The organism is Ensifer sp. CCNWLY38, from assembly GCF_037120565.1.
Lineage (GTDB): Bacteria > Pseudomonadota > Alphaproteobacteria > Rhizobiales > Rhizobiaceae > Ensifer > Ensifer adhaerens_H.
In genome coordinates this window covers 1-42,458 of sequence record NZ_JBBBBO010000026.1, presented here as the reverse complement: position 1 = coordinate 42,458, position 42,458 = coordinate 1, and the positions used below count along the sequence as shown (strand labels likewise).

Sequence of the window (42,458 nt, the reverse complement as noted above, 5' to 3'; positions counted from 1 at the left end):
GCCCGAACCGTCTGCCTTCACGCGGATCTTGACGTTGTAGTCAACCACCCGCTTCACCGTCACAAGTATTTTCATGGATTCTTCCCTCCAAGAGCTTTCGCAGGAAAATGCGCCTTAACGGAGCCGCCTGATTGTCGGTTGGCGACATCGATACGCGTTTTTTCTCCAATTACAATCGCTGTGCATGGCGCTAAATCGATATAACCCCGAGAATTGGAATGACGTTTACGTACACGTAAGATAAGCGGTTGGCAAGCGGGTTCGGAGGCCAGTCTTCTGCAAGTCGTCAATGCGGGGCCGGTGGCAGGCAAGTCCTTGAAAAGCCGCCCGATCCGCGTTCATTGGGCGGAAAAGGCCGGGCTCCGCTCAGGTCTGGCGTCCCCAGGGCATCGGCGGTTTTGTCGCATCCGGAGGCGGTTGCTGCCCTGATGTGACCGGTTCCGCCTTGTGCCGGACGGCGCGCGGCGTGACGATGGTGCGGTCGAAAAGCGGTACGTCGCGGCGTCGCAAAATGACCACCAGGATGAGGCCGGCGACGATGCCGCCGACATGGGCGCTCCAGGAAACGCCGCTGCCGGGATCGACGACCAGCATGAAGAATTGCTGGCCGATCCAGAAGGCCAGCGGAATGGCCGCGGGCAGGGGCAGCGGGATGCGGAAGAACACCAGAACCCAGACGCGCACCTTCGGATGCAGCAGGAAATAGGCGGCAACGACGCCGGAAATGGCGCCGGATGCGCCGATCAGCGGTGCCTCTGAGGCCGGATCGAGAAGCCCATGTGCAAGCGCCCCCGCGGCGGCGCAGAGGAGATAGAAGGCGAGATAGCGGAAATGCCCGAGCGCGTCTTCGACATTGTCGCCGAACACCCAGAGGAACAGCATGTTCATCGCAAGATGCATGAAGTCGCCATGCAGGAAGGAATAGGTGACGAAGGTGAAGCCATCGGGAACAATGATCAGTGACGGATCGAGTTGGGCATAGTCGAAGATGAGCGCCGGGATATAGCCGAAGCCGAGGATCGCGGCATTTGCGAATTCTTCCGAGGCGATCGGCCCGGTGATCAGCCAGACGACGATGTTGATGACGATCAGGCTGATCGTGACGTACTGGACCTTGATGTGCTTCAGGGTGTTCGTATCGTGAAGCGGTATGAACATGCTCTCTCCCGAAGCGTCGTTCCATGCCACGGTTCCTCAATCCGAATCCGGCTTGGGAACGATGCGGAAGCGGACGTTATCTGTTTTTTCCGGGAATCCAAAGGACGTCGGCTTGACCTTTGTCATTTGCCGAACGCGCCGCGACAAACAGGAAATCGGAGAGGCGGTTGATGTAGGCGATCGCCTCTTTGCTGACGATCTCTCCTTCGACGTTGGCGAGCGCTACCATCTGACGCTCGGCCCGCCGCGCGACGGTGCGGGCGACATGCAACGCCGCTGAGGCAGGACTGCCGGCTGGAAGCACGAAGGAGCGCAAGGGTACGAGCTCGGCATTCAGCCGGTCGATTTCGGTCTCCAGCCACGTTACCTGCGCTGTGACGATCCGGAGCGGTTCGTATTGCGGCGGTTCGCCCGTATCCGGCGTCGCGAGATCCGCGCCGAGATCGAAGAGATCGTTCTGGATCCGCATCAGCGCGTCGTCGAGCGCCGGGACGTCGGCCGTGTGCTGTCGTGCCAGGCCGACGAAGGCGTTGGTTTCATCCACCGCGCCATAGGCATCGACCCGGAGGTCGCTCTTGAGGCGGCGCGGACCTGTAACAAGCCCGGTGGTGCCGTTGTCACCCGTCCGGGTGTAGATCTTGTTTAGCTTCACCATCTGTCGTCACGGTCCTCTGGAGCAATTCCAGGAAAGGTGTGGAACGGCTTTCTGTCCGGAATTGCGTCATCTAGGTCGGGCAATTCCAGGAAAGATGTGTAACGGTTTTCCGTTCGGAATTACGTCATCTAGGTCGGGCGGCCGCCGCCGGTGATCCACAGCGTTACCATGATCAGGACGATCGCGATCGCTTGCAGCAGCACGCGGGCCTGCATCAGTTTGTTGGACTTGCTGCTGCTGCCGCCCCTCATCATGTTCAAGAGGCCGCGGATCAAGACGATGGCGACCAGGCCCATGACGAAGAGGCTAAGGCCGGTAAAGAAGCTGGACATCGAACTCTTCCTTGCAATTCTTCTCAGCCAAGTCGGCCGATGATGCGGTAAAACAACGCTGCCGGCAGGAGCTTCTTCAGAAGTGCGCCCTGCCTGGCGGGCCTTGTTACAATATAATGCGGTTTTGGTTTCTTTGCTGTCAGCGCGTGCTTCAAAACCGCATAAACCGCATCCGGGCCGAGTTTGCCGGGCGCGGGCTTGCTTTCACCTCTCAGGCGCCGCATCTGCCGTTCGTATTCGACACGGTGCACCGAATTCTTGAGATCGATGAAACGCTCGATATAGGCGACGGCATTGGTCGTGAACTTGGACGCGATCGGCCCGGGTTCGATAAGGCTCACCTCGATGCCGCTGCCGGAAAGCTCCATCTTGAGGGTGAGCGACAGGCCCTCGATCGCAAACTTGGAGGCGTTGTAGGCGCCGCGCCAGCGATAGGGAACGATGCCGAGGATGGAGGAGCACTGCACGATGCGGCCGCTGCCACGCGCCCGCATCGACGGAATCACCCGCCGCGTCAGGTCATGCCAGCCGATGACGTTGGTCTCGAGCTGAAGCCGAAGCGCCTCGGTCGGCAGGTCCTCGACGGCACCTGCCTGGCCATAGGCGCCGTTATTGAACAGCGCGTCGATGCGCCCGCCGGAAAGCGCCAGCACCGTGTCTGCCAAAGCGGCGATGGTTTCCGGCTTGGTATAGTCCATCAGGAAGGTCTCGATGCCCTCAGCCTCAAGGGATTGGCGGTCTTCTTCCCGGCGCACAGTGGCAAAAACGCGCCAGCCGTCGGCATGGAGCGCGCGCGCGCAATAGGCGCCGATCCCGGACGAACATCCGGTGACAATGATTGTGGGGCGATCAGTCATCCGATCGATTCCTGTAGAAATCCTGCCTCCGTTTCCCATATTCATCGGCGGGATACAATTGAATTGCGCAAGCCGGAACCCGCCAGCGTTGTCGCCGTTGGGATCGTGTGAAGCCAAGGAAACGGCACCGGGACGGCAGCGCCGGAATATGCGGTCGTGGAGCTCTGTAGGATTGGAATGGAATGCCAGCATTCATACGCATCACCTGGAAAGTCGTATTCGATGCGCTCTGGCACTTCAGCCTCGATGACGGTTGGGCGATGGCGAGCCATGTGGCTTTGTCGTCGCTGCTTGCCGTCTTTCCCTTCCTGATCTTCGGCACGGCACTCGGCAGCTTTCTCGGCGCTGATCAATTTGCCGAAACGGCCGTACACCTGATTTTCGATGCCTGGCCTGAATCGATCGCCAAGCCTGTCGCCGACGAGATCGTGCGGGTGCTGACGATCCCGCGCGGCGGGCTGTTGACCATTTCCGTTCTTGCCGCGGCCTATTTCGCCTCCAACGGCGTGGAGGCGCTGCGCGTCTCACTGAACCGCGCCTATCGCGTCACCGAGAGCCGTTATTGGTACGAGACCCGGCTTGCGAGCCTCGGTTTCGTGCTCGCCGGCGTGCTGATCCTTGCGGCGCTCAGCATCCTGCTGGTCGCGGTGCCGCTGGCGGTGCGTTACACCGGGGAATGGTGGCCGTGGCTCGGCGGCGTGCTGGCGACAGTCGACAACTGGAGCCTGCCGCTCGCCCTGATCATGTTGACCGGTGGGCTGCTGGTGTCGCATCTCTGGCTGCCGGACGGTCACCGCAAGGTGGTCGACGTGCTCCCCGGCATCGTGCTGACGCTCGTCTGCTGGACGATCGGTGCCTATGCCTTCGCCTCCTATCTCGCGACCTTCGCCACCTATGTCTCGACCTATGCGGGCCTGGCGTCGATCATGATCGTGCTCGTGTTCCTCTACATGATCGCGGCGATCTTCATCATCGGCGCCGAGATCAACGCGGCGATCCTGAAATACCGGGTGAAGCGCATGGTGCGGCGCAGCTTTCAGTTCCGCAACGGCACCGATGCGGGTCGCGAAGAAGAGGACCTAAACGACTAGGGCCCGGACCTCTTCCGGGCTGCGGCCGGCGGCGCGGAATGCTGCGATGCCGGTATCCTGGTTGCTCTTGGAGAGCTTTCGGCCATCCGGCCCAAGGATCAGCCGGTGGTGATGATAGAGCGGCTCCTGCAGGTCGAGAAGCCGCTGCAGCAGTCGGTGCACGGAGGTCGCGTGATAGAGATCGCGGCCGCGCACCACATGGGTGATGCCCTGTAGCGCATCATCTGTCACGACGGACAGATGGTAGCTTGACGGTGCATCGGAGCGCGACAGGATGACGTCGCCCCAAGCACTTGGGTTGGCAGCAATGATGCCGGTTTCGCCCGCCGGCCCGGCGCCGCTCTCGCTCCAGGTGAGGGGCGCGCTGCCGAGGAGACCGACGGCCTTCTGCATGTCGAGCCGCAAGGCATAGGCTCTGCCGCTCGCAAGCAAGGCTGTTCGCTTGCTGGTCGAATAGGTGCGCTCGCGGCCGGGATAGAGCGGGCTGCCATCCGGATCGCGCGGCCAATTCCGCCCGCCGGCTTCGGCTTCGGCGACGGCGGCCTTGATCTCGCCGCGGGTCATGATCGAGGGGTAGACCACGCCGAGTCCGTTCAACCGTTCAAGCGCCGACGCATAGGCGCCGAAATGGTCCGACTGGCGGCGCACGGGGCGCTCCCAGTCCAAGCCGAGCCAGGCGAGATCCTCGACGATTGCGGCATCGAATTCCGGGCGGCAACGGGTCTGGTCGATATCCTCGATGCGCAGCAGGAAACGGCCGTTCGCGGCCTTCGCCATGTCGTGGTTCAGCACCGCGGAAAGCGCATGGCCAAGGTGAAGCAGGCCGTTCGGGCTGGGGGCAAAGCGGAAAACGGGTGGCGTGTCTGGCATCCTTTCCCTTTGCCATGGAAGGCGTATAAAAATCATCCGCTTTGTGGAGGCGTCATGCGGATCATCCGGACACATGAGGATATCGAAGCCGGGCTTTCCGGTCTGGTGATGCTCGATGCGCGTCTGGAGTACGTGGTCGCCAGGGCCGGGCCCGTGCCGCTCCGCCGAACCAATCCCGGTTACCGAGGCCTCGCCAGCATCATCGTCTCGCAGATGGTCTCGAAGGCAAGCGCTGCGGCGATCTGGCGGCGGATGGAGGAGAGGCTCGGTGAGGTCACGGCATCAGGGGTGATTTCGCTCAGCGATGAGGACTGCCGCGTCATCGGCCTCTCACGCGCAAAAGCGGACGCGTTGCGTCGTGTCGCCGATGTGGTGGTGGGCGGCGAGATCGATCTCGATGCGATCTGCGATGCCGAAGCGACCGAGGCGATCCGGGACCTGACGGCAATCAAGGGCGTGGGACGCTGGACGGCGGAGGTCTATCTGCTGTTTTGCGCCGGCCACCCGGACGTCTTCCCCTCTGGCGACGTCGCCTTGCAGAACGCGATCGGCCACGGACTGGGCCTCGAACTGCGCCCGACCGCACGCGAAATTGATTCGCTGGCCGCCTCCTGGTCGCCCTGGCGCAGTGTCGCTGCGCGGCTCTTCTGGGCCTATTATGCACAGGAAATGCGCCGAGATGCTGTTCCTGTGACACCTTGAAGGAAAAAGCGAATCCAGCGCACGCATTTTTGTTTCCGGCTTCACAATCCTGTTGCAACGGGCCTAATATAGAAGGTGCAGATGCCGAATCGATCAGGAGAATACGCTTGACGATTGCAGTCTCACCTCAGGCCTTACCAGCGCTCGTCTTGAACGCTGACTATCGGCCGCTTAGTTACTACCCCTTGTCGCTTTGGTCCTGGCAGGACGCGATCAAGGCCGTCTTCCTTGACCGTGTAAACATCCTTGCCGAGTACGAACATTCGGTGTCGTCTCCGAGTTTCTCGATGCGACTGCCGAGCGTCGTTTGCCTCAAGAGCTACGTGCAGCCCTCGCGCCACCCGGCCTTCACCCGGTTCAACGTGTTCCTGCGCGATAAATTCGAATGCCAGTATTGCGGTTCGCCCGACGATCTCACTTTCGATCACGTGGTGCCCCGCGCTCACGGCGGCCAGACGACCTGGGACAATGTCGTCGCAGCCTGCTCCCCCTGCAATCTGCGCAAGGGCAGCAAGCTGCCGAAGCAGGCCGGCATGTTCCCGCACCAGAGGCCCTTCCAGCCGACGGTACAGGACCTGCACAACAACGGCCGGCTCTTTCCGCCGAACCATCTGCATGAAAGCTGGATGGACTATCTCTACTGGGACGTCGAACTGCAGCCCTGACGCTGTTCGTGCCTTCTTGCCGGATCAAGCCCCAGAGCGGGATCAGGACAGGTGCGTGCCTTCGCCAACCCGTGTCGGGTGGTTACGGCGCGATGGTGTCCGCTTTCCTGGATCCGCTACTGCATGTTTCCTTTAATCGTAGCCGGTTGAAGGACAAAAACATGCAGCAATTCAAAGCGCTACAGCGACCTTTGCGCGTCTGATAGGACGCGCGGTGCTGTAGGAAGATCAGCGCGCCTTTGCAGCACCGCGAAACGCGATCGCTGCGAGGATGAGGCTGGCGATCACGTTCCACCCGGCGAAGGAAAGGCCGAGCACCCGCAATGCGGCGTCCGTGCACGACGGAGCGTGCTTCGAATCGAGATCGCCGAGCAGATCGCCGACATTCGACGACACGCCCTGCGCCGTTGTCGCGCAGGTGGAGGGTCCTTCCCAGAAGTGCCATTCCGCGCCCGAGTGATAGACGCCCATGCCGGCGCCGACGAGCATCAGGATGCCGACGATGCCGAGTAGCGTGCGCGTGAGCCAGACCGGCAGTTTCAGCGCGCTGGTGATGATGGCGAGAATGCCGACCGGGATGCCCCAGTAGTAGGGATCGCGCTGCAAGAGGCAGAGCGCGCAGGGGATGTAGCCACCGATATGCTCGAAGCCGAGCGCCCCGCCGACAGTTGCCGCCATGCCAAGTGTCACGACAATGGCGATCAGCAGGTGCTGGCGGGATTGGGTGGCGGCGTCGATCATCTATACCTCGCGGGCGGCAGCTCGGAACCGACACATGCCGCAGTGCAAACTGGATGGCGCCTTCTTAGGCACGATCGCGCGCCCTGTAAATCGCGGTAGCCGCGACAGGTCCGCACGCTTTCGTGATTGTCATCAGGCCATCCTGAAAATGATGGTTGACCGCAGCGAAAACCTTCGTGTAAATCCGAGCCGCTGATATCGCACTTCCCTGAGCCCCATTGGCGGAATTGGTAGACGCGCTCGACTCAAAATCGAGTTCCGAAAGGAGTGCTGGTTCGACCCCGGCATGGGGCACCACCACACCACCCGAATTCACAGACATCATCTCCGCCGAGGTTCCGTCTCGGACGCGTCTTGGCCAGTGCTTGCCGCGCCGGTCATTGAACAGACGCCCTCGAAGGTGTTAGGTGCGCTGCAGCAGAAGTCTGTCATGGCAGTGTCATGTTACCGAGAATCGAGACCTACGACGAACTCTATCGCGCCTTCCGCTGGCAGATCCCGGAGAGGTTCAACATCGGCGTCGCCGTCAGCGACGCATGGGCGGCGCGTGAGCCGGAGCGCGTCTGTCTCCAGCACTTCGATTCCGATGGCGCGCATCGGGCGCTGACCTATGGCGAATTTGCCCGACAATCCTCGGCCTTCGCGCAAGGGCTCGTAAGGGAAGGCATAACGCCGGGCGAACGTGTCGCAATTCTCCTGCCGCAGGGCTTCGAAACGGCGATTGCCCATGCGGCGATCTACAAGCACGGCGCGATCGCCTTGCCGCTTGCATTGCTCTTCGGCGTTGAAGCGCTCGAGTACCGGCTGCGTGACGCCGGCGTCGCGGCGGTCGTTACCAACGGTTTCGGCTTCGAGCGTATCGCCGCGATCCGGGACCGGCTGCCGGAACTGCGCCTCGTCGTGCTGGCGGAAGATCAGCCGCAGCCGGGGACGATCGCCTTTTCATCACTCGCCTCCGGAGACCCCGAAGGCTTTGTGCCGGCGGATACGGGCCCGGACGATCCGGCGCTGATGATCTACACCTCGGGCACCACGGGGCCGCCGAAGGGCGCGCTGCACGGGCACCGGGTGCTGCTCGGCCATCTGCCGGGCTTCGAGTTTCATCATCATTTCCTGCCGCAGCCAGGTGACCGCATGTGGACGCCGGCTGACTGGGCCTGGGCGGGAGGGCTGCTGAACGCGCTCTTGCCGTCGCTGCTCAACGGCGTGCCCGTGGTGTCGTCGCCGGCGCAGAAGTTCGATCCGCATACGGCGTTTCGCATTCTGGAGGAGATGGACGTCCGCAACGCCTTCATTCCGCCGACGGCGCTGCGGCTCATGAAGGCAGTCGAAAAGCCGCGTGACCGCTACCGGCTCAATCTTAGAACGATCGGTTCTGCCGGGGAGTCCCTCGGTCGCGAGACCTATGAATGGGCAAAGGCGGCGCTCGGCCTCGAGGTCAGCGAGTTCTACGGCCAGACCGAGTGCAACATCGTCATCTCCTCGGCAGCCGATCTCGGCGTCGTCAAGCCGGGATCGATGGGCAAGGCGGCACCGGGCCACCGGGTGGCGATCATCGACGCCGAAGGCCATGAACTGCCGGCCGGCAGCGTCGGCCAGGTGGCGGTGAAGCGACCGGATCCGGTGATGTTCCTCGGCTATTGGGGCAACGAGGCGGCGACGGAGAAGAAGTTCATCGGTGACTGGATGACGACGGGCGACCAGGGGGTGATGGACGAGGAGGGCTATTTCACCTTCTTCGGCCGCGACGATGATGTCATCACCTCGTCGGGCTATCGTATCGGGCCCGGCGAGATCGAGGATTGCCTTGCCGGTCATCCGGACGTGCAACTCGCCGCAGCCGTCGGCAAGCCGGATCCGGTTCGCACCGAGATCGTCAAGGCCTATGTCGTGTTGCGGCCCGGCGTGGTTGGTGACGAGCGTGTCGCAACGTCCATTCGGGAGTGGGTGAAGACCCGACTGTCGATGCACGAGTATCCGCGCGAGATCGCCTTCGTCGACAGCCTGCCGCTGACGACCTCGGGCAAGGTTATCAGACGGTTCCTGCGCGAACAGGCAATAGCGGAGGCGCGCGGCGACTGAAGCCCTCGAAGCGTCGCAGCTATCCTGCGACGACGGTCCCGGCTCAGCGTCCGGCCAGCGCTTTGATCTTGTCACGCAGGATCCGCGCCATGTTGCGGGTGTTGCGGTAGAGGTGGAGCTGGGCTGCGACCTGGCGCACTTCGCGGTCGCGGGTTTGCTGCAGGCCGATCACCAGTGTGCCCATTTCCTCGCGCTCCTGCCAGAACCGACTCATGATCGGGTGATCCGGCACGGCGCAGGAATCGGAGCGGGCGATGTTGGCATCGTCGAGGTGCCATTCCGTCAGTTCCGCCAGCAGCAACTTGCCCGGGGAGAACTTGGCATAGCGCTCGTCGTACGCGGTCTTCCAGGTGTAGGCCTCGCCTGACATCAGGAACACGACCATGGATGCGATCGCGCGGCCGTCGAGGTCGAGCGTGTGGATGCGCACACTGTCGCCGTCGGCAAGATTGGTGATCGCCTCGCGGGCAAAGGCCGCACGGAAACGATCGAGCACCATGGCGCTGCGGCCCTTTCCCTTCCATCCGGATGCTTCGAGCGCCAGGAATTCTTCCATGCGCAGGCGGACTTCGGCGGGCTGGCGGGCGACCGAATAGCTCAGCGCGCCTTCTTTTGCGAGGTTGTTCCACTGCCGCCGCAGCTCGCGGATATGCGCTGGGCTGATGGCGTTGCGCAGATAGGTCGGTCCGTCGAGCAGGCTTTCGAGCATGGGGCGGCTGAACGTGTCGGTCACCGTCAGCGGCAGGTTGCGGCCGATGGCGACGGCGCGGGTGAGGCGGGCGACCTTGCCGTTGAGGCGCATGTCGGGAAGCACGAGCACCGAAGGCAGGCCGGTCGAAGGCGCGGTAAAGGCTTCGAACAGGTTGTCGATGGTTTCGGCCGCGTCTTCGGCGTCGAGCAGCGGGACGCCAAGCGGTCCGAAGGGGTTCGACCAGGCGCGAATGATCGGCGCGCCGATCGAGAAGCCGGGCTTTTCGATCGAGAACGGCATCAGGAACCGCAGGCGGCTGCGACGCTCGTCGTTGTCGCGCATGATCGCGAGCCGGATCACCCGTTCTTCGAGGCGGGGCATCGCTGGGGCGAGAAAACGGCCGGTGAAGAAGACGTTCGGCTCCAGTGCCCGGTTCGACAGGAAGTCGAGCTCGCGCTGCAACTCGTAGCCGGCCTTCGCCGGGTAGATGGCGAGATGGCGTCCAGGGCGGCCGACCTCGATCAAATGCTCCGCGGTCGGGCCCGCATCGCCTGGCTGTGCCAGCCCGCCAAGGACCCGGGCGGCCCGACTGTTTGCATCGCTCGGAAGATTGGTATTGCCGATCATGGATGGACAGCCCCGTTGTTATCATTGCCGGCCCGCACGCTCGCGAAGGCGAAGAGCGCGAAGCCGAAGGTACGCCGGACGGCGATATGCAGCAACATCGCCTCGACGAACATTGCACCTGCGGTTGCAAGAGCAGCGCCGGTCAGTCCGAGGAGGGGGATGAGGCTCAGGTTGAGTGCGATGTTGGCCACCAGCGCGCCGGCGTAGAGGATCACGCAGAGCGTCTGCTGGCCCGCCATCGTCAGAAGCGTTTCCGCCGGGCCGACGAAGGCCTTGGCGAGAATGCCGCCAAAGAGGATCACCATCAAGGGCATGCCGGTGACGAAGGCCGGCCCGAAAAGCGAAAGCAGGAAGGGGCCCGCCAGCAGTACCAGCGCGCCAACCAGGAGCGACGGCCAGAAGGCCCAACGCGCGCTTTCGATCGCGATGCCCGCGAGTTGCCTGCGGTCACGGGCCATGGCGTTCGAAACGCGTGGGCCCGCTGCCGCCTTGACGGCGAACATGACGAAGTGCACCAGCGCCATGGTCTTGGCGGCTGCGAAATAGATCGCGACGTCCTCGGGATCGAGATAGAGGCCGACGATCACGACGTCGGAATTGGTCAGCAGGAAGCCGAAGCCATCGACCAGGAAGATGGGGATCGAGACCCGGAGCCAGCGGCCAAGCTCGATCCGCCGCGGCCCTTCCACGTAGCGCGAGCGGAGACGATAGGTCAGCACGAGGAACTGCGAGACGGTTGTGAGATAGGCGGCCGCCATGGCCGCGACCATGGCCGTTTGCGCCGTGTGGGGTGCTCCTGCCGTGACTGCCAGCACCATGAATGCCAGCACCAGCAGGGGGCGGATGATGAAAGTGGGGCTCAGGGCGGAAAGCGCCCAGCCATGGGCTCGCGAGGTTCCGTCCATGACGTCGCCAAGGGCGATCATCGGCAGGGTGAAGAGGCCGAGATAGAGCGGCACGAGGTAATAGGCCTCGATGTGCGCCGAAAAGAACCAGAGGCCGAGCAGGCCGACGACGGCGACCGTGGTGGCGGAGGCAAGCGCGAAAACGCGCACCGTCGTCGTTACGCCACGGATCTCGTCGAGCGCCGCAGCCGCCTGATACTCCGGCAGGAAACGGATCACGACGGAATGGAAGCCGACGCAGGAGAGGCTGCCGAAGAGGATCACCAGCACCCAGACGAAGACGAAGATGCCGTATTCGAACTCGCCCATCATCCGGGCGAGGATGATCTGCGACAGAAAGGCGATGGCGGCGCTGAAAATGCGAACCGCGAAGGCGACGAGCGCCATCCGGCGAGCCGTGTTCTTCATGTCGGTGTCGGTCAGAATAGCGACAACTGCGCCGATCAGCGCGGACAGGCGGTGTCTCAGCGCCGACGGCAGCATTCGTCCGGCCGTTTGACATACCGCCATGAACACGAGAACACCCTGAGATTACGCAATACAGGGCTTCAGTACTGCCAGAACAGCGTTAACAAACGGTTCAGCGCGGTTGTAGCAATGGGGCCAGTCATGCCGTTTCACGACAGTGGCAGCAGGCTCCCAAACCAGCGTCAACTTTGGTTGACGGCGCCAATATCGTCAACTAAAGTTGACGCATGATTGACCTGCGCGACATTACCGTTCCGACCGACCCCGACGAAGCGCTTGCCGCCGTTGTCGCTCTGCGCCGACTGGCCGACAGCATCGAGCGTCAGGCCGTGCGCTCGGCCCTGCGTCAGGGTTGGCCCTGGTCCAGGATCGCCCAAGCGCTCGGGATCACCAAGCAGGCGGCCCACAAGCGGCTTTCGGACGTGGCGGCAGACAACAGTTCCGCATAAGGGGATTACGATGTTCCAAGGGATCAAATCGAAACTCAATGACATGAGCACCGTCAAGCTTCTCTGCGAGCGAGCGGAAGCCCACGCTTTGTTGGACCAGCAGCGGGAACCTGGGGCCGAACATTTCCTGTTGGCTGCGCTCGATCTGCCTGATGGGACTGCGCGTCTCGCCTTCGAAAAGGCGGGTCTCGCGCCTGATGCCCTGAGAGGCGCGATCGAGCGGCAATATGTCGACGCCCTTCGCTCGATCGGCCTAAAAGCGAATATGCCGGCCGACACGCCCATGTCTGCAAGTCCGGGCATCTATCAGGCGGCTTCGTCGGGTCGGGAAATCATGCAGGCACTGGCGGCAACCCGGAGGGATCACGGCCCGCTGCTCGGCGCTCACGTCGTCGGAATCGTCGCAGGCATGTCACATGGTGTGGCGGCGCGAGCGCTCCGCGCTATGGGCGCCGATCCCTCCACCCTGAAATCGGCAGCCGATGCGATAGCCGAAGTTGGCCACGCGAAGGCGTAGATTGCCAAAGTACGGTTGAAAATGAAAATGCCGCCAGAAAGGCGGCATTTTCCGATTGAGTACAGGGTGCGGGCGAAAGCCGCGCGCACTTTCCCAGCGTCTCTTATGCCTCGTAGATGCCGTGGCAGTGCTTGTACTTCTTGCCGGAGCCGCAGGGGCAGAGTTCGTTGCGCGAGACCTTGCCCCAGCTCGACGGATCGTTCGCATCGCGCTGCACGGGAGCCGCGGCCAGAAGCGTTCCAGCGCCGCCACCGAAGTCGTCTTCGCCCGTCAAGGGGTCGATATGGTGGCCGTGCATGACCGGCGGTGCCGGCTGCGGCGCTTCGGCTGCTTCGCGCACCAGTTCGACGCGCATGAGTTGTGCGGTTACCGCCTGGCGCAGATTGCCGAGCAGGGCCTGGAACAGTTCGAAGGCCTCGGACTTGTATTCCTGCAGCGGGTCGCGCTGTGCGTAGCCGCGGAAGCCGATGACCGAGCGCAGGTGATCGAGGTTGACGATATGCTCGCGCCAGAGATGGTCGAGCGTCTGCAGCACGACGGAGCGCTCGACATATTGCATGATCTCCGGACCGAAACGTTCGGCGCGATCTGCGGCTTCCTTCTCGGCAGCGGCGGTGACGCGTTCGAGGATATCGGCCTCGTCGATGCCTTCCTCGGCAGCCCATTCGGTGACCGGCAGGTCGAGATTGAGGTACTGCTGAACGTCGGCCTTGAGGCCCTCGACGTCCCACTGCTCGGCATAGGCCTTCGCAGGAATACGCTTTCCGACCATGTCCTCGACGACTTCGGTGCGCATGTCGGTCACGGTTTCCGTGACGCTCTCGGCATCCATCAGCTCGATGCGCTGCTCGAAGATCACCTTGCGCTGATCGTTGAGAACGTCGTCGTACTTCAGAAGGTTCTTACGGATGTCGAAGTTGCGCGCTTCGACCTTCTTCTGGGCGCGCTCGAGCGCCTTGTTGATCCAGGGATGGACGATCGCTTCGCCTTCCTTGAGGCCCAGCTTCTGGAGCATGCTGTCCATGCGGTCGGAGCCGAAGATGCGCATCAGGTCATCCTGAAGCGACAGGTAGAACTTGGAGCGGCCCGGGTCACCCTGACGGCCGGAACGGCCGCGCAGCTGGTTGTCGATGCGGCGGCTTTCGTGACGTTCGGTCGCGAGAACGTAGAGGCCACCGGCAGCGAGCGCCTGCTCTTTCAGTTTCTGCACTTCGGCGCGGATCGCCTCGATGCGCTGGTCGCGCTCCGGGCCGGGCTCGATTTCCGAGAGCTCCTGCTGGATGCGCATGTCGATGTTGCCGCCGAGCTGGATGTCGGTACCGCGGCCGGCCATGTTGGTGGCGATCGTGACCGCACCCGGCACGCCAGCCTGGGCGACGATGAAGGCTTCCTGCTCGTGATAACGGGCGTTCAGCACCTGGAAGTTGGCAAAGCCGGACTTCTTCAGGAGGTCGGCAAGCTGCTCGGACTTTTCGATCGAGGTCGTTCCGACCAGCATCGGCTGGCCACGCTCGTGCGCCGACTTGATCTCGTCGATGATCGCCTTCAGCTTTTCGCCCTGCGTACGATAGACCTCGTCGTCCTCGTCGATACGCTTGATCGGCAGGTTGGTCGGCACTTCGATCACTTCGAGGCCGTAGATGTTGCCGAATTCTTCCGCTTCGGTGGAGGCCGTACCGGTCATGCCGCCGAGCTTGGAATACATGCGGAAGTAGTTCTGGAAGGTGATCGAGGCGAGCGTCTGGTTCTCGGGCTGGATCTGCACCTTTTCCTTGGCTTCGAGCGCCTGGTGCTGGCCTTCGGAATAGCGCCGTCCCGGCATCATGCGGCCGGTGAACTCGTCGATGATGACGATCTCGCCGTTGCGGACGATGTAGTCCTTGTCGCGCTGGAACAGCTTGTGGGCCTTGAGAGCGTTATTGACGTGGTGGACGATCGCGACGTTTTCGATGTCGTAGAGCGATTCACCTTTCAGCAGGCCCGCCTCGCGCAGCAGGTTTTCGAGCTTCTCGGTGCCGTCTTCCGAAAAGTTGGCCGAGCGCTGCTTCTCGTCGATCTCGTAGTCCTCAGGCGAAAGCAACGGGATGAACTCGTTGATCGTGTTGTAGAGATCCGAGCGGTCGTCGAGCGGGCCGGAGATGATCAGTGGCGTGCGCGCTTCGTCGACGAGGATCGAGTCCACTTCGTCGACGATGGCGAAGAAGTGGCCGCGCTGGACCATCTGGCCGCGCTCGTACTTCATGTTGTCGCGCAGATAGTCGAAGCCGAGCTCGTTGTTGGTCGCATAGGTGATGTCGCAGGCGTAGGCGTCGCGGCGCTGCTCGTCGGTGAGACCGTGGACGATGACGCCCGTCGTCATGCCGAGGAAGCTGTAGACGCGGCCCATGGTGCCGGCGTCGCGCTGCGCGAGGTAGTCGTTGACGGTAACGACATGCACGCCCTTGCTGGCGAGTGCATTCAGATAGACCGGAAGCGTCGCGACGAGGGTCTTGCCTTCACCGGTCTTCATTTCGGCGATCGCGCGCTCGTGCAGGATCATGCCGCCGATGAGCTGGACGTCGAACGGACGCAGGCCGAGCACGCGGCGGGCCGCTTCGCGAGCAACAGCAAAGGCCGGTACCAGCAGGTCATCCAGCGTCTTGCCGTCGGCGAATTGCTGGCGGAATTCCACGGTCTTGGCGGCGAGTGCCTCATCCGACAAAGCCTTCATGTCGGCTTCAAGTGCGTTGATGGCATCCACCCGAGCCTTGTAGCCGCGCACGCGACGTTCGTTGGCGGAACCAAACAACTTGCGGGCTAGGCCGCCGAGACTGACCATACGAATGGTCCTTTCTTTTTTGTTGCCTTAGGTCTCATGGCCGCGCCGCGAAAACCGCGCAATGCCGTGAAACGCCCGGAAACTGTTCTGGACGCGAGGTTGCGTGACAGATAAGAGGGGGGTCGAATTATGTCAACGCACTTGCACTGCCGGACGGCTACAGAACCGCCACATTCTGGTGGTGTGCAGCCGCTACAAGTCGCAGGTAATTGCGCTGAAGGCCAATGTGAAAGGTTAGTGAGCATGTCCAAGTTGAAAACCCTGGCCGCCGCGGCACTGGTTGCGGCGATGGCCGTTCATGGTGGGGCGCGGGCGGAAGACGCCGATCCGGTGATCGCCAAGGTTGGCGGCGAGGAAGTGCGCCAGTCCGAGCTCACGCTGGCGCTGGGTGGTCTCGACCCGCAGCTTCAGCAGATGCCGGAGGAACAGAAGCGCGCCGCCGCCCTCTCGGCGATCATCGACGTCAAGCTCCTTTCGAAGACCGCCGAAAAGGAAGGCCTGCAGGATGATGCGACCTTCAAGCAGCGCGTCGCCTACCTGACCGAGCGCGAACTGCACAATGCCTATTTCAAGAAGCATGTCGTCGATGCCATCACCAAGGAAGAGGTGAAGGCGCGCTACGACAAGGAGATCGCCGCGATCCCGGTGCAGGAAGAGGTGAAGGCACGCCACATCCTGGTCAAGACCGAGGATGAGGCCAAGGAAATCATCAAGGAACTCGATGCCGGCAAGAGCTTCGTCGATCTCGCCAAGGCGAAGTCGACCGATCCGAACAAGGACGACGGCGGCGACCTCGGCTACTTCACCAAGGGCCGCATGGTGCCGGAATTCGATACGGCGGTCTTCGCGCTCGACAAGGGTGCCTACACCAAGACTCCGGTCAAGACCCAGTTCGGCTTCCACGTGATCCTGGTTGAAGACAAGCGCCCGCAGGCCCCGCCGCCGCTGGAGCAGGTCGAGCCGCAGGTTCGTCAGCTTGTCATGCGTGACAAATACGTTGAGCTGCTTGCTGCCGCCAAGAAGGACGCAGGCGTCGAGATTTCCGATCCCGCTTTGAAGAAGGCCTATGACGAGGCCAACAAGGCGCAGGAAGCCAAGTAATTTCGATTGGCAGGCCCTGTCGCTGGCGGGACCTGCCATCACCGCTTTTTGTCGATGCCCGGCGGTGAAAACCGTTCGGGCATTTGTCGCAAGATAGATCTGGAGCAGCTTCGGTTGTAAACCGCTCCAGAACTTTGTTCTTACGCATTTCCTGACGGAAAACTGCTACGCACTTTTCCTGGAAATGCTTTGGCTCCAACACGTCACAGCAGGTTTCCCATGTCCGGCTCCGTTTCTCCGCTTGCTCCGAAAACCTTCGCCGAAATGCCTTCCGTCCGCGGTGTCCGCATGGCGACCGCTGCAGCCGGCATCAAGTACAAGAACCGTACCGACGTGCTGATGATGGTGTTCGACAAGCCGGCCGCTGCAGCCGGCGTTTTCACCCGCTCCAAGTGCCCGTCTGCTCCGGTTGATTTCTGCCGTCAGAACCTTGCCGGCGGCATCGCGCGCGCCGTCGTCGTCAACTCCGGCAACGCCAACGCCTTCACCGGCAAGAAGGGACGCGAAGCCACCGAATTGACCGCGAAGTCTGCGGCTAAGGCCGTCGGCTGTGCGGAGAGCGAAGTTTTCCTCGCTTCGACCGGCGTCATCGGCGAGCCGCTGGATGCGACCAAGTTTGCCGGCGTGCTCGACGATCTGGCCGTTGCCGGCAAGGAAGATTTCTGGTTCGACGCCGCCAAGGCGATCATGACGACGGATACCTATCCGAAGGTTGCGACCCGCACGGCCGAAATCGGTGGCGTCAAGGTCACGATCAACGGTATTGCCAAGGGCGCCGGCATGATCGCGCCCGACATGGCAACGATGCTCTCTTTCGTGGTCACCGATGCAGACATAGCGCCGGCCGCATTGCAGGCGCTGCTTTCCGCCGGCGTCGGCCCGACCTTCAACTCGGTCACGGTCGACAGCGACACGTCGACCTCCGACACGCTGATGCTTTTTGCAACGGGTGCGGCGGCAGCCGACGGGCAGCCGGCAATCTCCGACGCGGCCGATGCGCGCCTCGACGCCTTCCGCGTCGCGCTCAACGACCTGCTGCGCGACCTGGCCCTCCAGGTGGTGCGCGATGGTGAAGGCGCGCGCAAGATGGTCGAAGTCACCGTCGAAGGCGCCGAAAACGACGCAGCCGCCAAGCGCATCGCACTCTCGATCGCCAATTCGCCGCTGGTGAAGACGGCGGTTGCCGGCGAAGACGCCAATTGGGGCCGCGTGGTCATGGCCGTCGGCAAATCAGGCGAGTTGGCGGAACGCGATCGGTTGGCGATCTGGTTCGGCGAAGTGCGCGTGGCCGTCGAAGGCGAGCGCGATCCGACCTATTCGGAAGCGGCAGCCACTGCCGTCATGAGGGCCGAAGACATCACGATCCGCGTCGATATCGGCCTCGGCTCCGGTCGCGCCACGGTCTATACCTGCGACCTGACGAAGGAATATGTCGAGATCAACGGCGATTACCGGAGCTGAGGCTCCGGTCGAGCGATCATAAGCAGTCTGGCATCCCAGACTGGCCAGAGGTAGCAAGATGACATCGAGTGATGCTCGGCCGGCGGGCAACGTCGCGGCCGAAGGTGGGGAAGTGGTAATGGTGGATCTTCCGAGCGTGCGCCGCCTCGAGGCCGTGGGCTTCCGGGCCTGGCCGGCAGCATCGGTGCAATATGACGGCAGCTGGCTGATCCGGCTCAACGCGGGCCATGATTCCAAGCGTCTCAACTCCGTCAACCCGCTCGATCCATCCGACTATCGCGATATTCCGGTGCGCCTTGAAAAGGCCGCCAGGCGCTTTGCGGACTATGGCCGGCCCCTGACCGTGCGCCAGACGCCGCTGACGCCGCCGCAACTCGTTGCCCATATGGATGCCGAAGGCTGGACGGCATTCAGCCGCAGCCTGGTGATGACGGCCGATCTTGCCGAGCGTGAATTCGGCGACGGCATCGATCACCTGCCGATCAAGGACGTCGGCCGTTTCGTCGATGCCTCCATCGGCATCGCCAAGGGCGATCCGAAGAGGAAGGCGGCGCTTACCGAGATCATCAATGCGATCAAGCCGGAAAGCGGCCTCTTCCTGTTTGAAGATGCCGAGACCGGGCCGACCGCCGTGGCACTCGTCGTGCAGGATAACGACCTCGCCGGCATCATGCAGTTTGCCGTCGACGAGCGGGTTCGCGGGCGTGGCGTCGGCAAGTCGATGCTCGATGTCTGCCTGCGCTGGGCGCGTTTGCGGGGAGCCAAAAAGGCCTGGCTGCAGGTGGAGGCGGAAAACAGCGCGGCGCTGGCGCTTTATCGCGGTGCCGGTTTCTCCGAAGTCTACAGCTACATCTACAGAACGCCGGGGGCTTGAGGTTATGGACGTCAACGGAAAGAAGATCGTCCTCGTCGCCGCCTGCGCCCTGGTCGACAGCGACGGCCGCATTCTGTTGGCGCAACGGCCGGAAGGAAAGTCGCTTGCGGGTCTCTGGGAGTTTCCGGGCGGCAAGGTCGAAGCCGGCGAGACGCCCGAGGAAACCCTGATCCGTGAGTTGGACGAGGAACTCGGCATCCGCACCAAGGTCGCGTGCCTCGCGCCACTGACCTTCGCCAGCCACACCTATGAGGACTTCCATCTGCTGATGCCGCTCTATGTCTGCCGGCGCTACGAAGGGGTGGCGACTGGACGCGAAGGCCAGGCGATCAAATGGGTCAGGTCAAAGGCCCTGCGCGACTATCCCATGCCGCCGGCTGACGAGCCGTTGATACCATTTCTTATGGATTTGCTCTGAACCTACCCGAAATCTGATTGATTATTAATCGATCGTTTATCTCCCTCGCGCAAAGATAGCTCAATTCATTTTCGGTACGCATTTTTGGTGAACGGCGTACTGATTTCAGGCAGTGCGGTGGAACCAAGCTTGGGAAGGGCGCTTGCGTTCGCCGTGCTTTCATGCGTTTGTGAGGCTGGGATGGTGGACGACGATTTCTGGAGCACGGTTCAGGAAAAGGATCTGGTGACTAATCAGTCCCGCCGGACGGGTGTGCTCAATCTGTCCCTGCTGTTTGGAACGGCAGTGATCGCGCTGACGCTGATCCTGACGCCGATGCTGTCTTCGAAGAACGATCGGCGCATCATGGCCAATACGCCCGTCGACTACGACAATATTTCCACCGGCTCCATCCCCTCGAGCGGGACCACCAAGCGCTACACGGTACGGCGCAGCGTGCTGCAGGAGATGCCCGGTGCGGTCTGCATCATCGATGCGGACGGTCGCAAGAGCGGGTGCTGACCCGAACGCCTCCGGTTTTCGGCTGCTGCCGCACGTTTCGGACTGAACACGAACCGGACTGGAGACGCATGCACAAGCTGAGACGCCTCTTTCGCGACAGAAGCGCCGCCACCGCGATCGAATATGGTCTGATCGCTGCTATCATCTCCGCCAGCCTTATTCTGGGCCTCGAAGAGTTCCGCGACGGCCTCATGGCCGTCCTCAACCTGGTGACGACGACGCTTCAGAACGCCTAAAGCGTTCCAGGCCGCACGCTATCGCTGTGTCAGAGCGGTTGCTCCTTCGTGCCAAGTGCCGCCGAGAGCCGCTGCTTTGCGGAGCCCGGTTTCAACGGCTTCTGCTGGCTTTCATGCGGCGCCCATCCGGAAAGATAGATCACCGAGAATGTCGCGCGGACGCGGCCGTCCGGGTCGGAGAAGCGTTCGGCATAGATTTCCGCGGCCCGCAGGAAGAAGCGACGCGAAACGGGCAGGCGGCTTCGGGCAGTGAGCGGGCTGGTCATGCCCATGGCGCGCAAGTCGCGGATCAGCGCAAACAGTGAATCGTAACGCACCGTATAGGTTTCGGTATCCGTGACCGGCAGCGCGAAGCCGGCACGTTGCAGCAGAGCGCCCACATCGCGGACATCGGCGAAGGGGATGACCCGCGGACTGGCTCCGCCCGTCAATTCCGCCTCGGCGGCCAGGAGCGCCTCGCGCAGTTCCTGCAGCGTGCCGCTGCCCGGGATGGCGGCGAGGAAAAGCCCGTCGGGCTTCAGCGCACGGCGAACCTGGATGAAGGCGCCCGGCGTGTCGTTGGTCAGGTGCAGGGAGAGCGGCGAAACCACCAGGTTAAAGCCTTCCGGTTCGCCCGGAACCTCCTCAAGCGAGGCGATCGTTACCGGTGCTTGCTCAGAACCAAATCGCGCATCCGTTTCCACGCGCTCGACGGCACCGACCTTGCCCGTTGCCATGAGATGGTGAGCCGTTTGCCCGGTGTAGCCGTGCAACTCCAGCGCGCGATCGAAGTGACGCTCGACCACGCTGACGCGTTCGGCGAGTTCCTGGGCGACGATATCGAGAAGGAAACCGGCCTTCGGATCGGCGTTTCTGAGTGCCCTTGCCCGATGTGCCTCGACGAGGCTCTGGTCAAAGATTTTTTCCACGATACTGTCTCCGCAAGCTGGCCAGCAAAAAGACCTTCGGAGGTTCAAAGTCAACAGCATGGCATGGGAGAGACCGTTGTTTCCGGGGGAAGGGTGGGGGCGTGTGCTGCGGGGCCTCGTCTCCGGAACGGTCGATCTCGTCTATCCGCCTGTCTGCTGCGGTTGCGGCCGGATGGTGGGCGACCATCGTGCGGTTTGCGCGCCTTGCTGGTCGACGCTGCCGCTGATCGAGCGCCCTTTTTGCGACATTCTCGGGACGCCGTTTTCGGTCGACCATGGACCGGGCTCGGTTTCGCCCGAAGCCATTGCCAATCCGCCGGCCTTCGACCGTCTGCGGTCGGTGGCAATCCATGAGGGCATTGCCCGCGATCTGGTGCACGGGCTGAAATATCGCGATCGCACCGATCTTGCGCCGATGATGGCGGAATGGATGATCCGGGCGAGTGACGGTGCGGTCGCCTCGGCCGATGCGATCATCCCGGTGCCATTGCACGCTTTTCGGCTCTGGAGGCGTCGGTTCAACCAATCGGCGGAACTGGCACGGGCCATCGCGCGGCTCTCCGGCAGGCCTTATCAACCCGATGTGCTCAAGCGTATCCGACGCACAAGCCGGCAGGTGGGCCTTGCCCGGCAGGCACGTGAGGACAATGTGCGCGGTGCCTTCGCGGTCTCGGAAGCCGGCATGGCGGGTCTCCGTGGGAACAGCGTGGTTCTGGTCGACGATGTATATACGACCGGTGCAACCGTCTCCGCAGCGACCCGTGCGCTGAAGCGGGCGGGAGCCGGGCCGGTCACGGTTTTGACCTTTGCAAGAGCCATATCCGGTCTTATATGACAATCAGTTGTCCGGCACGGTGGTCGGTGAAGGAGCGATTCAGGATCATGGCTTCAGTGGTCATTTATACGCGTCAGTTCTGCGGTTATTGTTCGGCCGCCAAGAAACTACTGGAAACCAAGGGCGTGCCCTTTCTCGAACATGACGCAACCTATGATCCGAAGGTTCGGCAGGTGATGATCGAAAAGGCCCATGGCGGCTCGACCTTCCCGCAGATCTTCATCAACGACATTCATGTCGGCGGCTGTGACGACCTGCACGCGCTGGAACGCGCCGGCAAGCTCGACGCGATGCTAGCGGCCTGAAGCGGATCCGACGTTTCGCACATTGCCGACGCGAGGCTGCCGCCTCAAGCGTCGGTGGTGCGCATCAGGAGTAGACCACGATGACCTTCAAGGCTGCGGCCATTCAGATGTGCTCCGGCGTCGATCCGCAGAGGAACGCGGAGACGATGGTTCGGCTGGTGCGCGAGGCGGCGGCTCAAGGGGCGATTTATGTCCAGACGCCGGAGATGACCGGCGCGCTCCAGCGGGACCGGGCGGGCTTGCGCGCGATCCTGAAAGATGAGGCGAACGACATTATTGCCGGTGCAGCGGCGAAGCTCGCCGGTGAACTCGGGATCTATCTCCATGTCGGCTCGACGCCGATTGCGCTTGCCGACGGCAAGATCGCCAATCGCGGCCTTTTGTTCGGACCAGACGGTCACAAGATCTGCGACTATGACAAGATCCACATGTTCGATGTTGACCTCGACAATGGCGAAAGCTGGCGGGAAAGTGCTGCCTATCAGCCCGGCGGCTCGGCACGCATTGCCGATCTCGAGTTTGGCAAGCTTGGTTTCACCATCTGCTACGACGTGCGCTTCCCGGAGCTCTTCCGGCAACAGGCGGTCGCCGGCGCCGAGATCATGTCGGTTCCCGCCGCCTTCACGCGCCAGACCGGCGAGGCGCATTGGGAAATCCTCCTTCGCGCCCGTGCGATCGAGAACGGTCTCTTCGTCATCGCCGCGGCGCAAGGCGGCACGCATGAGGACGGGCGCGAGACCTTCGGTCATTCGATGATCGTCGATCCCTGGGGCAGGGTGCTTGCTTCGGCCGGTCCGAGCGGCGAGGCGATCGTGCTTGCCGAAATCGATGTCGCCGCAGTGCATGCGGCACGCGCCAAGATACCGAACTTGAAGAACGCCCGCAGTTTCGTGCTCGATGAAGTGGTGCCAACCGGGAAGGGAGGTGTTGCCGCTTGATCCGCTATACAATTTCCTGCGACAACGGCCACGCCTTCGAAGGCTGGTTTTCGTCGAGCGACGATTTCGACCGCCAGGTCGACCGCAAGCTGGTTTCCTGTCCCACCTGCAATTCAACGTCCGTTGCCAAGCAACTGATGGCGCCTTCGGTCGCGACCGCGCGCAAGAAGGAAGCAACACGGGCGGTGATCATGGATCAGGCGCAGAAAGAAACGGTCGCCAAGATCCGCGAACTGGTGAAGACCGTGCGCGAGAACGCCGAGGACGTTGGCGAGCGTTTTCCCGAGGAAGCGCGCAAGATCCATTACGGCGAAGCGGAAGAACGTGGCCTGATCGGCAAGGCGACGGCGGAAGAGGCTGTGGCGCTGCTTGAGGAAGGAATTGCGGTCGCGCCGCTGCCGATCTTGCCTGACGAGGTCAACTGACGCGCGGTCTATTGGCGCCTCGGCTTCGCGTTATTTGCTACCTGCTCTTTAAAAACAACGGCTTGCTTCCCACCTCGCGGCTTCGCAATGGGAGATTTTTCAGCCAATGACATTGTCCGAGCTTCGCATTTCCACCGATCGCCTCGTCATCCGGCCATTCGGGCCCGACGATTTTCCCGCCTTCTTCGCCTATCACCGGCTGCCGGACGTCTATCGCTATCTCTATCAAGAACCGCTGGACGAGACGGCTGCGCGGGCGAAGTTCGCCAAGGCGTCGGCACCGCGCCTCGATAAAGACGGCGATGTGGCGGTTTTTGCGGTTGAGCGTCAGGAGGATGGTGCTCTGATCGGTGAAGTCCTGCTGAAGCTCGCAAGCAAGCCGGCGGCGCAGGCGGAGACCGGCTACATCTTCAATCCCGCTTTTGCCGGCAAAGGCTATGCGACCGAGGCGATGCGGGCCGTGCTCGATCTCGGTTTTTTGACGCTAAACTTCCACCGGATCTTCGCCCGGCTCGATGCGCTGAACAAGGGATCGGTCGGTGTCGTCGAACGTCTCGGCATGCGCCGCGAAGCGCATCTGATCGAGAATGACCGGTTCAACGGCGCCTGGGGCGACGAACTCGTCTATGCGCTGCTGAAACGAGAATGGCAGGCCAAGTCTGAGATCGGCTGAGCCCGCAGACGAGCCGGTCGGCGGCGTTACAGCGGACGCTTGGCGACGAGCATGTAGTTGACGTCCATATCCTTGGACAGGTTCCACTGATTGGCGAGCGGATTGAAGAAGACGCCGGTGCGTTCAGTGATTTCGAGACCACTCGCTGAGAGCGGCTTTTCCAGTTCTTCCGGGCGCACCAGCTTTTCATACTGGTGCGTGCCGCGCGGCAGCCAGCGCAGCACGTTTTCGGCGGCGAAGATGGCAAGGGCTGCCGCCTTCATGGTGCGGTTGATCGTGGCTACGAACATCAGACCGCCGGGTCGAACCATATGGGCACAGGTGGTCATGAAGAAATCGACGTCGGCGACGTGCTCGACCACTTCCATGTTGAGCACGATGTCAAAACTCTCGCCGGCTTCGGCCAGCGCCTCAGCGGTCACGGCGCGATAGTCGACCGCCACGCCGCTTCCGGCCGCATGCGTCTGGGCGATCCCAATGTTTTTCTCCGAAGCATCGGCGCCGAGGACGTCTGCACCCATGCGCGCCATCGGCTCGGACAGGAGGCCGCCGCCGCAGCCGATATCGAGCAGCCGCAGACCTTTGAGCGGTTGCGGGCCCTTGGGATCGCGCCCGAAATGTTCGGCCACCTTGTCGCGGATGTAGGCAAGGCGAACGGGATTGAACTTGTGCAGCGGCCGGAACTTGCCGGTCGGGTCCCACCACTCCGCGGCCATGGCGGAGAACCGGTCTACCTCGCTCTGGTCGATCGTCGTGCGTGCGGTCTCGCTCATGTCGCCGTCTCCTTGTATCTTCTTTGGTGAAGTCGGACGATCAGGCAGGGAAGTCAAGAGCCGGTGATGGGCCAGATGGGCGCAGGCCAGGCGGGCGCGTTGTGCTACCTGCTCTATTGCGCATCCGCCTGCGGCTGGTAGTGCAGGATGACCACGCCCGATTTCAGTGGGCGAACGTGGGTCAATTTGAGTTCCGTTCGCTTCAAGCCCGGCTTGAACAGGGGCACGCCGTTGCCCAGAAGCACCGGATTGATGCCGAGACGATACTCGTCGACGAGGCCCTTCTCGATCAGCCCTGCTGCAAAATCGGCGCTGCCGAAAACGAAGATGGTGCCGCCGTCGAGCTGTTTCAGACGTTCAACTTCCTTGGTGGCTTCAGCTGTGACGAGTGTCGTGTTGTGCCAGTCGGCGGATGTCAGCGTGCGGGAGAAGACGAACTTCTCGACACTGTTCATGAAGGTGGCGATGTCGCCTTCGGCGGACGGCCAATAGGCCGCCATCATTTCATAGGTCACGCGGCCGAAGAGCAAAGTGTCCGCTTCGAGTTGCGTTTCGCCGATATAGGCGGCGAGTTCGTCTTCGAAGACGAACCAACCGATGTCATGCCCCGGTGCTTCGAAGAAGCCGTCGACGCTGACCATGTCCCACATGATGACCCTGCGCATTGTCTCTCTCCCGTTGCTGCATGTCCTGGAATGGGGAAGATTGGCAAAACTGATATAGTTTCGCAAGTGGTTTATTTTTCGCACCAGAGTGACTCGCGGCATGGCTCTCCGCCGTGCTAGCATTCTTGAGGTCTACAGCGGATGGGGGAATTCATGGCGCTTGGCAGGATCGACTGGGCAGTCGCTGTCGTTGCGCCGAAGCCTTCTGATCAGCTGCTCGAAATCGGCTGCGGTCACGGCGTTGCAGTGACCAAGGTTTGCGAGCGGCTTGTCGACGGGGGGATTGAAGCCATCGATCGATCGGCCACCATGGTCGCGGCGGCAATGCGCCGAAATGCTGAATACCTTGCTGCCGGGCGAGCCATCGTGCAGGTCGCGGACCTTCGCTCACTCGATCTGGACCATCGCCGCTTCGACAAGGTGTTTGCGATCCGCGTTGGCGTCTTTACGCGAGGCGATCCCGCGCGTGAGTTTGCTGCGCTCGTACAGCTGTTGAAGCCGGAAGGGCGCCTCTTTCTCTTTCACGACGAGCCGTCCATGGACGCGGATGAGGTTGGCGCGCGGATCGAAGCGGCGGTTCTTCGCCACCGGTGGAACGTCGAGGCTCGGTTGACGCACGTCTTCGACGGCGGCGAGGTTGCCTGCGTGATCGCCCGGCCGCCTTCCTAGCGACGATGCAGAAGGTGACGCCCGCTCTTGGCGGGCGTCACGGGTGCGATCGGGTTCGCTTGCGCGATTGCTAGCCGAGTTCGCTCGCCGCAGCTGCGGCGAAGAAGTCTTCCGGGTCCTCGACTTCGACCAGCCGGCGCTTTTCGATCAGCCAGAAGCGGTTGCCGACATTGCGCACGAAGCTGCGGTCGTGGGAGACCAGAAGGCAGCTCGTCTCGTGTTTCAGCAACTCCGCCTCGAGCGCCTCCTGGCCCTCGATGTCCAGATGGTTGGTCGGCTCGTCGAGCAGGTAGAAATTCGGCTCCTTCAGGCGCAGTACGAGCATGGCGAGGCGGGCCTTCTGACCGCCGGAAAGCCGGCTGATTGCCTTCTCCTGCATGTCGATGCCGATACCGGCGCCAACGAGTAGTGTGCGAGACCGCTGATCGCCCAGCGAGAAGCGACGGGAAAGCGCGGCAAGCGGCGTCTCGTCATCCGATAGTCCCGCAAGTGCCTGGTCGCTATAGCCGAGCACCAGCGAGGGCGTCGCCTTCAGCGCTTCCGGCGCGCGGCCGGGCTCCTCGATCGCCGCGCGGATCAGGTTGACGAGCCGCGTCTTGCCGGCGCCGTTTTCGCCCAAGAGCACGATGCGGTCGCCCTGGCAGATCCAGCGCTTTCCGGTGCGAAAGAGAGCGGTTCCGTCAGGCGTCTCCACCGTCACGTCGTCGAGTGTCACCAGGATCTTGGCGTGGGTGCCGCGGTTGGCGAGCCGGATCGCGCCGGCGGAGCGCTCCTGATGGGCCGGCTTTGCCGCGTCCTCCAGCCGTTCGGCTCGCTGCTTCAACTGTTTCGTCTTCACGGTCAGCAAGTCGCTACCGGAATTGATGCCGATATTGTTGAGCTTGGCGGCCTGGCGGCGAAGCTGTTGCGCCACCTTCATGTCGCGCTGGTAGCGCCGCTCCTCGGAGGCGTCCACTTCATCGAGGGTAGCGCGCGCCCGCGAATAGGGGAGCGCGAAGATTGGCGATTGCTCGGGTCTGAGGAACAGCGTCCGGTTGGTGGTGGCGTCCAGGAAGGCGCGGTCGTGGCTGGCGACGAGCACCGGCACGTCGCGCGGCAGGGCGTTCAGCCAGGCTTCGAGCCGGGCGATCTTGGCGAGATCGAGATGGTTGGTCGGCTCATCCAGGAGCAGGGCGTCCGGATCGCTGACCCAGACGCGGGCGAGAAGCATGAGCCGCTGCCAGCCGCCGCTCAATTCCGAGACCGCGCGCTGGCGCAGCACTTCCGGCACGTCGAGCGAATCGAGCACGATGTCGACGCGCCAGCTCTCGTTTTCCGCCTGGTCGGCCGGAAGGGCCGAAAGAACGGCGTCGTGGAAGGAGAGGGGCAGCAAGGCGGCCGCAACGTTCTGCTCGACATGGCCGATGGTCAGGCCGCGTGAGCGCGTGATTTCCCCGGCGGTCGGATCGAAGCTGCCTGCGATCGATTTAAACAGGGTCGTCTTTCCGCGGCCATTCGCGGCGACGATGCCGATGCGGTCACCGGCGGCGACGGAGAGGTTGAGGTTGGAAAAAAGCGGTGCGCTCAGGCTGACACCGAGGTTGCGGATATTGATCAAGGCCATGGTCGATCTCTGGACTGCGCGAGCGACGATGAGACATCCGTGGCGGCACTTCAGGCCGGGTTTTCGGATGATTGGACCCGGAACAGCACGCATGCTGTCAACGGGCCGTCGGCTCGGTATTGGAAGACGATGCAGGCGCTTAAACCGAAACGGTTCCGCACTGCATCACTCTGGGCAGACCAGGGATAGGATTCGCAACTCGCGAAGTATGTCTGGTCAGCCCTGCAAACGCATCTGCAGGGCTTGGACGGGGCCACGCTGGCGGTGGTGCCGGAAGAAAGTTATCACGTGCAGCCCCCCTTTCTCGAATTCAAGTTGCCAGCCACGTTTAGCATCGAAGCCGGTAATTTTCAACGTGGCATTGCGGGGTCGATGGGTACGGATGTTTCCGTGAATTCCCGTCCTGGGCAATATTGTTGCGAAATGCGCCGGTCGTGGTGCACGGCGCGGTCCGAATCTGTGTCCGCTTGCCATTGCGTGCCGCCCCCTGATCCGCTAAGAGACGCCGCGACTTTCCGCTCCCCGAAGCGGTGACTGCCGATGTCCGAGAAGTCTCCCAAGCTTTTTGACCGTCGGGCGCCGGCGGGGGCTTTCCTGTCACGCGCGCCTGCGCGCGCTAAATTGGGTACCGGTAGAGGCACATGGCACGCATCGTGATGAAATTCGGCGGAACCTCCGTCGCTGATTTGGACCGCATCCACAATGTCGCCCGCCATGTGAAACGCGAGGTCGATGCCGGCCACGAAGTCGCCGTCGTCGTTTCCGCCATGTCTGGCAAGACCAATGAGCTGGTCGGCTGGGTGCAGAACATGCCGAAGGCAACCGGCGCCAACTCGCCGTTCTACGACGCCCGCGAGTACGACGCGATCGTTGCTTCCGGCGAACAGGTGACGTCCGGCCTGCTTTCGATCGCGCTGCAGTCGATGGGCATCAATGCCCGCTCCTGGCAGGGTTGGCAGATCCCGATCCGCACCGACAACGCCCATGGTGCTGCCCGCATCCTCGATATCGACGGTGCCGAACTCGTCCGCCGCATGGGCGAGGGCCAGGTGGCCGTCGTCGCCGGCTTCCAGGGGCTTGGGCCTGACAATCGCGTCGCCACGCTTGGCCGCGGCGGCTCCGACACCTCGGCCGTGGCGATCGCCGCAGGGGTCAAGGCCGACCGTTGCGACATCTACACCGACGTCGATGGCGTCTACACGACTGACCCGCGCATCGAGCCGAAGGCGCGGCGGCTGAAGAAAATCGCGTTCGAGGAAATGCTGGAAATGGCATCGCTCGGCGCCAAGGTGCTGCAGGTGCGCTCGGTCGAGCTCGCCATGGTGCACAAGGTTCGCACCTTCGTGCGTTCGTCTTTCGAAGATCCCGATGCGCCGGGCATGGGTGACCTTCTCAATCCGCCCGGTACGCTGATTTGTGATGAGGATGAGATCGTGGAACAGGAAGTCGTAACCGGCATTGCCTATGCCAAGGATGAAGCCCAGATTTCGCTGCGCCGTCTCGCCGACCGGCCGGGCGTCTCCGCCGCGATCTTCGGCCCGCTTGCTGAAGCCCATATCAACGTCGACATGATCGTTCAGAACATCTCCGAGGACGGTTCGAAGACCGACATGACCTTCACGGTTCCGTCGGGCGATGTCGACAAGGCACTGAAGGTGCTCGGCGACAACAAGGAGAAGATCGGCTACGACGTCGTCCAGTCCGAGGCCGGTCTCGTCAAGGTATCGGTCATCGGCATCGGCATGCGCAGCCATGCCGGCGTCGCCGCGTCCGCATTCCGCGCGCTTGCCGACAAGGGCATCAACATCAAGGCGATCACCACTTCCGAGATCAAGATTTCGATCCTGATCGACGGTCCCTATGCGGAATTGGCGGTTCGCACTTTGCATTCCGCTTACGGTCTCGATAAGAGTTAGTCGACAGACGACCGATTTGGGATTCGCGGCGGTTTTGCCCGCGTATCCCCTTGCCGCCGTCACCTCTATTTCGGGAGACCCCACGCGATGAGAGACCTTTCCGCAGGTCCGCGCGTTCTCCTCAAGCGGTTGCGCGAGTTGATGGCGGAACCGCTGGAGCCGCAGGAGCGCCTTGACCGTATCGTGCGCCAGATCGCGCAGAACATGGTCGCGGAAGTGTGTTCGGTCTATGTGCTGCGTTCCGACGGCGTGCTCGAACTCTACGCGACGGAAGGTCTGAACAAGGCGGCCGTCCACCTGGCGCAGTTGAAGATGGGGCAGGGCCTCGTCGGCACCATCGCCGCCTCGGCGCGGCCGCTCAATCTGTCCGACGCCCAGTCGCATCCGGCCTTTACCTACCTGCCGGAAACCGGCGAAGAGATCTACCACTCCTTCCTCGGCGTGCCGATCCTACGCACGGGCCGCGCGCTTGGCGTTCTCGTCGTCCAGAACAAGGCGATGCGCAACTATCGCGAGGACGAGGTCGAGGCGCTCGAGACGACCGCCATGGTTCTCGCCGAGATGGTGGCGACCGGCGAACTCAAGAAGATCACCAAGCCGGGCCTCGAGCTCGACCTCTCGCGTCCCGTCTCGATCGAGGGCAACAGCTATGGTGAAGGCATCGGCCTTGGCTATGTCGTCCTGCACGAACCGAGGATCGTCGTCACCAACCTCCTCAACGAAGACACCGACCAGGAATTGCAGCGACTTGCCGAAGCGCTGGGGTCGCTGCGCATCTCGATCGACGACATGCTGTCGCGCCGCGAGGTGTCGATGGAGGGCGAGCACCGGGCGGTGCTCGAAACCTACCGCATGTTCGCCCATGATCGCGGTTGGGTGCGCAAGCTCGAAGAGGCGATCCGCAACGGCCTGACGGCGGAGGCGGCAGTCGAGCGCGTCCAGAGCGAAACCAAGGCGCGGATGATCCGGCTGACGGACCCTTATCTGCGCGAGCGCATGCATGATTTCGACGATCTCGCCAATCGGCTGCTTCGTCAGCTTTCCGGCTATGGCGCCAAGCTTTCGGCCAGCGACTTCCCGACCGATGCGGTGATCGTCGCGCGTGCCATGGGCGCTGCCGAACTGCTCGACTATCCGCGCGAAAACGTGCGCGGTCTGGTGCTCGAAGAGGGCGCCGTCACCAGCCACGTGGTGATTGTTGCCCGTGCCATGGGCATTCCGGTGATCGGACAGGCGACCGGTGCAGTCGCGCTTGCGGAAAACCGCGACGCAATCATCATCGACGGCGACGATGCCAAGGTGCATCTGCGGCCGCTCGCCGACCTGCAGCGCGCCTACGAGGAAAAGGTTCGCTTCCGGGCACGGCGCCAGGCGCAGTTCCGGGCGCTGAAGGACGTCGAGCCGCTGACGAGAGACGGCAAGCGCATCACGCTGCAAATGAATGCCGGCCTGCTCGTGGACCTGCCGCATCTGAATGAGGCGGGGGCAGAAGGCATCGGCCTGTTCCGCACCGAACTTCAGTTCATGATCGCCTCGACCATGCCGAAGGCGGAAGAACAGGAAGCGTTTTACCGCAGTGTGCTGAAGCAGACGGGCGGCAAGCCCGTGACCTTCCGCACCCTCGACATCGGCGGCGACAAGGTCGTCCCCTATTTCCGCGCCGCGGAAGAGGAAAATCCGGCACTTGGCTGGCGCGCGATCCGGCTTTCGCTCGATCGCCCGGGTCTGCTGCGGACCCAGCTTCGCGCGATGCTGCGCGCGGCGGCCGGTGCCGAGCTCAAGCTGATGCTGCCGATGGTCACCGAAGTTTCCGAACTCAGGATTGCACGCGACCTGCTGCAGAAGGAAATCGAGCGGCAGTCGAAACTTGGCGAACAGTTGCCGCGCAAGCTGCAGTTCGGCGCCATGCTGGAAGTGCCAGCGCTCTTGTGGCAGCTCGACGAACTGATGATGGAAGTGGACTTCGTCTCGGTCGGCTCGAATGATCTCTTCCAGTTCGCGATGGCGGTCGATCGCGGCAATGCCCGCGTATCCGATCGTTTCGACGTGCTCGGGCGGCCGTTCCTCAGGATCCTGCGCGACATCGTGCGCGCCGGCGACCGGCACGATACGCCGGTGACGCTCTGTGGCGAGATGGCGAGCAAGCCGCTCTCGGCCATGGCGTTGCTGGGCTTAGGTTTCCGCTCAGTGTCGATGTCGCCGACGGCCGTCGGGCCGATCAAGGCGATGCTGCTGGCGCTCGACGCGGGCAAGCTTGGTGTCGCGCTCAATGCGGCGCTGGACGACACACGCGACCAGACGCCCGTTCGCCAGATGCTGGTGGATTTCGCCGCGGAAAACGGCATTCCGGTTTAGATTGAATTGACGCGTCGCAACCTCGTCCGGACCATGATCCGGGCGAGGGGAGACGCATTTGGAGTGAGACTTGGCAAAGCTTCCCGTTGAAAAGATGCGCGAACTGGAACGTCGGTTCGGTGAGATCGAGGCCCGCATGTCGGCCGGCCCGGCCGCGGACGTTTATGTCAAGCTCGCCTCGGAATATTCCGAACTGCAGCCGGTCGTGACGAAGATCCGCGCCTACGAGAAGGCGATGACCGAGCTTGCCGACATCACTGCCATGCTCGCCGACAAATCGACCGACCGGGAGATGCGCGATCTCGCCGAAATGGAAAAGCCCGAGGTCGAAGCGACGATCGAGGCACTGGAGCAGGAAATCCAGATCCTGCTTCTGCCGAAGGATGCGGCCGACGAGAAGAGTGCGATTCTCGAAATTCGCGCCGGTACCGGCGGGTCGGAGGCAGCACTTTTTGCCGGCGATCTCTTCCGCATGTACGAGCGCTACGCGGCCGGCAAGGGCTGGCGCGTGGAGGTGCTTTCGGCGAGCGACGGCGAGGCCGGCGGGTTCAAGGAAATCATCGCGACAGTTTCGGGCCGCGGCGTGTTCTCGCGGTTGAAGTTCGAATCCGGCGTGCACCGCGTGCAGCGTGTACCGGAGACCGAAGCGAGCGGCCGCATCCATACGTCTGCCGCAACCGTCGCCGTGCTGCCGGAGGCCGAAGACATCGATATCGAGATCCGGCCCGAGGATATCCGCATCGACACCATGCGATCGTCGGGTGCCGGCGGTCAGCACGTCAACACGACGGACTCGGCGGTGCGCATCACCCACCTTCCGACCGGTCTCGTCGTCACCAGTTCGGAAAAGTCGCAGCACCAGAACCGGGCAAAGGCGATGCAGGTCCTGCGCTCGCGCCTCTACGATATGGAGCGCCAGCGCGCCGACAGCGAACGCTCGGCCGACCGCAAGAGCCAGGTGGGCTCGGGCGACCGCTCCGAGCGCATTCGCACCTATAATTTCCCGCAGGGGCGCCTCACCGATCACCGTATCAACCTGACGCTCTACAAGCTCGATCGGATGATGATGGGCGAGATCGACGAGGTCGTCGACGCTCTGCTTGCCGACTACCAGGCGAGCCAGCTGGCGCTGCTTGGCGAACAGCGGGGCTGAGCCATGGCGGAAACGCTCGCGAGCCTCGTTGCCGAAAGCCGCGACCGCCTGCAAGCGGGCGGCATCGAGAATGCGGCGCTCGATGTGCGGCATCTGATCTCCGGCCTGCTCGACATGTCGCTGAGCGCGGTCGTGTCTCGGGGCAGGGACCCGGTTTCGGACGAGGACGCTGCCCGGATCCGGGCGGCGGTAGCGCGGCGACTGGCACGCGAACCGGTCTACCGTATTCTTGGTGAACGCGAATTTTTCGGCCTGCCGCTCAAGCTTTCAAAGGAAACGCTGGAGCCGCGTCCGGATACCGAGACGCTCGTCGATCGGATGATCCCTCATCTGCGTGCGGTGGTAGCGCGAAAGGGCGGTTGCGCGCTTATCGATCTCGGCACCGGTACTGGGGCGATTTGTATCGCGCTGCTGTCGCAAGTTCTTGAAGCAAGGGGCACGGCTACCGATATATCCAAGGACGCACTGGCAACGGCGACGGCGAATGCAGCGGCGCTCGGTCTTGCGGATCGGTTCCGGCCGCTTCTCAGCAACTGGTACGAAAAGGTGGATGGTCGCTACGATGTGATCGTCTCAAATCCGCCGTATATCCGGTCCAGTGTCGTCCATGAGCTTGAGCCGGAGGTGAGACTTCACGACCCGGCCGCAGCGCTTGATGGCGGAGAAGACGGGCTTGATGCCTATCGCGCCATCGCTTCTCAGGCTGGTCATCATCTTGAGACAAACGGCGTGATAGGCTTGGAAATCGGTTTCGACCAGAAAGAGGCGGTGACGGCGTTGTTTAGCGCCGAAAATTTCCGTCTGCGTGAAGAGGCGAAGGATCTCGGCGGTAATGACCGCGTCCTGATCTTCGAACGCGACACAAACCGTTGAAAAAATGCTGCACTGACGCATCTTCTTTCTTGCACAGGCAAAGAAAGGGCTTGGAATCCCAGAGGAAGCGGGCTAGTTTGCCCGCGCACTGGGCAGAAGGTCATGGACCTAAGATTCGTTCCGGTATGACCTGGCCACGGGGATTGCTCTCAAGAAAGAGTTGCTAGGGTTCAACAAGTGCCTTGTGCGGGTACCTGTTAATTTGACGCCAGTCGGCGCCGAAGCCGCCATTGTGCGAGCGCAACGGCGCGTGTTCTGTCGGGCGTGAACGGATCCGGCCGGAAGACGAAACCACATGATCATCATTATCAAGAGAATTCGGGTGAATGTACTATGAGGCCAGGACAGCAAAACAAGCGCGGCCGCGGGCGGAATAACAATAGCAACAACAATAACAATGGAAATAACAACAACCACAACCGCAAGGGCTCGAATCCGCTGACGCGGACCTATGACAGCTCCGGCCCGGATGTGAAGATTCGCGGTACTGCCCAGCACATCGCCGAGAAGTACTCAGCGCTTGCGCGCGATGCCCAGAGCTCTGGCGACCGCGTCATCGCGGAAAACTACCTTCAGCACGCCGAACACTACAACCGCATCATTGCTGCCGCACAGGCGCAGATGCAGGACCGGTTCCAGCGTGACGACCGTCAGGATTTCCGTGGCCATGACGGGTCCGATCAGGACCAGGACGATCTGGATCAGGGCTACAGCGACGACATGCCGACCCCGGTTGCCGCAGCTCAGGCACCTGCTCCCGAGCCGCAGCCTGTCGTCATCGACGGCACAGGCCCGCAGCCGGTGATCGAAGGCACACCGGCGGAAGTCGCGATGGAAGAGGAAGCCCCGGCTGCCTCCGGCCGCGCCGCATCCCGCCGCCGCAACGCGCCGCGTCCACGCCGTCCGCGCCGCAGCGCACAGGAAGGTGCCGCTGACGAAGCCCAGGCTTCGGGCGATGCCGCTCCGGAAGCACCGGCGCTCGCCGCTTCCGAATAAGCGGCGGTCTATCAGCGTTGCCCATTCTCAGGGCACGACAAAAACCCGGCCTGTCACGGCCGGGTTTTTCTTTGTCTGGTCAACGGCGATCAAATGTCGACGCTGTCGACGATCAGTGCGGCAAGATTGGCACTGGCGGCTGCCTCGTTTGTTCGGCCGCGGATCAGCTCACGGCCGATCGCCTCGGCTGCTCCTGCAATGCCGGTGCAGCGCAGGCGCAAATCGTCGGCGGGGATTTTCGCGAAGGGCCCGAGTGCCGTCAGGATCATGGCGACATAGTCGTCGACCTGTTGCTGCTGCGTCGCGATCATGTCCGCGTTGCCGCGTAGCGCTCCTGAGATGGCCTGCCATTCCTCACCACTGTCGACGGCACAGTCGATGTAAACCGAGCTAATGATGTCGGCGACCACATCGAGCTCTTTCGGTGCCGCCGTAAGCGCGGCCTGCAGTTTGGTTGCATGGCGGTCTTCGATTTCCTGGGAAAGCGCGATCAAAAGCCCCTCGCGCGTACCGAAATGCTCGTAGGCGATCGGCTTGCTGACGCCGGCGCGTTCGGCGAGGTGGCCGAGCGTCAGGGCATCAGCTCCGCACTCGCGCAGGATCTCCTTGGCGGTCTCGATCAACTGGGCACGCCGTTCGGGCTTGGCGAGCTTTCGGCTTTTGGTCGGGGCCATCGATCGCAATCCTTTTTCGCGTCGCCTCGTGGCTCTTGAAAGCGGCGTTCGGCAACATATCTACCAATAGTAACTTACTAATGGTAGGTTCGGCAATCAACCGGACACCTTCGTTTAGGAGATAGGAAGATGTCGAACAAGTTTCAGCCTGTTTTGATCATCGGCGGTTCCGGGGTCGTCGGATCGCAGGCGGCGAAAATCATCCGCCGGCTACACTCGACACTGCCGATCGCCATCGGTGGTCGTGATCTGGGCAAGGCCGAAGCGGTTGCGCGCGCGGTGGGCGGGGCAATCGGTGTCAGTATCGACCTAGAGCGGGCCGATCTTGGTGTCGGCGATGAGCCGCGTTTCAGTGCCGTCGTCATTTTCCTGAAGGATGAGAAGCTGAGCTCGATGCGCTACGCCCAGCGCCACGGCATCCCCTACATCAGCCTTTCCAGCGGCACGTTCGAGGTGGGTCCGGAGATGGCGCAATATATCCATGCGCCGGACAAGGCGGCAATCCTGCTCGCCAGCCACTGGCTCGCCGGGGCCGCCATCTTCCCGATCCTCGAATTCGCCAAGGCCTATGAGGCGATCGACACGATCCGCATCGGGGTCCTGCTTGACGAACAGGATATGGGCGGGCCGGCAGCACTGGCCGACTACAATCGCATCACTGGTCTCGCGCCGGCGGCGTTGACGGTCAAGGACGGCAGGCTCCACTGGGCCGGCGGCGAGGATTCGAAGGCGCGCTATCGAAGCGTCGACGGTGTCGAACTCGATGCGGTCGCCTATTCGCCCTTCGATGTCATGGCGCTTGCGGCCCGGACCAATGCCGGCGATATCCGGCTGGATCTCGCCTATAGCGAATCCGCGAGCCGGCGCCGCGGCGAGCCGTTTTCGACCGAGATCGTCATCGAGATGACGGGACGGGGGAAGGATGGTCAGCCTCTCGACCATCGCCATGAGATCGTGCACCCCGAAGGCCAGGCGCCGCTAACCGCCCTTGGTGTTGCGCTGGCGGTGGAACGTATGCTCGGCCTTGAAGGCGGCGAAGCGTCGGCTCCCGGCCTCTATCTCCCGGAGGTTTTGATCGACCCGGCCTACTACGTGCGACGCATGAAGGAGTTCGGAGCTTCGTTCGCCGAACGGTCGCTAATGGCGGCTTAGCGAACCAACCGGCTTCTCGCCTCCCTGAGTACAAATGCGGCCGCGCGGCAAACCGTCGGGCGTCCGCATTTTTCGGTTGCAGATTTCCGTCCAGAGCCAGCGACGGCTCTTTAATTTCCAAAATCGGTGCCCCATATTCGCTTCGGATGCGTTGATCCGGCGCAAGGCGGGGATCGCTCCACACTGACAGGTTTGCCGAATGCGGGAGCCTGATCCTGAATCACCGACGGGTGCCACGCGATGGGCCTGCCGGGTTATGGAGGTAGAGTATGAACATTGAAAAATATTCCGAGCGCGTGCGCGGTTTTCTGCAGTCGGCGCAGACCTATGCACTGGCGCAAGGACATCAGCAGTTCACGCCCGAGCATGTGCTGAAAGTGCTGCTCGACGACGATCAAGGCATGGCCGCTTCGCTGATCGAGCGCGCCGGGGGCGACGCCCGCGAGGCGCGCGCCGGCAATGATGCAGCACTTGCCAAGCTTCCCAAAGTTTCCGGTGGCAATGGCTCCGTTTACCTGTCGCAGCCGCTCGCCCGGGTCTTTTCGAGTGCTGAAGAGGCCGCGAAGAAAGCTGGCGACAGCTTCGTCACCGTCGAACGGCTGCTGCTGGCGTTGGCGATCGAGAGCTCGGCCGCGACATCAGGCATTCTCGCCAAGGCCGGCGTGACCCCGACCAAGCTCAACCAGGTGATCAACGACATCCGCAAGGGCCGCACCGCCGATAGTGCCAATGCTGAGCAAGGGTTCGACAGCCTCAAGAAATATGCGCGCGACCTGACGGCCGATGCGCGTGAAGGCAAGCTTGACCCGGTGATCGGCCGTGACGACGAGATCCGTCGCACCATCCAGGTGCTGTCGCGCCGCACCAAGAACAACCCCGTGCTGATCGGTGAGCCCGGCGTCGGCAAGACCGCGATCGCCGAGGGCCTTGCCCTGCGCATCGTCAATGGCGACGTGCCGGAAAGCCTCAAGGACAAGCGGCTGATGGCGCTCGACATGGGCGCGCTGATTGCAGGTGCGAAATATCGCGGCGAGTTCGAAGAGCGGCTGAAGGCCGTTCTCAACGAGGTGCAGGCCGAAAACGGTGAGATCATCCTGTTCATTGACGAGATGCACACGCTGGTCGGCGCCGGCAAGGCGGAAGGGGCAATGGATGCCTCCAACCTCTTGAAGCCGGCACTTGCGCGCGGCGAGCTGCATTGCGTCGGCGCCACCACGCTTGATGAATATCGCAAGCACGTTGAGAAGGACGCGGCGCTCGCCCGCCGGTTCCAGCCTGTCATGGTCGAGGAGCCGACGGTCGAGGACACGATCTCGATCCTGCGCGGCCTGAAGGAGAAGTACGAGCAGCACCACAAGGTCCGGATCTCGGATTCGGCGCTGGTTGCCGCCGCGACGCTCTCCAACCGCTACATCACCGACCGGTTCCTGCCGGACAAGGCGATCGACCTCATGGACGAAGCGGCGTCGCGTCTGCGCATGCAGGTGGACTCCAAGCCTGAAGAGCTCGATGAGCTCGACCGGCGCATCATCCAGCTGAAGATCGAGCGCGAGGCCCTGAAGAAGGAAACCGATGCATCGTCGAAGGATCGGCTGGAGAAGCTCGAGTTCGACCTCGCTTCGCTCGAAGAGCAGGCATCGGCGCTGACCGCTCGCTGGCAGGCGGAGAAGCAGAAGCTCGGACGTGCTGCCGATCTCAAGAAGCAGCTTGACGAAGCCCGCAACGAACTGGCGATCGTCCAGCGCAAGGGCGAGTTCCAGCGCGCCGGCGAACTGACCTATGGTGTCATTCCGAAGCTCGAAAAGGAGCTTTCCGATGCGGAAAGCCAGGAAAACGCCAATGCCAACCCGATGGTGCAGGAGGTCGTGACCCCGGACAACATCGCGCATGTCGTCTCGCGCTGGACCGGTATTCCGGTTGACAAGATGCTGGAAGGCGAACGCGACAAGTTGCTCCGGATGGAAGACGAACTGGCGAAGTGGGTCGTTGGCCAGGGCGACGCCGTGCAGGCGGTCTCCCGGGCGGTGCGGCGCGCGCGTGCCGGGCTCCAGGATCCGAACCGACCGATCGGCTCGTTCATCTTCCTTGGACCGACCGGCGTCGGTAAGACGGAGCTCACCAAGGCGCTTGCCCGCTTCCTCTTCGACGACGAGACCGCGCTGATGCGTATCGACATGTCGGAATACATGGAGAAGCACTCCGTGGCCCGACTGATCGGTGCACCTCCCGGCTATGTCGGCTACGAGGAAGGCGGAGCTCTGACCGAGTCCGTCCGTCGCCGGCCCTACCAGGTCGTACTGTTCGACGAGATCGAGAAGGCGCATCCGGATGTCTTCAACGTGCTCCTGCAGGTGCTCGATGACGGCCGCCTGACCGATGGTCAGGGCCGCACCGTCGACTTCAAGAACACGATGATCATCATGACCTCGAACCTCGGGGCCGAATATCTGACCGGCCTCGGCGAGAACGAGGACAGCGATGCGGTTCGCGACCAGGTGATGGAGGTGGTGAAAGCCGCCTTCCGGCCGGAGTTCCTGAACCGCGTGGACGAGATCATCCTGTTCCACCGGCTGCGTCGCTCGGAGATGGGTGCGATCGTCGATATCCAGCTCGAAAGGCTGCGCAAGCTGCTTACCGAGCGCAAGATCACGCTGGAGCTTGAGGATGACGCTCGCGCCTTCCTTGCCGACAAGGGATACGACCCGGCCTATGGCGCTCGCCCGCTGAAGCGGGCGATCCAGAAATACCTGCAGGATCCGCTCGCCGAGAAGATCCTGCAGGGCGAGTTCCCGGATGGTTCGTCCGTCAAGGTGCTCTCGGGCTCCGACCGCCTCAACTTCAAGCGCGGAGCGACGGCGGACAAGGAAGCCGCCTGACAACGCATCAAACACAGAGGCCGCCCTTCGGGGCGGCCTTTTCGTTTGTGCAGACTGTGGGGAGGTGGCGCTCCAACTGTTTGAAATTGTCCAAATTGCTCTAGTTGCTTGCGACTTCGGCGCCATCCTTGTTCAGCAACTCGTCGATGCGATCGCGTTCCTTCTCGAACTTCGCCAGCGCGTCGCCGGAAAGCGACTTGCCGCCGGGAAGGCGGATGCGCAGCGGATCGACCTTGTTGCCGTTGACGATCAACTCGTAGTGCAGGTGCGGACCGGTCGAAAGGCCTGTCGTGCCGACCCAGCCGATGACCTGGCCCTGGACGACCTTGTTGCCCACCTTGACGTTCTTGGCGATCGCGCTCTGGTGGTTGTACGACGACACGTAGCCATTGGCGTGGCGGATCAGCGTCTGGTTGCCATAGCCGCCGGAATCCCAGCCGGCCTTTTCCACGACACCGCTGCCGGCAGCGATGATCGGCGTTCCGCGGGGTGCTGCCCAGTCGACGCCGGTATGCATGCGCGAGAAGCCGAGGATCGGATGGCGGCGCATGCCGAAGCCGGAGCGGAAATGGCCGTTCGGCACGGGATTGCGCAGCAGGAACTGGCGGATGCTTTTGCCTTCGCTGTCGAAGTAGTCGATCGAATTGTCTTCCGGATCCTGGAACCGGTAGAAGGCGGTGACCGCGTCGCCGAACTTGGCGCGAACATAGAGAAGCTCGGATTCTTCCGTCGCCATGCCGCGTTCGTCGGTTACGGAGAAGAAGGCTTCAAGCGAGTCCGTCGGCTTCAGCTGCGCCTGGAAATCGACGTTGCTGGCGAGCAGCTTGACGACGAGGCTGACCATGTCGGCGCTCATGCCATAGGAAAGAGCGGCACGGTAGATACCGTCATAGACGCGCGGCAGATCGTGGCTGCTGGTCATGACCGGCGCGCCGTTGTCATCGAAGGCGGTGGCGACCGCGTCGAGCTTCGGCGGTTCCGCACCCGGAACGAAGCGGCCCTTGTCGTCGACCGCCATCGTCAGCACATGGCGGTTGCGCGAATAGATGGTGGCGCGCACGATGCGGGCCTCGTCGCCTTTCTGCGCTTCGCCGTTCTGAATGATGCCGATGCGCAGGACATCACCCTCGCTCAGTTCGTTCGCACCGAGCGCGTCGCCGATATAGCCGGCGGCGTCTTCGGCCTGCGCCTTGGCATAACCGGCATTGACCATGACCGTCGCGATATCGGTCTGCCGCCGCACCGGAATGATGTCGTCGGCATATTCGGTGCTTTCTTCGTCGATGGTCTCGTAGGCGGCATCGCTCTTGTTCTGCTCGACGATCCGGGCGGTCAGGCCCTGAAGCAGATCAAGCCCGTCGCTCTCCGACGCGAAGCGCTGCGGGTCGACGTAATAGAGTGAGGCGACCTGGGTGCTGCCCTCGGTCAGGACCGAACCGTTGGTGCGAACGTTTTCCTCGACCTCTTCGAGCGACATCGAGCTGTCGAAGGCAACGCCACCTTTCAGCGGGAAATCGACGGTCTTCAGCGCCACTTCGGAATCGACATTCGAGCCATAGAGCGTACCGGTGCGGGCGACCGGGGGTTCCTCGTCCGCCTTGTCGGTGGAGAAGATCGCCAGCGGATCGAAATCCGGATAGTTTTCCGAGGGCTGATGGTTGGCGGCAAGCGCCATCTTGACGTGAACGAAGGGCTGCTTGCGCACCACTTCCTTCTCGCCGTCATGGGTCATGGTGGAGACTTCCATGACGGTCTTGTCGGCCGGCTTGGCGACGAGTTTGGGCGAAAGGATACGACCGCCGCGCACCGCGCGTGCCTGCTCGTCTCCGTTCGGCGCGCTGTCGAGCGCCGCATAGGCTTCGGCGGGGATGGCCAGCTGTTGGCGCCCGTCGAGTGCTGCAAAAAGAGCAACGCCCATAAGAAGGCTTGAGGTGATGCCGGTCAGAAAGGTACCGGAAAGCCAGCGTAGGGAGATCTCGCGCCTGTCGGGCGCGCGGCGGCCATGCGCAAGGATCGGCGGCTGATCGCCGAGCGACCTGACCATGTTCTTGTCGGTGTTCATGCCGAACTGAGTGTCCCCGATTTCTCTAAACCGTATTCTTGCCTGCGATACGTTGCGCGAAGATGTGCATCTTTCGCGCAACGGAGTCAAATCGCGGGGGAGGGGAGAGGGCGGATATACCAGATCCCACGCCTACCCGCGCGAAAGCATCCGCGAAGCATCGTCGTTCTCGCTTAGATCGGCGGATTGTGAAAAAGTGAGGGCCAAAATGTGTCTCCACAAGACCGGGAGAGACGGCTAAACTTTTTTGGGGGCTCAAAGCCCTGCGTTTCCGGCCTTTGTCAGAAATCTGTCATTTTTTTCGAAAAAGCCTGTTGACGTCTTCGGGGATGGGGGTCTATAAGCCCGATCACTGACGAGGGCGGCGGCGCTGCTGGCGACGACGACC

General features: G+C 62.5%; 40 protein-coding genes, 1 tRNA gene and 1 pseudogene. 26 read left to right on the top strand and 16 right to left on the bottom strand.

Annotated features, from left to right (window positions below; translation table 11 throughout):
• From V7S54_RS33390 to V7S54_RS32415, 5 genes and pseudogenes are all read right to left on the bottom strand, one after another.
• Positions 1–75, bottom strand: a pseudogene (locus V7S54_RS33390) (electron transfer flavoprotein subunit beta/FixA family protein); the annotation flags it as partial.
• A 291-nt stretch (positions 76–366) separates the two neighbouring features.
• On the bottom strand, positions 367–1,158 hold the full coding sequence (locus tag V7S54_RS32430; RefSeq protein WP_065377264.1) for a rhomboid family intramembrane serine protease: 792 nt from the start codon (positions 1,156–1,158) through the stop codon (positions 367–369).
• A gap of 76 nt (positions 1,159–1,234) precedes the next feature.
• Complete coding sequence (locus V7S54_RS32425; RefSeq protein ID WP_336409876.1) at positions 1,235–1,813, bottom strand: cob(I)yrinic acid a,c-diamide adenosyltransferase; 579 nt, start codon at positions 1,811–1,813, stop codon at positions 1,235–1,237.
• A gap of 128 nt (positions 1,814–1,941) precedes the next feature.
• A complete protein-coding gene (locus V7S54_RS32420; protein ID WP_065377262.1) occupies positions 1,942–2,145 on the bottom strand; it encodes a twin transmembrane helix small protein in 204 nt (67 codons plus the stop codon).
• Between the two features lie 23 nt (positions 2,146–2,168).
• A complete protein-coding gene (locus V7S54_RS32415; protein WP_065377261.1) occupies positions 2,169–3,002 on the bottom strand; it encodes an SDR family oxidoreductase in 834 nt (277 codons plus the stop codon).
• Positions 3,003–3,184: 182 nt separating this feature from the next.
• Here V7S54_RS32415 and V7S54_RS32410 point away from each other — a divergent pair, with 182 nt between their 5' ends.
• Positions 3,185–4,093, top strand: coding sequence for a YihY/virulence factor BrkB family protein (locus tag V7S54_RS32410; RefSeq protein WP_065377260.1), 909 nt, complete (start codon positions 3,185–3,187; stop codon positions 4,091–4,093).
• Here the strand turns inward: V7S54_RS32410 and gluQRS are convergent.
• Complete coding sequence (gene gluQRS, locus V7S54_RS32405; RefSeq protein WP_141679593.1) at positions 4,082–4,999, bottom strand: tRNA glutamyl-Q(34) synthetase GluQRS; 918 nt, start codon at positions 4,997–4,999, stop codon at positions 4,082–4,084. The two genes, V7S54_RS32410 and gluQRS, sit on opposite strands and share 12 nt — an antisense overlap.
• Positions 5,000–5,017: 18 nt before the next feature.
• Here gluQRS and V7S54_RS32400 point away from each other — a divergent pair, with 18 nt between their 5' ends.
• Positions 5,018–5,665, top strand: coding sequence for a DNA-3-methyladenine glycosylase family protein (locus tag V7S54_RS32400; protein WP_065377258.1), 648 nt, complete (start codon positions 5,018–5,020; stop codon positions 5,663–5,665).
• 107 nt (positions 5,666–5,772) lie between these two features.
• Positions 5,773–6,330 (top strand): HNH endonuclease, encoded by a 558-nt coding sequence (locus V7S54_RS32395; RefSeq protein ID WP_034797858.1) that lies wholly within the window; start codon positions 5,773–5,775, stop codon positions 6,328–6,330.
• A gap of 228 nt (positions 6,331–6,558) precedes the next feature.
• Here the strand turns inward: V7S54_RS32395 and V7S54_RS32390 are convergent, their stop codons facing one another.
• Complete coding sequence (locus V7S54_RS32390; protein ID WP_065377257.1) at positions 6,559–7,071, bottom strand: disulfide bond formation protein B; 513 nt, start codon at positions 7,069–7,071, stop codon at positions 6,559–6,561.
• A 212-nt stretch (positions 7,072–7,283) separates the two neighbouring features.
• Between V7S54_RS32390 and V7S54_RS32385 the strand changes: the two genes are divergently transcribed.
• Both V7S54_RS32385 and V7S54_RS32380 read left to right on the top strand, forming a co-directional pair.
• Positions 7,284–7,368 (top strand) — tRNA-Leu (locus V7S54_RS32385).
• A 144-nt stretch (positions 7,369–7,512) separates the two neighbouring features.
• The gene (locus V7S54_RS32380; RefSeq protein WP_065377256.1) at positions 7,513–9,153 is read left to right on the top strand and encodes an AMP-binding protein; all 1,641 of its coding nucleotides are present in this window, start codon (positions 7,513–7,515) and stop codon (positions 9,151–9,153) included.
• Positions 9,154–9,196: 43 nt separating this feature from the next.
• Here the strand turns inward: V7S54_RS32380 and V7S54_RS32375 are convergent, their stop codons facing one another.
• Both V7S54_RS32375 and V7S54_RS32370 read right to left on the bottom strand, forming a co-directional pair.
• On the bottom strand, positions 9,197–10,471 hold the full coding sequence (locus V7S54_RS32375) for a GNAT family N-acetyltransferase (protein ID WP_065377255.1): 1,275 nt from the start codon (positions 10,469–10,471) through the stop codon (positions 9,197–9,199).
• Positions 10,468–11,859: an oligosaccharide flippase family protein gene (locus V7S54_RS32370; RefSeq protein WP_065377254.1), complete on the bottom strand. Its 1,392-nt coding sequence runs from the start codon at positions 11,857–11,859 to the stop codon at positions 10,468–10,470. Before V7S54_RS32370 ends, V7S54_RS32375 begins: the two co-directional genes overlap by 4 nt.
• A gap of 212 nt (positions 11,860–12,071) precedes the next feature.
• Between V7S54_RS32370 and V7S54_RS32365 the strand changes: the two genes are divergently transcribed.
• Together V7S54_RS32365 and V7S54_RS32360 are read left to right on the top strand one after the other, a co-directional pair.
• Entirely contained in the window at positions 12,072–12,293 is a 222-nt protein-coding gene (locus V7S54_RS32365; RefSeq protein ID WP_065377253.1) for a hypothetical protein, read from the top strand.
• Positions 12,294–12,303: 10 nt separating this feature from the next.
• Positions 12,304–12,810 carry a Clp protease N-terminal domain-containing protein gene (locus V7S54_RS32360; protein WP_065377252.1) on the top strand — a complete coding sequence of 169 codons (507 nt, stop codon included), beginning with the start codon at positions 12,304–12,306 and terminating at the stop codon, positions 12,808–12,810.
• Positions 12,811–12,913: 103 nt separating this feature from the next.
• Here the strand turns inward: V7S54_RS32360 and secA are convergent, their stop codons facing one another.
• On the bottom strand, positions 12,914–15,628 hold the full coding sequence (secA, locus tag V7S54_RS32355) for a preprotein translocase subunit SecA (RefSeq protein ID WP_065377251.1): 2,715 nt from the start codon (positions 15,626–15,628) through the stop codon (positions 12,914–12,916).
• A gap of 243 nt (positions 15,629–15,871) precedes the next feature.
• On the opposite strand from secA, the gene V7S54_RS32350 reads away from it, so the two are divergent.
• The 6 genes from V7S54_RS32350 (at position 15,872) to V7S54_RS32325 (ending at position 20,219) form a co-directional block, all read left to right on the top strand.
• Positions 15,872–16,729: a peptidylprolyl isomerase gene (locus V7S54_RS32350; protein ID WP_065377250.1), complete on the top strand. Its 858-nt coding sequence runs from the start codon at positions 15,872–15,874 to the stop codon at positions 16,727–16,729.
• A gap of 219 nt (positions 16,730–16,948) precedes the next feature.
• Entirely contained in the window at positions 16,949–18,190 is a 1,242-nt protein-coding gene (argJ, locus tag V7S54_RS32345) for a bifunctional glutamate N-acetyltransferase/amino-acid acetyltransferase ArgJ (protein WP_065377249.1), read from the top strand.
• 58 nt (positions 18,191–18,248) lie between these two features.
• Positions 18,249–19,064, top strand: coding sequence for a GNAT family N-acetyltransferase (locus tag V7S54_RS32340; protein WP_065377248.1), 816 nt, complete (start codon positions 18,249–18,251; stop codon positions 19,062–19,064).
• 4 nt (positions 19,065–19,068) lie between these two features.
• Positions 19,069–19,482: an 8-oxo-dGTP diphosphatase MutT gene (mutT, locus tag V7S54_RS32335; RefSeq protein WP_065377247.1), complete on the top strand. Its 414-nt coding sequence runs from the start codon at positions 19,069–19,071 to the stop codon at positions 19,480–19,482.
• A 180-nt stretch (positions 19,483–19,662) separates the two neighbouring features.
• Positions 19,663–19,983 carry a hypothetical protein gene (locus tag V7S54_RS32330; RefSeq protein WP_057254791.1) on the top strand — a complete coding sequence of 107 codons (321 nt, stop codon included), beginning with the start codon at positions 19,663–19,665 and terminating at the stop codon, positions 19,981–19,983.
• Positions 19,984–20,051: 68 nt separating this feature from the next.
• On the top strand, positions 20,052–20,219 hold the full coding sequence (locus V7S54_RS32325) for a Flp family type IVb pilin (RefSeq protein WP_065377246.1): 168 nt from the start codon (positions 20,052–20,054) through the stop codon (positions 20,217–20,219).
• Positions 20,220–20,248: 29 nt separating this feature from the next.
• On the opposite strand, the gene V7S54_RS32320 is transcribed toward V7S54_RS32325, so the two are convergent.
• Positions 20,249–21,127 carry a methyltransferase domain-containing protein gene (locus tag V7S54_RS32320; protein WP_065377245.1) on the bottom strand — a complete coding sequence of 293 codons (879 nt, stop codon included), beginning with the start codon at positions 21,125–21,127 and terminating at the stop codon, positions 20,249–20,251.
• A gap of 58 nt (positions 21,128–21,185) precedes the next feature.
• Between V7S54_RS32320 and V7S54_RS32315 the strand changes: the two genes are divergently transcribed.
• From V7S54_RS32315 to V7S54_RS32295, 5 genes are all read left to right on the top strand, one after another.
• The gene (locus tag V7S54_RS32315) at positions 21,186–21,962 is read left to right on the top strand and encodes a ComF family protein (RefSeq protein WP_065377244.1); all 777 of its coding nucleotides are present in this window, start codon (positions 21,186–21,188) and stop codon (positions 21,960–21,962) included.
• A gap of 47 nt (positions 21,963–22,009) precedes the next feature.
• Positions 22,010–22,267, top strand: coding sequence for a glutaredoxin 3 (gene grxC / locus V7S54_RS32310; protein ID WP_065377243.1), 258 nt, complete (start codon positions 22,010–22,012; stop codon positions 22,265–22,267).
• Between the two features lie 80 nt (positions 22,268–22,347).
• Positions 22,348–23,205: a carbon-nitrogen hydrolase family protein gene (locus V7S54_RS32305; RefSeq protein WP_065377242.1), complete on the top strand. Its 858-nt coding sequence runs from the start codon at positions 22,348–22,350 to the stop codon at positions 23,203–23,205.
• Positions 23,202–23,630 (top strand): DUF1178 family protein, encoded by a 429-nt coding sequence (locus V7S54_RS32300; protein ID WP_058323921.1) that lies wholly within the window; start codon positions 23,202–23,204, stop codon positions 23,628–23,630. The genes V7S54_RS32305 and V7S54_RS32300 overlap by 4 nt, the downstream gene beginning before the upstream one ends.
• 106 nt (positions 23,631–23,736) lie before the next feature.
• Positions 23,737–24,303, top strand: a complete 567-nt coding sequence (locus V7S54_RS32295; protein ID WP_065377241.1) for a GNAT family N-acetyltransferase — start codon at positions 23,737–23,739, stop codon at positions 24,301–24,303.
• Between the two features lie 26 nt (positions 24,304–24,329).
• Here the strand turns inward: V7S54_RS32295 and ubiG are convergent, their stop codons facing one another.
• Both ubiG and V7S54_RS32285 read right to left on the bottom strand, forming a co-directional pair.
• Positions 24,330–25,076 carry a bifunctional 2-polyprenyl-6-hydroxyphenol methylase/3-demethylubiquinol 3-O-methyltransferase UbiG gene (gene ubiG, locus V7S54_RS32290; RefSeq protein ID WP_065377240.1) on the bottom strand — a complete coding sequence of 249 codons (747 nt, stop codon included), beginning with the start codon at positions 25,074–25,076 and terminating at the stop codon, positions 24,330–24,332.
• Positions 25,077–25,189: 113 nt separating this feature from the next.
• Positions 25,190–25,741 carry a dihydrofolate reductase family protein gene (locus V7S54_RS32285; protein ID WP_065377239.1) on the bottom strand — a complete coding sequence of 184 codons (552 nt, stop codon included), beginning with the start codon at positions 25,739–25,741 and terminating at the stop codon, positions 25,190–25,192.
• A 153-nt stretch (positions 25,742–25,894) separates the two neighbouring features.
• On the opposite strand from V7S54_RS32285, the gene V7S54_RS32280 reads away from it, so the two are divergent.
• Positions 25,895–26,410: an SAM-dependent methyltransferase gene (locus V7S54_RS32280; protein WP_176707629.1), complete on the top strand. Its 516-nt coding sequence runs from the start codon at positions 25,895–25,897 to the stop codon at positions 26,408–26,410.
• A 70-nt stretch (positions 26,411–26,480) separates the two neighbouring features.
• Here V7S54_RS32280 and V7S54_RS32275 read toward each other — a convergent pair whose 3' ends face one another.
• Complete coding sequence (locus tag V7S54_RS32275) at positions 26,481–28,013, bottom strand: ABC-F family ATP-binding cassette domain-containing protein (RefSeq protein ID WP_065377237.1); 1,533 nt, start codon at positions 28,011–28,013, stop codon at positions 26,481–26,483.
• A 641-nt stretch (positions 28,014–28,654) separates the two neighbouring features.
• On the opposite strand from V7S54_RS32275, the gene V7S54_RS32270 reads away from it, so the two are divergent.
• The 5 genes from V7S54_RS32270 (at position 28,655) to V7S54_RS32250 (ending at position 35,306) form a co-directional block, all read left to right on the top strand.
• The gene (locus V7S54_RS32270) at positions 28,655–29,929 is read left to right on the top strand and encodes an aspartate kinase (RefSeq protein ID WP_065377236.1); all 1,275 of its coding nucleotides are present in this window, start codon (positions 28,655–28,657) and stop codon (positions 29,927–29,929) included.
• A gap of 87 nt (positions 29,930–30,016) precedes the next feature.
• Complete coding sequence (gene ptsP / locus V7S54_RS32265; protein WP_065377235.1) at positions 30,017–32,284, top strand: phosphoenolpyruvate--protein phosphotransferase; 2,268 nt, start codon at positions 30,017–30,019, stop codon at positions 32,282–32,284.
• 70 nt (positions 32,285–32,354) lie between these two features.
• Positions 32,355–33,437: a peptide chain release factor 1 gene (prfA, locus tag V7S54_RS32260; RefSeq protein ID WP_057254804.1), complete on the top strand. Its 1,083-nt coding sequence runs from the start codon at positions 32,355–32,357 to the stop codon at positions 33,435–33,437.
• A 3-nt stretch (positions 33,438–33,440) separates the two neighbouring features.
• The gene (gene prmC, locus V7S54_RS32255) at positions 33,441–34,310 is read left to right on the top strand and encodes a peptide chain release factor N(5)-glutamine methyltransferase (RefSeq protein ID WP_065377234.1); all 870 of its coding nucleotides are present in this window, start codon (positions 33,441–33,443) and stop codon (positions 34,308–34,310) included.
• A 333-nt stretch (positions 34,311–34,643) separates the two neighbouring features.
• Entirely contained in the window at positions 34,644–35,306 is a 663-nt protein-coding gene (locus V7S54_RS32250; protein ID WP_057254806.1) for a DUF4167 domain-containing protein, read from the top strand.
• Between the two features lie 89 nt (positions 35,307–35,395).
• On the opposite strand, the gene V7S54_RS32245 is transcribed toward V7S54_RS32250, so the two are convergent.
• Positions 35,396–35,980, bottom strand: a complete 585-nt coding sequence (locus tag V7S54_RS32245; protein ID WP_065377233.1) for a TetR/AcrR family transcriptional regulator — start codon at positions 35,978–35,980, stop codon at positions 35,396–35,398.
• A 129-nt stretch (positions 35,981–36,109) separates the two neighbouring features.
• Between V7S54_RS32245 and V7S54_RS32240 the strand changes: the two genes are divergently transcribed.
• Positions 36,110–37,132: an NAD(P)-dependent oxidoreductase gene (locus V7S54_RS32240; protein WP_336409875.1), complete on the top strand. Its 1,023-nt coding sequence runs from the start codon at positions 36,110–36,112 to the stop codon at positions 37,130–37,132.
• A 269-nt stretch (positions 37,133–37,401) separates the two neighbouring features.
• Positions 37,402–40,008: an ATP-dependent chaperone ClpB gene (clpB, locus tag V7S54_RS32235; protein WP_065377231.1), complete on the top strand. Its 2,607-nt coding sequence runs from the start codon at positions 37,402–37,404 to the stop codon at positions 40,006–40,008.
• A gap of 100 nt (positions 40,009–40,108) precedes the next feature.
• On the opposite strand, the gene V7S54_RS32230 is transcribed toward clpB, so the two are convergent.
• Complete coding sequence (locus V7S54_RS32230; protein ID WP_065377230.1) at positions 40,109–42,070, bottom strand: M23 family metallopeptidase; 1,962 nt, start codon at positions 42,068–42,070, stop codon at positions 40,109–40,111.
• Positions 42,071–42,458: the final 388 nt, after the last annotated feature.

Excerpts from the sequence above, each read along its gene's own strand:
- V7S54_RS32275 (WP_065377237.1), bottom strand. The coding sequence starts at position 28,013 with ATGGCCTTGATCAATATCCGCAACCTCGGTGTCAGCCTGAGCGCACCG.
- mutT (WP_065377247.1), top strand. The coding sequence starts at position 19,069 with ATGGACGTCAACGGAAAGAAGATCGTCCTCGTCGCCGCCTGCGCCCTG.
- V7S54_RS32365 (WP_065377253.1), top strand. The coding sequence starts at position 12,072 with ATGATTGACCTGCGCGACATTACCGTTCCGACCGACCCCGACGAAGCG.
- V7S54_RS32415 (WP_065377261.1), bottom strand. The coding sequence starts at position 3,002 with ATGACTGATCGCCCCACAATCATTGTCACCGGATGTTCGTCCGGGATC.
- V7S54_RS32375 (WP_065377255.1), bottom strand. The coding sequence starts at position 10,471 with ATGATCGGCAATACCAATCTTCCGAGCGATGCAAACAGTCGGGCCGCC.
- ubiG (WP_065377240.1), bottom strand. The coding sequence starts at position 25,076 with ATGAGCGAGACCGCACGCACGACGATCGACCAGAGCGAGGTAGACCGG.
- V7S54_RS32270 (WP_065377236.1), top strand. The coding sequence starts at position 28,655 with ATGGCACGCATCGTGATGAAATTCGGCGGAACCTCCGTCGCTGATTTG.
- V7S54_RS32420 (WP_065377262.1), bottom strand. The coding sequence starts at position 2,145 with ATGTCCAGCTTCTTTACCGGCCTTAGCCTCTTCGTCATGGGCCTGGTC.
- V7S54_RS32360 (WP_065377252.1), top strand. The coding sequence starts at position 12,304 with ATGTTCCAAGGGATCAAATCGAAACTCAATGACATGAGCACCGTCAAG.
- argJ (WP_065377249.1), top strand. The coding sequence starts at position 16,949 with ATGTCCGGCTCCGTTTCTCCGCTTGCTCCGAAAACCTTCGCCGAAATG.
- V7S54_RS32295 (WP_065377241.1), top strand. The coding sequence starts at position 23,737 with ATGACATTGTCCGAGCTTCGCATTTCCACCGATCGCCTCGTCATCCGG.
- V7S54_RS32250 (WP_057254806.1), top strand. The coding sequence starts at position 34,644 with ATGAGGCCAGGACAGCAAAACAAGCGCGGCCGCGGGCGGAATAACAAT.
- V7S54_RS32230 (WP_065377230.1), bottom strand. The coding sequence starts at position 42,070 with ATGAACACCGACAAGAACATGGTCAGGTCGCTCGGCGATCAGCCGCCG.
- secA (WP_065377251.1), bottom strand. The coding sequence starts at position 15,628 with ATGGTCAGTCTCGGCGGCCTAGCCCGCAAGTTGTTTGGTTCCGCCAAC.
- V7S54_RS32340 (WP_065377248.1), top strand. The coding sequence starts at position 18,249 with ATGACATCGAGTGATGCTCGGCCGGCGGGCAACGTCGCGGCCGAAGGT.
- V7S54_RS32425 (WP_336409876.1), bottom strand. The coding sequence starts at position 1,813 with ATGGTGAAGCTAAACAAGATCTACACCCGGACGGGTGACAACGGCACC.
- V7S54_RS32330 (WP_057254791.1), top strand. The coding sequence starts at position 19,663 with ATGGTGGACGACGATTTCTGGAGCACGGTTCAGGAAAAGGATCTGGTG.
- V7S54_RS32240 (WP_336409875.1), top strand. The coding sequence starts at position 36,110 with ATGTCGAACAAGTTTCAGCCTGTTTTGATCATCGGCGGTTCCGGGGTC.
- V7S54_RS32370 (WP_065377254.1), bottom strand. The coding sequence starts at position 11,859 with ATGCTGCCGTCGGCGCTGAGACACCGCCTGTCCGCGCTGATCGGCGCA.
- V7S54_RS32410 (WP_065377260.1), top strand. The coding sequence starts at position 3,185 with ATGCCAGCATTCATACGCATCACCTGGAAAGTCGTATTCGATGCGCTC.
- gluQRS (WP_141679593.1), bottom strand. The coding sequence starts at position 4,999 with ATGATTTTTATACGCCTTCCATGGCAAAGGGAAAGGATGCCAGACACG.
- V7S54_RS32285 (WP_065377239.1), bottom strand. The coding sequence starts at position 25,741 with ATGCGCAGGGTCATCATGTGGGACATGGTCAGCGTCGACGGCTTCTTC.
- prmC (WP_065377234.1), top strand. The coding sequence starts at position 33,441 with ATGGCGGAAACGCTCGCGAGCCTCGTTGCCGAAAGCCGCGACCGCCTG.
- V7S54_RS32350 (WP_065377250.1), top strand. The coding sequence starts at position 15,872 with ATGTCCAAGTTGAAAACCCTGGCCGCCGCGGCACTGGTTGCGGCGATG.
- V7S54_RS32430 (WP_065377264.1), bottom strand. The coding sequence starts at position 1,158 with ATGTTCATACCGCTTCACGATACGAACACCCTGAAGCACATCAAGGTC.
- V7S54_RS32305 (WP_065377242.1), top strand. The coding sequence starts at position 22,348 with ATGACCTTCAAGGCTGCGGCCATTCAGATGTGCTCCGGCGTCGATCCG.
- clpB (WP_065377231.1), top strand. The coding sequence starts at position 37,402 with ATGAACATTGAAAAATATTCCGAGCGCGTGCGCGGTTTTCTGCAGTCG.
- V7S54_RS32245 (WP_065377233.1), bottom strand. The coding sequence starts at position 35,980 with ATGGCCCCGACCAAAAGCCGAAAGCTCGCCAAGCCCGAACGGCGTGCC.
- V7S54_RS32380 (WP_065377256.1), top strand. The coding sequence starts at position 7,513 with ATGTTACCGAGAATCGAGACCTACGACGAACTCTATCGCGCCTTCCGC.
- V7S54_RS32390 (WP_065377257.1), bottom strand. The coding sequence starts at position 7,071 with ATGATCGACGCCGCCACCCAATCCCGCCAGCACCTGCTGATCGCCATT.
- ptsP (WP_065377235.1), top strand. The coding sequence starts at position 30,017 with ATGAGAGACCTTTCCGCAGGTCCGCGCGTTCTCCTCAAGCGGTTGCGC.
- V7S54_RS32280 (WP_176707629.1), top strand. The coding sequence starts at position 25,895 with ATGGCGCTTGGCAGGATCGACTGGGCAGTCGCTGTCGTTGCGCCGAAG.
- V7S54_RS32400 (WP_065377258.1), top strand. The coding sequence starts at position 5,018 with ATGCGGATCATCCGGACACATGAGGATATCGAAGCCGGGCTTTCCGGT.
- V7S54_RS32325 (WP_065377246.1), top strand. The coding sequence starts at position 20,052 with ATGCACAAGCTGAGACGCCTCTTTCGCGACAGAAGCGCCGCCACCGCG.
- grxC (WP_065377243.1), top strand. The coding sequence starts at position 22,010 with ATGGCTTCAGTGGTCATTTATACGCGTCAGTTCTGCGGTTATTGTTCG.
- V7S54_RS32315 (WP_065377244.1), top strand. The coding sequence starts at position 21,186 with ATGGCATGGGAGAGACCGTTGTTTCCGGGGGAAGGGTGGGGGCGTGTG.